A 55,302-nucleotide genomic window follows, 5' to 3' on the forward strand; every position below is an offset into this window, starting at 1 on the left:
GGGGGGGGACCGCCGATGACACGAGCCGATCGGCGGACGCCGCTGTCCGCCCGCCTGGGGGTGGGGGTGCTCGTCTCGGTGCTGGCCACCCTGCTCGTGGCCGGCGGATCGATCGTGGCGGCGGCCGCCGTCGGCACATGGCCGATCGGTGCGACCGCATCGGTCGCCGCGCCGAGCCCGTCGCCGACGGACCCCGTGTCGCCGCGCCGTACGTCGTCACCGGCCCCGAGCCCGACGCCGACCGCGACCCCGACGCCGACCGCGACCCCGACACCCGCCTCGCCCGCCGCCGAGGCCTGCAGCGGCGACACCGTGCTGACGGTGTGGGCGCACCCGGACGACGACATCATCTTCGCCAACCCGACGATCTCGGACGCGCTCGCGGCCGGGCAGTGCGTGCGCAGCCTCTTCGTCACGGCGGGAGATGCCGGCCGCGGGATCGGCTACGCGCGGGAGCGCGAGCAGGGGATCCTGAACGCGTACGACCACATGCGCGGCTCAGCGGGGGCCTGGGACTCGACGCTCGTGACCCTCGACGCGGGGCTGCGGGTGGAACGTCGGACTCCGGAGGGCGATCCGCGGGTGTCGGTGCTGTTCGCTCACCTGCCGGACGGGAACATCACCGACGGCGGATTCGACGCGACGGGCCATCAGACGTTGAGCAAGCTCCTCGACGGAGGGATCGGAACGATCTCCCCCATCGACGGCGGCCCGGCGGTGGACCGACCGCATCTGTCGGCCGCGCTCGCAGAACTCGCCGCCGCGCTGCGCCCGGCCCGAACGCTCACACACGTTCCGCGGGGGAGTGCGTACGCGTCGGGCGATCATCCCGACCATTCCGTGGTCGGCACGTTGGTGCGGGACTCCATCGGTCACGACGCGGCGGCGGCCCCCGGCATCCTGTACTTCATCGGGTACCCGTCGAAGGACCTGCCCCGCACGCTGGACGGCGCGATCCTGGATGCCAAGGTGGAGACGTATCGCCTCTATGCGGAGCACGACGACGTGGTCCGCTGCGCCGACAGGGAGGCGTGCCTCAAGACCCGCAGGTTCGGTGAATGGTTGCGGAGGTCGTACCCGTTGACCGAGGCCGACCTCCGCCTCTCCTGATAGCGGAGGTGTGGACCCCGTCAGTGCTGGAAGGTGCCGTGGACGATCGCCCGACCGAGGGTGTGGAAGGCGAGCGTGAACGACACGACCGCGGGCGTCGCGGAGGCATCGAGGCCGAGGCTCGGTGCGTCGACGGCGTGGACGACGAAGAAGTACCGGTGCGGCTGATCGCCCTCGGGAGGCGCGGCGCCGAGGAAGCCGGCGTCGCCGCCGTCGTTGCGAACGTGGAACGCCCCTTCGGGCAGTCGTCCCGACGCGAATCCCGCGGGGATCTCTCTCAGATCGCCGGGGAGATCGACGAGCACCCAGTGCCAGAAGCCGCTCGGGGTCGGGGCATCCGGATCGAAGCACGTGATCGTGAAGGACTCGGTGCCGTCGGGGACGTTCGACCAGCGAAGATGCGGCGACGTGTTGCCGCGCGCGGCGACCTGCGCGTCGTCGAGCGGCTGGGCGTCGGCGACGTCGTCGCTCACGACGTCGAAGGAGGCCACCGCCGGGAGGAGCGGGTACGGATCGGGGGTCTGCGGGCGGGTGAGATCAACCATGGCTGCACGGTAGAAGGTCGAGGGGAACGCGGGGGCGGGCTTGCGCCAGGAGGTGTCCGTGAGTAGTCAGGGGCGCCGACGGGAGCCGTTCAGATCCAGGAGCGCGCGGGCGACGTCGTGGCATCCGTCGGGCGAGGGAAGACCGTAATCCGTCTCGAGGACGGTGCGCAGGTCGGCGGCGAGCTCGTCGGCATCCGGACCCTCGGCGAGGGCGGCCATGATCGGCGACAAGAGATCGTCGTACTCGTCCTCGGGCCATCCCTCGCCGATGAGGCGCACGCCGATCGGGTCCCACTCCCACAGGACGGCGCGGATGCGGCGAGCGAGCGGGGACAGCGACCGCGGCGGTGAGGACGTCTGCATGCCGCGAGTGTTGCCGTGCTCCCTAGGTGTCGGCTGGGTGGCCGCGATGAACCCGGTGCGCGCGCGACCACCTTCCCCCGACCGGCGCGTCTCCCCCCGCCTCCCGGTGGGGTGTGGCGTGGAGTGACGCGTGTCCGGGGACCCGGCGCGATAGCGTCGTCAGGTCAGGCCGAACGCGCGACGGCCCGAATGCGTCGCGTCCGGCCGGGGGGACACAGGACGGAGCTACGGTGGAGCACGACGACCTTTCCGGGGCGGAAGGGGATAACGACGACGCCATGAAGGCGGCGCGCCGCGTGCGCGTGACGCGCCGCGGGTTGATCATCGGCGGACTGGTCGCGGCCGTCGGCCTCGGCGGTGGGGCGCTCCTCGCACGGCAGCTGCGCCGCGCCGGCCCGCCGACCGGGGTATGGACGCCGCTGCGACCGATCCCCGCACCCGCGTCGCCGGCGGGGGTCTCCCCGGCGGCTGAGGCGCCGGGGATCAACGCGCGGGCGACGATCTGGGCCCACGCCGACGACGACATCATCTTCGCGAACCCGGAGCTGTCCGAGGCGATCGACTCCGGCGTCGCGGTCCGTGCCGTCTACGTCACCGCGGGCGACGCCGGGAAGGGGCTCGAGTACGCGAAGGAGCGGGAAACCGGCATCCGTGCCGCGTACGACCTCATGCGCGGCTCGTCGGCACCGTGGGAGGAGCGCACGCTCACGCTCCTCAGTGGCGCGCGTGTCACGCGATTCGTGCCCACCGACGAGCCCCGGCTCTCGATCACGGTGCTACGCCTCCCCGACGGCGGCTTGAACGCGAAGGGCTTCACCGCGACCGGCAACGCCGGGCTGACGCAGCTCATCAACGGCGAGGTATCCGAACTCACGCCCGTCGACGGCGCGCCGTCGTACGACCTTCCGCGTCTGACGGCGACGCTGGCCGAACTCCTGGGTGCCGCGCAACCCGACCGGGTGAGCACGAACGTCCCGCATGAGAGCGCGTACGCGCGCGGCGACCATCCCGACCACTCGTGCGTCGGCTCGCTGGTGCGCGCGACCGCTCCCGTCGTCGGCCTCACCCCGGAGGCGGTGTCGTACTACCTCGGCTACCCGTCCCAGGATCAGCCCGTCAACGTCACCGGTCCGGCCCTGGATGCCAAGGTCGACGTGTACCGCACGTACGCGGCCGACGACCCCGTGGTCCGCTGCGCCGATTCGGCCACGTGTCTCGCGCAGCCCGGATTCGGAGAATGGCTGCGCCGGACGTACCCGAAGACCGAACCGGAGCTGCGTCTGTCCTGACGCCGGCGCTCAGTGCTCGGGTTCGCGGGCGGGGAGCTGCACGGCGAGACGGAAGCCGCCGTCGAGCCGTACCGTGGCGTCGAGACGGCCGCCGAGGAGCTCGGCCCGCTCCCGCAGTCCGCGCAGGCCGGCCGCGCCCGAGGGCAGGGGAAGAGCGGGGGCCGTGGGCGGCCCGTTCTCGACGAGGACCTCGATCGTCGTGGTCGACGTGCGCACGCTCACCCGCACGGGAGCGCCCGGCGCATGCTTACGTGCGTTCGTCAGCCCCTCCTGGACGGTTCGGTACACGGCGCGCTGCAGCGGAGGCGCAACGTCCGTTCCGAGGTCGGTGATCAGCGCGGCGGGGAGGCCGCTGTCCGCGACCAGGCGGGGGAGATCCTGGAGAGTCGGCTGCGGCTTCTCGCCGAGCGTGGGCGCGCCGTCGGCGCGGAGGACGCCCACCATCTGTCGTAGCTCGTCCAACGTGCGGACGGCCAGCGAGCGGATCACGCCGGCGGTGCGGCGGGCGTCCGGGTCGGTCGACGAGACCTGGAGGGCGCCGGCCTGCACCGCGATCAGACTCACCTGGTGGGACACCACATCGTGCATCTCGCGCGAGAGTCTCGCGCGCTCCTGCCGGAGAACGTCCTGCTCGTCGCGGCGCCTCTCGGACTCCCGCGCCGCGGAGAGGTCTGCGATGCGGTCGCTCAGTTCGCCGCGCGTCCGGACGAGGGCGCCGAGCGCGATCGGGGTCGCGGCGTACAGCAGAGCGTAGAGGAGGGACGGCGCGAGGTAATCGAGCTCGGGCAGCTGCCAGTCCGGCAGGAGGAAGCAGACGAAGGTGACGGCCCCCGCCGCGATGAGCGGGGGAAGACGTCGTTCGCGCACCGCCACGGAGTAGAGGGCGATGGGGGCGGCGATGGTCATGGCATCCACCACCAGTCCGGGGAGGACGAGCACGAAGGCGACCCAGGGCAAGCGTCGACGCAGGAGCAGCCCCGCGACCGCGACCGCGGCGAGAGTGACCTCGAACGGCGTCCAGTCCGGTACCAGCACCATGACGTCGACGACGGCGGCGGCGGCCAGCGCGAGGTCGGTGATCACCGCGAACCACCGACGGCGGGTCAGTTCCGCCAGACCTCCGCGGGGATCGGCGCTCATCGTCGGTCGCCGCCCCGGCGGGCGCGCTCCGCGATGAGCGCCGCCTCCAGACGCGAGGAGACCGACAGCTTCGCGAGGATCGCGCTGACGTGGTCCTTCACGGTCGCACCGCTGAGGTGCAGGCGCTTGCCGATCTCGGCGTTCGACTCGCCCGTCGGCAGGTGCTCCAGCACGTCGCGCTCGCGTTCGGTGAGGAGGGCCACGCGCTCGGCCGCATCCAGGTCGGGCGCGCCGACGTATCCGTCGACGAGCGTGCGCGAGACCTGCGGGGAGAGCACGACCCCGCCGGCGGCCAGCGAGCGCACCATCGCCGCCAAATGCTCGGGCGGAGTGTCCTTCACCAGGAAGCCGGACGCACCGCCCTGCAGAGCGCGCGCGATGTGCTCGTCGGTGTCGAAGGTCGTCAGGATGCCGATGACCGGGCGATCCGGATCGTCGCGGATGTCGGCCAGGACATCAAGACCGCTGCGGCCCGGCATCCGGATGTCGAGGAGGACGACGTCCGGGCGTTCGCGCCGGATGATATCGACGGCCTCATCGCCGTCGACGGCGCCGACCACCTCGATGTCGTCGGCCGCGCCGAGGATGAGCTCGAAGCCCGAGCGGACGAGGGCTTCGTCGTCGACGATCAGGACGCGGATCACGACAGTCACCCTACGTCCCGGTCTTCCTGCGGAGATACGGAAGGGGGCACCCCGTTCCCGGAGCGCCCCCTTCGGTGATCGCGTCTCAGTCGTCGGAGACCGTGACGGTGACCTCGATGTTGCCGCGCGTGGCGTTGGAGTACGGGCAGACCTGGTGCGCCTCGTCGGCGAGCTGCTGGGCCTGGTCGTGCTCGATGCCCGGCAGGACGACCTCGAGCAGCACGGCGAGCTGGTAGCCGCCCTGGCCGTTCGGGCCGATCTGGACGCGTCCACCGACCGACGAGTCCTGCAGCTTCACCTTGTGGCCGCGGGCGACCGCGTGCAGCGCGCTGTGGAAGCATGCGGCGTAACCGGCGGCGAACAGCTGCTCGGGGTTGGTGCCGGCGCCCGAGCCGCCCATCTCCTTGGGGACGGCGACGTCGAGGTCGAGGTCGCCGGCGACGACGCGGCCGTTGCGACCTTCTCCGGTCGAGAGGGCTTCGGCGGTGTAGAGGACGTCCATGGGTGGGGTTCCTTTCTCGGGGACGAACGGATGCCGTGCGGCATGCGTGGGGGAGCGGGGCGCGGTGCGCCGGCCGGTCAGGAGGCGCGGCTGCCGCCGCCGACCGCGTCGATCACGGTCTGCGGGTGATCGCGGAGATCGCGCATCGCCACGGTCAGTTGCTGGAGTGCGCGGATCATCTCGTGGGCGCTGTCGGCGTCGGTGATGCCCGAGCCCACCGCGATGCAGCGCGGGACGTGGGCGAGCTCCTCGCGCATCGCGCGCCCACGCGGGGTGAGCGACACCGTCACGACGCGCTCGTCGTCGGCGCGACGCTCGCGGGTGACGTACCCCGCGGCCTCCATGCGCGCGAGCATCGGCGACAGCGTGCCCGAATCGAGCTGCAGCGCATCACCGAGGCCGCTCACCGTCTGGTCGCCGTCGTTCCACAGCGTCACGAGGGCGAGGTACTGGGGATACGTGAGGTCCCACGGGTCGAGGAGGACCCGGTACGCCTGCGTGGTGGTGCGGCTGGCCGCGTACAGGGCGAAGCACACGAGGGAGTCGACGGCGGGCATGCGAAAACAATTGCACACAATTTAATTGTGCACAACTCAAATCCGACGTCGCCCGCGAAGTCAACCCCTGATGTCTTCATCCCCGCTCGCCCACGATGGGAGCCATGACCCCCCGCAGCGACGCGAGCACCGTCCCTCCGTCGGGCTTCCTTCCCGACGGAGACCGCGACGTCCTCGCCATCAACGGGCACCACTTCGACCTCGGGATTGCGAGCGCGCCGGGGCTCGCCGACCTCGCCTGAGCGGCGACCGCGTCAGCCCGCGGAGCGCACGATCGTGCCGTCCGTGACCGACACCGCGACGTCGCTCGCGTCGGTGAAGGCGACCTTCCACGCCGCGTCGTCGCCGTTCTCCAGGGAGACCTCGTCGACGCTGCCGTCGCCGTCGTGCGTGGCGGCGGCCACCCGCACTGCGTCCGCGAGCGTGGTGGGCGCGGCATCCATCGTCGCCCGATCGTCGCCGTCGAGATCGCCGTCGTCCCGACGGTCGGTGACGGTGGGGCCGGCCAGGTCGACATCGACCTCGACGTCGCGGCCCGCGGCGGCGACGTGCACCTGCGCCGTGTCGCCCTCGATCTCGAGCTCGAACGCCCGGCCGCCCGCCTCCGATTCCGCGAGGACCACCGCGGCGATCACGGTCTCGTAGCCGACGCCCGCGGAGGGGCCGGCGCCGGGGGAGGAGCCGCAGCCCGCAAGGGCGAGTGAGAGCCCGAGGGCCGACAGGCCGGCGGCGAGAGAACGGAGGGATGCCATGGCGCGAGGCTAGCGACGAGGAGACGTCCTATCCGAGTCGTTGCATCGGCGTGCGCGATGTGCCACCGGGCCGGCCGCACCGCGGGTGAGGAACCGGCGTCGTGCGGGTGGGAACCGTGGACGTCCATCGCTCGCTCGCACGCAGCCGTGCGGCGGGTCGCGGGCCGAGCCGTACCGTACGTCCCATGTCCGAGCCCGTCCGTGCTGCCCCTGCGCGCTCGCGTCGGCGCCCTCGGGCGTGGCGCGACGGCGGATCGAGCGTCGGGGGGTGGGGCGCCGACCTCCTCGGCTGGTCCGTCGTCTCGCTCGGGGTGGGGATCCTCGGGGCTCGCGCCGGTGCCGTTCTGCTCCCCACAGCCGTGGCGTCGTTCGTGTGCCAGGGAGTGTTGTGGGCGGCGTTCGTGATGCCGAGCGTGTGGGCGTTCCGCCGTTCCCGACCGCGCGGGCTCCTGCGCTTCCGCGGGACCGATCTTCTGATCGGCGCGGTGTGGGGCGTCGTCCTGCGCTTCGCGCAGGGGGCGCTCGCGCGCGCGGCGGGCGAATCGGCATGGCCCGCCCCCGTCGATCTCGCCTCCTCGTCGCTCGTCACGGAGGCGATCCTCGCGACGACCATCGCCCCCGTCCTGGAGGAGACGTTCTTCCACGGGGTGCTGCTCGTGTCCCTCTATACCGTGGTGCGACGTCTCAGCGGTCGCGTGGCCGCGGCCATCGCCGCCCTCGCGGTGACGACTGTGCTCTTCGTCGCCGCCCACGGACTGGTGGCGCCGATGGGTCCCACCGACACCGCGTCGCTCGCGCTGGTCGGCGCGGCCGCGGGGGCCTGCGTGTTGGCGACGGGGCGGTTGTGGCCCGCGGTCCTGGTGCACGCGGTCTACAACCTCACCGGCATCGCCGTGGTCGTCGTGGCCTCCGTCGCGGCGTGACGAGAGCGCCACCGTTTGGCCGTGGCATCCGGATGCCGTAAGCTAACCCTTTGGTGCCCGCCTCACTGCGAGCGGGTAGCCCGAACGTGAGCCCTCCACCGGCCCAGTTACCCGGTCATCGACCGGAGAACCGACCACCGGAGCGGGATTCACGAACTCCTCCGTTCGATCAAGAAAGCAGCACTACTGTGACGCGCACTTTCACCCCCAAGGCCGCTGAGGTCACGCGCGAGTGGGTCGTTATCGACGCCACCGACGTCGTCCTCGGCCGTCTGGCCTCGCACGCGGCGGCCCTCCTCCGCGGCAAGCACAAGGCGACCTTCGCCAACCACATCGACTCGGGCGACTTCGTCATCGTGATCAACGCCGACAAGGTCGCGCTCACGGGTCAGAAGCTCCAGAAGAAGATGGCCTACCGCCACTCGGGTTACCCGGGCGGCCTCAAGGCCGTCAGCTACGAGGAACTCCTCGAGAAGAACCCCGTCCGCGCGGTCGAGAAGGCTGTTCGCGGCATGCTGCCCAAGAACAGCCTCGGTGCGGCCCAGCTCAAGAAGCTCAAGGTCTACCGCGGCGCCGAGCACCCCCACGGTGCCCAGCAGCCCACCGCGTACACCTTCGACCAGGTCGCCCAGTAAGCGCCGCCGGATAAGGACGAAACAGTGTCGAACATCGACCCCACCAACTACAGCACCGAGACGCCGGCCGAGCAGTCCGTCGTCGCGGCCGAGCGCCCCGTTCTCTCGGTCCCCGGCGCGGCCGTCGGCCGTCGCAAGCAGGCCATCGCCCGCGTGCGCCTGGTCCCCGGCTCGGGCACGATCACGGTCAACGGCCGCACGATCGAGGACTACTTCCCGAACAAGCTCCACCAGCAGCTCATCAACGACCCGTTCACGGTCCTCGAGCTCGCCGGCGCCTACGACGTGATCGCCCGCATCTCCGGCGGCGGCCCCTCGGGTCAGGCCGGCGCGCTGCGTCTCGGCATCGCTCGCGCGCTGAACGAGATCGACGTCGAGAACAACCGCCCGGGTCTGAAGAAGGCCGGCTTCCTCTCGCGCGACGCTCGCGTGAAGGAGCGCAAGAAGGCCGGTCTCAAGAAGGCCCGCAAGGCGCCTCAGTACTCCAAGCGCTGAGTTCGACGCTCCGAATGCCTCTGTTTGGCACGGACGGGGTGCGGGGGCTGGCCAACGGCCTCCTCACCGCCGAACTTGCGCTGCACCTGGCCCAGGCGACCGCGGTCGTCCTGGGCCAGGGCCGTTCGGCGGAGGCGCGGAAGGCCGAAGGCCGCCGTCTCACCGCCGTCATCGCGCGCGACCCGCGGGTCTCGGGGGAGTTCCTCGCGGCCGCGGTCGCCGCGGGCCTCGCCTCCTCCGGCGTCGACGTGCTCGACGCGGGTGTCATCCCGACGCCGGCCACGGCGTTCCTGATCGCCGACCGTGACGCCGACTTCGGCGTGATGGTCTCGGCGTCGCACAACCCCGCCCCCGACAACGGGATCAAGATCTTCGCCCGCGGCGGCACCAAGCTGCCCGACATCGTCGAGGAGCGCATCGAGCGCGCCCTCGAGTGGGATCGGCTGCAGCCGACGGGCGCCGGTGTGGGCCGCATCCGCCGCTTCGCCGACGCCGAGGACCGCTACGTCGTGCACCTTCTCGGCTCGTTGCCGCACCGGCTCGACGGCATCCACGTCGTGCTCGACTGCGCGAACGGCGCGGCCGCCGGTGTCTCGCCCGAGACGTTCCGCGACGCGGGCGCGCAGGTGACCGTGATCGGCGCCGATCCCGACGGTTTGAACATCAATGACGGTGTCGGTTCGACGCACCTCGACGTCCTCTCCGAGGCCGTCGTCCGCCTCGGCGCCGACGTGGGCATCGCGCACGACGGCGACGCCGACCGCTGCCTCGCGGTGGACGCGCAGGGGAACGTCGTCGACGGCGACCAGATCATGGCGATCCTCGCTGTGGCGATGAAGGAACGCGGCGCTCTCGCGCACGACACCCTCGTCGCGACGGTGATGAGCAACCTCGGGCTGCACCGCGCGATGGCGGCGCACGGCATCCAGGTGAAGCAGACGGCCGTCGGCGACCGTTACGTCCTCGAGGCGATGAACGAGGGCGGGTACTCGCTCGGCGGCGAGCAGTCCGGCCACGTGATCATGAGCGACTTCGCGACGACCGGCGACGGGCTCCTCACCGGGCTGCATATCGTCGCCGAGATGGCGCGGCAGAAGAAGACGATGGCCGAGCTGGCCGCGATCATGACGGTGTACCCGCAGGTGCTCGTCAACGTCCGCGGCGTGGATCGCGACGGTGTGTCCGACGACGTCGTGCAGGAGGCCGTCCGCGCCGCGGAGGCCGAGCTCGGCGATTCGGGCCGTGTGCTGCTGCGCGCGTCCGGCACCGAACCGCTCGTGCGCGTGATGGTGGAGGCCGCGTCCGAGGACGTCGCACGCGCCCACGCCGATCGCCTCGCCGAGGTCGTCCGCGAACGTCTGTCCCTCTGACGCACGAGTCGCCAGGATTTGTCGCCTGCGCGGGTTCCGAGGCGACAAATCCTGGCGACTCACGCGCCCCCGAGAGTCAGTACTCCAGCGACTCGATGTAGCGCAGGAGCACGCCCTCGCGCAGCGCCCACGGCGAGACCTCGAGTTCGTCGACGTCCATCGCCTTCATCGCACGCTCCACGACGATCGCGGCGGCGACGATCTGGAACGTGCGGTCCGCGGTGATGCCGGGCAGCGCCTCGCGGGCGTCCGCGGGAATCCGGGCGAGTCGCGGGATCCAGTCCTTCAGCTCCCGGCGCGGCAGCACCATCCGGTCGATCCCCGACCACCCGGGCACCGGGTATCCGGCGAGCTTCGCCAGCGAGCGGATCGCCTTCGACGACCCGATCACGTGGTCGGGCCGGGGGAGGGCGGCGAATCGCTCGGCGACGGGGGCGAGGACGGATGCCGCGTGCTGACGCAGCGCGTCGATCTCGTCCTCGCTGGGCGGGTCGTGGGGGAGGAACTGCACCGTCGAGCGGCCCGCGCCCAGCGGCACGGACTCGGCGAGCTCGGGCAGGTCGTCGGCGCCGCCCGCGATCTCGAGCGACCCGCCGCCGATGTCGAACAGCAGGATCTGGCCGGCCGACCAGCCGAACCAGCGCCGCACGGCGAGGAACGTGAGGCGCGCCTCGGTCTCGCCGCCGAGCACCTGGAGGGGCTGACCCAGCACCTCCTCGATGCGGGCGATGACCTCCTCGCCGTTGGTCGCCTCGCGGACCGCGGACGTCGCGGTCGCGAGCAGTTCATCGACGCCCTCGGCGCGGGCCGTCTCGCAGGCCTGCGTCACGGCATCCACGAGGCCCGCGACGCCCTCGGCGGAGATCGAGCCGTCCGGCTCCAGGTACCGCATGAGGCGCAGGACCGACCGGTGCGACGTCGTCGCGGTGGGCCGCCCACCGGCGCGCGCATTCGCGACCAGCAGGTGGACGGTGTTGGAACCGATGTCGAGTACCCCGAGTCGCACGCTCCGAGCGTATCGGGAGGCCGCGGGTAGCATGGGCGGGTGTCCGCTGCCGAGACCGCTGCTCCCGCGCCGTCGCTGAGCCCCTACCGTCAGATCGATCGCGCCGACTGGGCCCGCATGGCCGGCGGCATCGAGCAGCCGCTCACCGAGACCGAGGTCGTGCAGCTGCGTGGCATCGGCGACCGGCTCGACCTCCGCGAGGTCGCCGAGGTCTACCTCCCGCTCAGCCGTCTGCTGAGCCTCTACGCCCGTGCCACGCGACGGCTCGGCGCGGACACGAGCGCGTTCCTGGGCGAACCGGATGCCACGACCCCCTTCGTCATCGGAGTCGCCGGTTCCGTCGCGGTGGGGAAGTCCACGATCGCGCGTCTGCTGCGCGAGCTGATGAGCCGCTGGCCGGACACCCCGCGCGTCGAACTCGTGACCACGGACGGCTTCCTCTATCCCAACGCCGAACTCGAGCGTCGCGGCCTCATGGACCGCAAGGGCTTCCCCGAGTCCTACGACCGCCGCGCACTCGTGGAGTTCCTCAGCGAAGTGAAGTCCGGTGCGGAAGAGGTGCGTGCGCCGTTCTACTCGCACGTGCAGTACGACATCATGCCCGACGCCCACGTCACCGTGCACCGGCCCGACGTCGTGATCGTCGAGGGGCTCAACGTGCTGCAGCCGCCGCCCACGCCGAACGACGTCGCGGTGAGCGACCTGTTCGACTTCTCCATCTACGTGGATGCCGATGCGGCCCACATCGAGCGCTGGTACGTCGACCGCTTCCTGGCGTTGCGCGACAACGCCTTCACGAACCCCTCCTCCTTCTTCCGGGTGTTCGCCGACATCAGCGACGAGGAGGCGGTGTCGCGCGCCCTCGGGTTCTGGCGCGAGATCAACCTGCCGAACCTCGAGGAGAACGTGCTGCCGACGCGGCACCGGGCCAAGCTCGTGTTGCAGAAAGGTGCCGACCACACCGTCGAGTCGGTGTTGCTGCGCAAGCTGTAGGCACCCCGGCCCACGGGGGTTCCCCCAGCAACGGCCCCGTAGACTCGGAAGCTATGTGCGGAATCATCGGATACGTGGGTCCTCGGCAGAGCCAGGACATCCTGCTGGCGGGTCTGGCGCGGCTGGAATACCGGGGCTACGACTCCGCGGGCATCGCGGTGATCGACGGCGACGGCGGCCTCGGCATGCGCAAGCGCGCCGGCAAGCTGTCCGTGCTGCGTGACGACCTGGCATCCACGCCCCTCGCCGACGGCACCACGGGCATCGGACACACGCGCTGGGCCACGCACGGGGGACCGACGGATGCCAACGCGCACCCGCACCTCGCCGACGACGACAAGCTCGCCGTGATCCACAACGGCATCATCGAGAACTTCGCCGAGCTGAAGAGCGAGCTCATGGGCGAGGGCGTGACCTTCCGCAGCGAGACCGACACCGAGGTCGCCGCCGCCATGATCGGCCGCGAGTACGCCCGGACCGGAGATCTCGTCTCGGCGTTCCGCGCCGTGGTGTCGCGCCTCGATGGCGCGTACACGCTGCTCGCGATGCACAAGGACCACCCGGGTCTCGTCGTCGGCGCGCGCCGCAACTCTCCGCTGGTGATCGGCCTGGGCGAGGGCGAGAACTTCCTCGGTTCCGACGTCGCCGCGTTCGTCGAGCACACCCGCAAGGCCCTCGCGATCGGCCAGGACGAGATCGTCGCGATCACGCCCGGCGGTGTCGAGGTCACCGACTTCTCCGGTGCCCCGGTCGAGGTCGAGGCCTTCGAGGTCACGTGGGACGCGTCCGCCGCTGAGAAGGGCGGCTGGTCGTCGTTCATGGCGAAGGAGGTCTCGGAGGAGCCCGAGGCCGTCGCCAACACCCTCCGCGGTCGCATTCACGAGGGCCGCGTCGAGATCCCCGAGCTCGACGGCATGGACGAGTTCCTCGCCGACATCGATCGCATCCTCGTCATCGCGTGCGGCACCGCCGCGTACGCCGGCATGGTCGGCAAGTACGCGCTCGAGACGTGGACGCGGGTCCCCGTCGACGTGGAGCTCGCGCACGAGTTCCGCTACCGCGACCCCGTGCTCTCGCCTCGGACCCTCGTCGTGTCGATCAGCCAGTCCGGCGAGACGATGGACACGCTCATGGCCGTGAAGTACGCCCGGGCGCGCGGCGCCAAGACGCTGTCGATCTGCAACACGCAGGGGGCGACCATCCCGCGCGAGTCGGATGCCATCGTCTACACGCACGCCGGTCCCGAGGTCGCCGTCGCCTCGACGAAGGCGTTCGTCGCGCAGATCACGGCGCTGTACCTGCTCGCGCTGCACGTCGGTCGCGTGCGCGGCGCGGTCGACCCCGTGGCCGCCGTCGAGGCGGTCACCGAGCTCGAGGCCGTCCCCGGCAAGATCGCGCGTGTGCTCGAGACCGAGCAGACCCGCATCGAGCAGCTCGCGCACTGGATGGCGGACACCCGCTCGGTGCTGTTCCTCGGCCGCAACGTCGGCTACCCGATCGCGCTCGAGGGGGCGCTGAAGCTCAAGGAGCTGGCGTACATCCACGCCGAGGGCTTCGCCGCCGGTGAGCTCAAGCACGGGCCGATCGCCCTGATCGAACCCGGTCAGCCGGTGTTCGTCGTGGTGCCGTCGCCGCGCGGTTCGGGCGAGATGCACAAGAAGGTCGTGTCGAACATCGAGGAGATCCGCGCCCGCGGTGCCCGCGTGATCGCGATCGCGGAGGAGGGCGACGTGGCCGTGCTCCCCGCCGCGGACGAGGTCCTCCGCATCCCGCTCGCCGCGCCGATGTTCGAGCCGCTGCTCGCGGTGGTGCCGCTGCACATCTTCGCGATGGGCCTCGCCGAGGCCAAGGGCCTGGACGTGGACCAGCCGCGCAACCTCGCGAAGTCGGTGACGGTCGAGTAGGACCGGATGTTTTCGGGGCCGGATGCCGATGGCATCCGGCCCCTTCTTCGTCGAGGGGCGGCGCACAACTCCTGCAATCCTGTCGCGCGGAGCCGCGGCGCGGGTTCGGTGGCCGGTGCTGCAGGAGTTGTGCGGGCGCGTCGGCGGCGTCGCGGACCGCGCACAACTCCGGCAGAAGGCGCCGGGGTGGCCGGTGAGCGGCGACATCGGTGGGATGTGCCGGAGTTGTGCGCGGGGGTGGGCGCGGCGGTGGTACGGCACCGGCAGAATGGACAGGATGCCAGGGAGGGAGGGCGCATGATCGTCGGAATCGGCGTCGACCTGGTCGACGTGCCGCGCTTCGAGCAACAGCTCGCGCGGACCCCCCGTCTTCTCGAACGGCTCTTCGCGCCCGCGGAGCGGCTGCTCAAGCCCCGCTCGCTGGCGGCCCGATACGCCGCGAAGGAAGCGCTGATCAAGGCCCTGGGCGGGTCCGACGGGGTGTACTGGACCGACATCGAGGTGACGCCCGAGCCCTCGGGCCGCCCGACGTTCACGCTCACCGGCGAGACCGCGGCGACGGTGTCCGCGCGCGGGATCACCGCGCTGCACCTGTCGATGTCGCACGATGCGGCGCTGGCCACCGCGTACGTCATCGCGGAAGCGGGCCCCGCTGAACCGACCCGGGAGGGCGTCGAATGAGGATGGCATCCGGAGTTCTGCGCGAAGCGCTGATCGACGTCGACGCGATCGCCGAGAACGTGCGGCACCTGCGCCGCTTGACCGGCGTCGAGGTCATCGCGGTCGTCAAGGCCGAGGGGTACGGGCACGGCGCGCACCGGGCGGCCCTGGCGGCGCTCCGCGGTGGGGCGACCCGGATCGGCGTCTCCGACATCGACGAAGCGCTGGCCCTCCGGCGCCGGGGGATCCGCGCGCCGCTCTTCGCGTGGCTGCACGCTCCCGGTGCGTCTTTCGCGGAGGCCGTCCGCGAGGACGTCGAGCTCGGGATCTCCGACATCGACCAGCTGTTGCGCGCGGGCGAGGCGGCACAGGGCGACCGGCCCGCGGCCGTCCACCTGAAGATCGAGACGGGCCTCTCGCGCAACGGCATCGCACCCGCGGACTGGCGCGTGGTGTTCTCCGAGGCCGCGCGCCTCGAGCGCATCGGTCGCCTGCGAGTCGTCGGGCTCTTCTCGCACCTGTCGAACGCGAGCGAGGTCGACGACCGCGCCGCGCTGGCGAAGTTCGAGGAGGGCGTCGTGCTCGCGGCCGCCGCCGGACTGAATCCGCCGCTCCGGCACATCGCGGCGACGCACGCCGCGATCGCCCTGCCCGAGGCGCGGTTGAACGCGGTGCGCATCGGCATCGGCATCTACGGCATCTCGCCGTTCGACGACCGGTCCTCGGCGGACCTGGGCCTTCGTCCCGCGATGACGTTGCGCGGAGCCGTCGCCGCGGTCCGCCGCGTGCCCGCCGGCACCGGCGTGTCCTACGGCTACGCGTATCGCACGGAGACCGACACGACGCTCGCGCTCGTGCCCCTCGGGTACGCGGACGGCGTGCCGCGGCAGGCGTCGGGTCGCGGTCCGGTGACGATCAACGGCCGGCGCTTCACGGTCGCCGGTCGCATCGCCATGGATCAGTTCGTGGTCGATGTCGGCGACCACCCCGTCGCTGTCGGTGACGAGGCGGTGCTGTTCGGCGACCCGACGCTCGGCGTGCCGTCGGCGAGGGAATGGGCGGATGCCGCCGACACCATCGACTACGAGATCGTGACGCGCATCGGCGCGCGCGTGCCGCGACGGGAGGTGGGTGCGTGAGCGTTCCCGACGAGCTGCTGGGCGAGCGCGAGGTCGCCGGTCCCGCCGACATGGAAGAGCTCGGGCGTGCGCTCGGCCAGGCTCTCGAGCCCGGCGACGTGGTCGTGCTCACCGGTCCGCTCGGCGCCGGCAAGACGACCCTGACCCGCGGGATCGGCGCGGGGCTCGGCATCCGGGGTCCGGTCCAGAGTCCGACGTTCGTGATCGCGCGGACGCACCCGTCGCTCGTGGGTGGCGCTCCTCTCGTGCACGTGGATGCCTATCGCCTCGGGGCCGCCGTCGAGCTCGACGACCTCGACATCGACGTGGAGCACTCGGTCGTGATCGTGGAATGGGGTCGCGGCGTCGCCGACCACCTCGCCGACGCCTGGTGGGAGATCGAGATCTCCCACCAGGCGGGCGGACGAGGCGTCGACAATGCGTGCGGCGAGATCGCCCCGCACACCCTCGACCTGGACGCGGACGCGCCGCGGACGGTGACGGTGTCGCGGAGGCACTGAGGGCTCAGGTCGGCTGGCGGTCGCGCGACGCGCTCGAGCGGCGGTCGGGCTCGGCGGTCCAGACGTCGCGCAGGGCGCGGAGGGTCTCGTACGCCTGCTCGACGTGGGCGAAGTGGCCGCTGTCGTCGAGCACCGTCTCGCGATAGCCGGGGATGCGGCGGCGGGCATCGCGCGCGTCGTGGTGGCCGGCGAAGACGTCGTGGCGACCGCGAACGGCCCGCACCGGCGCGGTGATCCTCTTCCAGGCGTCGTCGTCGTGGGTGCGGGCGGCGCGCGCCGCCGCGAGGAAGGCGGCGGGCCGGATCTCGTCGGCCAGCGCGTCCGAGACGGCCGGGGCGACGCGGTCCGGATGCCGGAACAGCGGGCGCGCGAACAGGCGCAGCGCCCCGATGCGGCGCAGACCGCGGAGCAACGGACGGGCGAGCGGACCGAGGCCCCGGAGGATCCCCATTGCCACGACCATCCCGGCGAACGCCGGCAGCGCCGCCCAGCCGGTGGCGGGCCTGCGTACGACAGCACGCACCGCCGCGCCGGTGGGGGAGACGAGTCCGACCGCGACGGTCTGCGCCGGGAATCGTGCCGCCACGTCCAGGGCGATCACGGCGCCGAGCGAGTGGCCGACGACGCGCCACCGCGGATATCCGAGGGCCCGGGCCACCGCGACGACCGCCTCCGCGGCATCCGTCGGCGAGGGTGCCGGCCCCGGCGACTCGCCCCACCCCGGCAGGTCGATCGCGATGACGTCATCGAGCGGGATGCCGAGCCGATCGGCCGCGCCCAGGAGTGGCATCCACGTCTTCCATGACCCCGCGGCACCGTGCAGCAGCACCGTCGCAACCGTGCCGCCCGAGCGTCGGCCGGCGTGCGCGACGATCGGCCCCGCAGCCGTCGGCACCACCAGTCGGCGCAGCTGTCGTTCCATGCCTCTTGTTCGGAGCGGAGCGCTCCGCCGGATGCCTGCAGAACTCCGGCAGTTCCGCAGATCCGCGGCCGTCGATGCGCGGCGCGGCGCCTTTTGCCGGAGTTGTGCGCGTGGGCCGATGGAGCCATGTCCCACTTAGTGCGGTTGGCGGCGCCCTCAGGCAGCAAGAAGTGGGACATGCCCCGCCAGAAAGGGGACGAGGTACCCCGACCCGCCGCCGACGGCACCGACGTCGGACGCCCCGGATACCCTGGAACGGTGATCATCGGCATCGACACCTCCCTCGGCACCGCGGTGGCGGCCATCGCGCGCGACGGGGAAGTGCTCGCCGACGAGCAGAGCGCCAACGCCCTCGGGCACGCCGAAGTCATCGGCGACCTGCTCCGCCGCGCTGCCCAGGCGGCACCCGCCCCGACGCACGTCGCGATCGGCATGGGCCCGGGGCCGTTCACGGGTCTTCGCGTCGGCATCGCCACCGCACGCGCGTTCGCGCGGGGGCGTGGCATCCCGGCCGTGCCCGTGCCGAGTCACGACGGCATCGCGCTCGGCATCCTGCTCTCCGACGCCCTCACCGGCACCGAGACCCCGCGCTTCGCCGTCGTCACCGACGCCCGCCGCAAAGAATTCGCGTACAGCGTCTACGACGGCATCGACGACGACGGCCTCCCGATCCGGATCATGGATGCCACGCTCAGCCCCCGCGACGACCTCGACGCCCGTCTCGCCGAAGTCGGAGCCCTGCGTCATGACGCGACGAGCGTCTCGGCCGCGATGGTCGCGCTCGCCGCGGCCCGCGCGCTCGACGCCGGTCGTGAACTCGCCGACTCCGAGCCGCTGTATCTCCGCAGCCCCGACGTCGTCGCCGCCCACGCCCCGAAGCGGGTGAGCTGATGCCCACCCGCACCGCGACGCTCGACGACCTCGACGCGATCATGGCTCTCGAACACGCGTCGTTCCCGACCGACGCGTGGAGCCCGGCGATGATGCGCGAAGAGCTCGCGTCGCCGCACGGCTGGTACGTCGTCGTCGAAGAGGCCGGCCGTCTCGTCGGCTACGCGGGGCTGCGCGCCGTCCGCGGGGCGAAGGATGCCGACATCCAGACCATCACGATCGCCGAGACCGCGCGCGGACGCGGCCGCGGCCGCGCTCTGCTGACCGAACTGCTGGAGGAAGCCGAGCGCCGCGGCGTGCACGACGTGTTCCTCGAGGTGCGCGCCGACAACCCCGTCGCGCAGGCGCTGTACGCGTCGGAGGGATTCGCCGAGGTCGGCCGACGCCCGCGGTACTACCAGCCCGACGACGTCGATGCGATCGTCATGCAGCTCGACCTGCGGGCGTGGGCGGCTCGACGCACACCCGACGACGCCGCGACGACCGGAAAGGGATGGTGCTGATGGACGCGCCCCTCGTGCTCGGCATCGAGACCAGCTGCGACGAGACCGGGATCGGGATCGTCCGCGGTCGGCAGCTGCTGAGCAACACGATCGCCTCGAGCATGGACGAGCACGCGCGCTACGGCGGCGTCGTGCCCGAGGTCGCAGCCCGGGCTCACCTCGAGGCGCTGCAGCCGTCGATCGACGCGGCGCTCGCCGAGGCCGGTGTGACCCTGGACGAGATCGACGCCGTCGCCGTCACGAGCGGCCCCGGCCTGGCCGGTGCCCTGATGGTCGGCGTCGGCGCGGCCAAGGGCCTCGCGGTCGCCCTCGACAAGCCGCTGTACGCCGTGAACCACCTCGTCGGCCATATCGCCGCCGACATCCTCGACGACGACGCCGGCGAACTGGAGTACCCGACGGTCGCGCTGCTCGTGAGCGGCGGTCACACGTCTCTGCTCCTCGTCCGCGACCTCACCAGCGACGTCGAACTGCTCGGCGAGACCATGGACGACGCGGCCGGCGAGGCGTTCGACAAGGTCGCGCGGCTGCTGAAGCTGCCGTATCCCGGCGGCCCCGAGATCGATCGCGCCGCGGCGTCGGGCGATCCGACCGCAATCCGCTTCCCCCGCGGGCTCTCGCGCGCTTCCGACATGGCATCCCACCGCTACGACTTCTCGTTCTCGGGCCTCAAGACCGCCGTCGCCCGGTGGGTCGAGCAGCACGAGGCGGCGGGGCAGCCGGTGCCGGTCGCCGATGTCGCGGCGTCGTTCCGCGAGGCCGTCGTCGACGTGCTGGTCACCAAAGCCCTCGACGCGTGCGAGCGCTACGGGGTGCCGCGCCTGCTGCTCGGCGGGGGAGTGATCGCCAACAAGCGTCTGCGCGACGTCGCCCTCGAACGCGCCGCCGCGGCGGGCGTCGCCGTGCGCATCCCGCCGCTGCGGCTCTGCACCGACAACGGCGCCATGATCGCCGCGCTCGCCGCCGAGCTCATCTCCTCGGGTCGTCGCCCGTCGACGCTCGCCTTCGGCGCCGACTCCACGCTTCCGGTCACCGAGATCCAGGTGGCGGAGGATCCGGATGCCATGTTCCCGGCGCCGCTCCCCGCCCGGGCGGCCTCGTGAGCGAGACGCAGCCCCCGCCGAGTCGGCGCGCGCTCAAGGCGACCGAGGCCGAGGCAGCCCCCACGGCCGCGGAGCAGATCGCGGCGGGCGACGCGTTCGACGACCACCGCCTGCCCACGGCGCAGCTCGAGCGCGCGGCGTTCGGCGAGCACGTCGTGCCGTGGAGCCCGCCGGTACCGGTCGCGCCGCCGTCCGTCGCCCCGTGGGCCCTGGCCGTCGCGATCGCCGCTCTGATCGCGTCGCTGTTCGCGGGTGTCCTGTTGCCGCTCGGTGTGATCGCGATCGTCATGTCGATCATCTCGCTGCGCCGCGCGCACGACAGCCGCCGCGTGGCGATCTGGGCGCTCGCCCTCGCGGTGCTCTCAGTGATCTTCAGCGTCGGGTGGCTGCTGTGGGCGCTGCCGCAGCTGTCACCGGTGTAACCCGCGCAGCTCTCCGAGCACCTCCGACACGATGTCCCGGATGCCGGGATGCTCCGCGGTGCGTCCGACGCGCGGCCCGACGGCCGGCCCCGGCACCGTGTGACCGCCCCCGTGGACGATGGAGAGGGTCACGGGTGGCCGCCCGGGCTCGCGATAGGCGAGGGTCTCCACCGGGACTTTCGCGGATGCCGCGGGCTCGCTCCGCTGCGGCGCGACCGTGATTTCGTTCCGCCGGGCGAAGTACTCCGCCGTCGCGACCGCCGAGAGCGTCCGCCCGTCGATCGAGAAGACCTTCCGCACCCACCACGACATCCGTCCGCCCTCGAACGGGATGATCGGGTCGGCCGTGCCCGCCACGATCGCCACGGGGACCGGATGGTCGGTTCGCGAGGAGAATTCCGCGCTGAAGTTCTCGCGCTCGGGCATGGTCGCGGCCACGATCACGGCGCCGGCGAGGAGCTCCCCGGCCTCGTGGAGGAGCCGGATGACCATCTGGCCGCCGTTGGAGAAGCCGACCGCGACGACGGACCCGGTGTCGATCCCGTGGCTCTCGGCGAGCGACGACACGACCTCGCGGGCGAAGGCGATGTCATCGACGTTCTCGCGTCGGGCCGGGAAGGAACTCTGGACCCGGGCGTCGTTCCAATTGCTCCGGTACCCGTCGAGGTAGGCGACGACGGTGCGGCCCTCCGCGGCGAGGGTGTCGAGCGAATGACCCGTGAAACGCCGGTGGCTCTCGCCGGTCTGCTTCGACCCGTGGAAGACGAGGACGAGAGGGCGACCCGCCGGGCCCTCCGGGTCGCCGACCACGACGAATGTCCGGGTGCGGCCACCGGCCTCGACTCGCGCGTTCATGATTCCCTCCCGCCCCGCGGCCCTCTGCCCGATGGCGTGGGAGAGCGTATAGATTGACATCGTGTCAAGGTCAAGGCGGGATTCATGAGGATCGGCGAGGTCAGCCGGCGCAGCGGCGTGAGCCCGCGCTCGCTGCGCTACTACGAGCAGCTCGGGCTCATCGCCTCCGAGCGCGAATCCAACGGGTACCGCCGCTACGACCAGGTCGCGGTCGAGCGAGCCATCGTCATCCACATGCTGTTCGGAATGGACTTCCCGCGCGAGATCGTCACGTCGGTGCTCGCGTGCACCGGTGATGCGCCCGCCGGGGCTCACGACGAGCTCTACGCACAGTTGGATCGCGTCCGCGCGGACCTGAGCGAGCGCATCGAGACGCTCGTCGAGACGCGGAGCCGCATCGACGAGTTCCTTGCGGCACGCGCCGCGGGTGCGGCGGCCTGAGCCGCGAGGCCGCACGCGCCGCGCGCCGCGGCCTGACCCGCGCGCCAGCGGGTGCCGCGGCCTGACCCCCTGCCTCAGCGCACGCGGTCGGCGAGCAGCGCGACGCGGCGCCCCTCGACCCGCGTCATGAGCAGCGTCGCCGACTCGTCGCCGCGCAACGACAGCCGCGTCCGCAGCACGGCGGGGTCGATGTCCACGCCGCGCTTCTTGATCTCGAGCGTTCCGATGTTTCGCTCCCGCAGCGCCCGAGCGAGCTTCTTCGTGTCCGCGGGGAGCTCCTCGCGCACGCGGAACGACGAGACGAAGGGGCTGGTGAGCGCCGCGTCCGAGGTCAGGTAGGCGATGCCCGGCGCCAGCATCCCGGCATCCAGGGAACGAGCGACCTCCCCGATGAGCCGCGCGCGGATCACGGCGCCGTCGGGCTCGTGCACGAAGGCGCCGAGTTCGCGGGGTTCGGCGTCGGGGGCGTCGGCTGGAGCGGTGAGCTCCCAGGCGTCGTCGCCGCGCACGACGAGCGCGGCGCGGCGGACGCCCTGGCGCGCCAGGCTCCCCGCCCACAGGACGAGCTCGATCGTGGAGCCGTCGGCGCTGATCCACTGCGCCTCGACGTCGTCCGGGATCAGTTCGCGGTCGAACGCCGGCCCGAGCTTCACTCCGCCCGGACGCTCCCGCAGCAGCCCGAAGACCCAGTCCAGCGACGGCGACCACTGGTCGGCCGACACGCGCCGCGTGTCGCCGTGCCCGGCGGTGCGCCGCGCGGGGTCGAGCCACACGGCATCCACTCGGCCGAGGTCGGCGTCCTCCGCGCGCCCGTGCGCCACGGTGACGGCGTCGCCGAAGGGTGCGAGGTTGTACGCGGCGATCGCGGCCGTGACCTCGTCGGCGTCGACGGCGTGCACCCGAATGTCGAGGCCCGCGAGGCCCAGAGCGTCGCCGCCGATACCGCAGCCGAGGTCGGCCACCGACGTGATGCCCGCGGCACGGAAGCGTCCCGCGTGCCGCGCCGCGATCGGCAGTCGCGTCGCCTGTTCCAGTCCCGCTCGCGTGAAAAGCATGCGGTCGGCGAACGGACCGAACTTCGCCCCGGCCTTGACGCGCAGCCGGGCCTGGCTCACGACGGCGGCGACGAGATCGGGCGAGTGGCCGGCGGCGCGCAGTCGCGACACCGCGCGCGCGGCCTCGTCGGTCGTGGTGAGCGGACCCACCTCGTCGAGCAGGGTCAGCCCCTCGGGGGTGAGCAGGGCGGTCAGCTCGGCGATCTCCACCGAGCCAGCCTAGGTGGCCTGGCGAGGGAGGCAGCGCGCACGATTCCCCAGCGCCCGTAACGCCGGCGCCGGGGAATCGTTGTCATCCGAAGGTTGACGTCAGCTGGCCCAGCACTGTCGCGTTGGCACTTGTCCTCGGTTGTAGGTCACGCAGTTCTCCTTGCAGTTCGCCGCGGTCAAGCAGCAGGAGGAAGACGAAGCGAACTACATGTCGCGTCGCGCGGTCGATACGACCTCCTCCACCCCGTCGGAGGCGGAAATCGCGGCCGCACGGGCAGCGGGCGGGCAAGCGGCCGTCGACGAGTTGACGGCGGCTCGCCAGAGTCTCGGCAGCGGCGATCTCGCGCAGTACATCATCAGCATCGGTGGCCAGCTGCTCCTCGACTTCTTCGGGATCACCGACATCGTCAACTGCGTCACCAAGGGCGACCTCGGAGCCTGCGCCATGGGGCTGATCGGGTTCCTCCCGATCGGCAAGATCTTCCAAGCGGGGAAGGCCATCGCCCTCCTCGGCAAGCTCGTGCCGCAGATCGTCGAGTTCTTCGCCAAGCACCAGAGCGCGCTCCGGACGATCGAGAAGTACAGCTCGGTCGCCGTGGCTTGCGGGGTCGGGGCGGGCTTCCGTGTAGCGGCCTCGTCGCTTGCGTCCCAGTCCAGTTGCGGTGGGCCGGGGCCAGTGCGTCTTGGTCAAGCCGGGGAAGAGGCAGTTCGTAACGCCGTCGACATCGGTATCAAGCCCACCAAACCTCCGATCGATATGGAGGGGCTGCCAAGAATACCCGATGGACTCACCGCTACGACACTCACAGAGGTGAAGAACGTTAGTAAGTTGTCCTATACCAAACAGCTTCGCGACTACGTCACCTGGGCCAAGAAGCAGGATCCGAAAATCGTCGTTCATCTTTACGTCCGTGGAGCGCCCAATGCGACGAACCTGTCGGATCCCCTCATTCGGGCGATAACGGCAGGAGACATCAAGATCTTCCCCATCCCCTTCCCGTAAATTGAAGAAGCAGGAGAAGCAAGCTTGAGTAGCTCGTGGATGATTTTTCTCTCCCTTGTCTCGTACGCGGATTTCTCGATGGATGAGGCGCGGGAGGTCGCGCGGGTCTTCGATGCGTACCCGGAGTTCCGCCCTGCGCGGGTGGGTGGGGACCCGGCGCGCATCGCTGTTCAGGGATCATTTGAGGAAACCGTTGCGAAGCACGGCCTCCCTATTCGATGGTTGACCGAGTGGCGAGATGGTGACGGGACGCGATATTTCGGGCAGATCGGTCTCTTCCCTGGTCGCGGCAGCTACGTGGGGAGGGCAGGCAGAGAGGGAGACTTCATCCTGACCGGTCATGAAATCGAGCAGGAGTGGTCCGAGACCGGTGTGGGTTCGGGGGACCGTATTGAGCGGGTGGTCGAGTTCTTTGAGGCGCTCGCCGTCGCGTCGAATGCCGCCTACGGCCTGGTGAGCACCCTCCCCACGTCTGTGCGGATCATGTACTGCCTCCCGGGTGTGTTCTGGTTGAACTACTTCGGGCCTGCCTTCGTGACGAGAATGCCTGGTCTTAGAGAGATCGAGGGGGGCCGGACCACCTCCCGGGGTGGGGTGCTCGTGCGGACCACCCGTCGACCGTGGTCGATGATCGAGGATCCGCCCGAGGCGGCTGCGCGCGTCCGCGCGCTCTTTCCCGATGAGGCCTTTTCTGATGCGGGAGGGGGCGTCGGCGTCCCCTCGATCGCGGACCATCTGGCGGCAGCCGGGGGCACTCTCGTGATGCCGTGGGAGGTTCATCGCGCGGCGAGGGCGTCCGCGCTCCGAGAGAAGAAGTACTCGAAAGCACGCGCGGAGATTTTGCGTGCCGTCGAATCTCGGCCTGTCCCGGAGCTGAACGCGGATGCCAGGGAATGGTCGGCGTCGTTCGACCTCGGGGAGGGGAAACGGTTCCTGCGGGCTCTGAACAGGAAGCTCGGGGGTGAGCTCTCCGGACCACTGGGGAAGGCGCTCATGAGCGTTGTGGAGACGGCGCCGAAGGATGACGAAGACCACGTCCTCGTGAACACGGATTTCGGTGTTGTTCGAATCGGGTGGTTCATCGACGACGTCGAGACCGTCGATGTCTACGTGTTCGGTGCGCCCGAGGTCTGCGATTTCAGTGACCGTTGGTACGAGAAGAACATCGCGGACTGATCGTGCAGATCCGGTGGGGGCCGGGAAGGAGTTATCAGCGTCGTGTCGTATGAGGTGGAGATTTATCTGCCCGCTGCGGTGCCGATGGGGCAGGTGCTGGGGGCGGTTCGGGGGTCGTGGGGGTTGACGGTGGATGGGCCGTTGGTGGTGGAGCCGGAGGATGTGCCGGTGGAGGTGGCGGCGCGGGTGTTGGGGGCGTCGGTGGTGTATTTGGTGAATGTGGATGCGGCGGCGGCGGTGCCGGTGTGGGCGTGGGTGAAGCGGGTGGCGAGGGCGCATCGGGGTGGTGTGTGGGATCCGCAGACGGAGGAGGCGTGGTCGGCTGCGGGGTTGCGGAAGGTTCCGCGTCCGCCGCGGCAGGAGGACGTGGACGTTGTCACCGTCCGGTGGTGGCTGCGGGCGCGGGATACGGAGACGGCGCTGGTGGCGTTCCTGGATCAGGCGGCCAAGTTCCTCCCGGAGGCGCTCCCACGCCGCTACGGGGTGACCTGGCCACTGCAGTACACGTTCGCATCGGACGCTCCGAACGCATTTCTTGGGGTAGTACGTGCCGAGGACGGTTCGGTGAACTTCACGACGTCGCAACCCTTTTTTGAGGGTTCCGTTCTTGCTGATCCCACCCTTCCGTTCGGTTATCTCCAGCTGCGCGCTCGGCGGCACCCTGTCGACGAGCCGGGGTGGCGTCGGTTGGTGAAGCAGCTGTTTGTGGAGGTGGCGCAGCGCTCGCCGGTGGTTTACGCCAACGCGGTCGTGTCCAGCGGGTGGAGATGGTCTGGCACGGGGCTGTTGTTGACGGGCCGGTCGACGGCTCATGCGCCGGTGAACTTCCATCATTGGTCGGGGTTGCATCCGAGTGCGCCGTGGTGGGGATGGTACGGCCCGGAGTACGCGGACGTTCTCGCCCCGTATCTGCCGGGGGCGGAACGGTTCGGTGACGCGTTGTTCCTCGAAGCCGCTGAGCTTCCCGCGCCGAGCACCGGTCTGCCACCCACGCTTATTCCTGCGGAGTACCGGTGTACACGCCCCGACGGGCGCGGCCCCGAAGACGTGTCCGACTACAACGAACACCTCATCGACGCCGAGACAGCCCCCGGGGCACTGCGGAATGCCGATGGGTGACAGCGGATCTCGTGTTGGCACTCGCGTTGCGTGAGTGCCAGCGCTTCTCTACACTCGGATTAGCACTCTCCTGGCGTGAGTGCTGACAAGTCTTCTGTAACGAGAAAGAAGAGGTAGACCGTGTCGGTTTCCATCAAGCCGCTCGAGGACCGCATCGTCATCAAGCAGGTCGAGGCTGAGCAGACCACCGCGAGTGGTCTCGTCATCCCCGACACCGCCAAGGAGAAGCCGCAGGAGGGCGAGGTCGTCGCCGTCGGACCCGGCCGTATCGACGACAACGGCAACCGTGTCCCCCTCGACGTCACCGTCGGCGACCGCGTTCTGTACAGCAAGTACGGCGGCACCGAGGTCAAGTTCGGCGCCGAGGAGTACCTCGTGCTCTCGGCGCGCGACGTCCTCGCGGTGGTCGTTCGCTGATCGCGCTGCGATTTCCTCGGAACCCCGGATGCCTCGGCATCCGGGGTTTTCGTTTGCCCGCTTACGCCCCGTGACCGGTCGCCCGGCCGCGACACGCATGCCCGAATACGCTGGGTGGATGACCGCGAATCTGGCCGCGCGCCTGAGTGAGACGCTCCCCGCCGGACGCATCATCGACGACCCGGCCCTCGTCGCGGCGCAGGCGACCGACTCCTCGCGGCATCCGGCGCCGCGCGCCGCGCTGGTCGCGCGGCCGCGCAGCGCAGAGGAGGTCGCCGCCGTCCTCCGGGTGGCGAACGAGACCGGGACCCCCGTGGTCCCGCAGGGTGCGCGCACGGGCCTCGTCGGCGGATCCGCCGCGATCGAGGGCGCGATCCTCCTCGACCTGACCTCGATGGATGCCATCCTGGCCATCGACGCCGCCGAGGGCATCGCTGTCGTGCAGCCGGGGGTCATCGTCGCCGACCTCCAGCGCGCCGCCGCGGCCCGCGGGCTCTTCTACGCGCCGGATCCGGCCTCGGCCGAGTGGGCCACGATCGGCGGGACGATCGCGACGAACGCCGGCGGCATGCGCTGCATCCGGTACGGGGTGACCCGGGATGCCGTGCTGTCGCTGCAGGTGGTCCTGGCCGACGGCTCGATCGAGCGCACGCGGCCCGCGACCGTGAAGGGTGTCGCGGGGCTCGACCTCACGAGCCTCGTCGTCGGGTCGGAAGGGACGCTGGCCGTGGTCACGGAGGCGACGCTCCGCCTCCTTCCGGCGCCGGGCCCGGCCCGCGGTGTCCTCGGGCTGTTCCCCTCGACCGCCGCAGCGCTTGCCGCGGCGGCCGCGATCACCTCCGGCTCGCGTCTCCCCTCGACGCTCGAGTTCCTCGACGACACCGCGCTGCGCGGCATCCGGATCGCCCGTCCCGATATCCCTCTCGACCCGGATGCGCGCTCCTGGCTCCTCGCGGTCACCGACTCCCTCGAGGGCGGCGACCACGATCTCGATCACTTCTCCGCGATCTTCGCCGACCACGGGGCGGTGTCGATCGAGCGTGCCGACGACGAGGAACGGCTCGACGACCTCCTCGCCGCCCGTCGCGCGTTGAACCCGGGACTCCAGGTGCTGTGGGGGGATGCCACGCACGGCGACCTCGCCGTGCCGCGGTCGCGGCTCGCCGCGTTCGCGAAGGAAGCCGAGCGCATCGCTCGCGAGACCGGCGCCGAGATCAGCCTCGCGGGGCACGTCGGCGACGGCAATCTCCACCCCACGGTGGTCTACGACGGGTCCGATCCGATCGCGACGCCAGCCGCCCACCGCGCCGCCGCCGAGCTCCTGCGCCTCGCGCAGAGCCTCGGCGGCACGGTCGCGGGGGAGCACGGCGTCGGCACGCTCAAGCTCGACGACGTGGACGGCGAGCTGTCGGCGCGCCTGCGGGGCCTGCAGCGCGAGATCAAGCGCGTCTTCGACCCCCGCGGCATCCTGAACCCGGGGCGGAAGCTCTGAGGCGTGTGTGGGGGACCTCGCCGAGACCTAGGCTGAACGGGTGACCCCCGCCCCACCGCCCGCCTCGGGAGCCGTCCGCGGCGGCCTGTTCGCCTTCTGCGCGTATTTGCTGTGGGGAGTCCTGCCGCTGTACTTCCTGCAGCTGTCACCGACGGGCCCGTTCGAGATCGTCGCGTGGCGCATCGCGCTTTCGCTGGTGTTCTGTCTGCTCCTGCTCACGGTGTTGCGGGCGTGGCATCCGTTCCTCGTCATCGTCCGCCAGCCGCGCCTCCTCGGACTCACCGCTCTGGCCGGCCTGCTCATCTACGTCAATTGGCAGACCTACGTCTACGGAGCACTGACGGGGCATGTCATCGAGACGAGCCTCGGCTACTTCATCAACCCCATCGTGACCGTGCTGCTCGGTGTGACGGTTCTGCGTGAGCGCCTGCGTCCCGTCCAATGGATCGCGATCGGTCTGGCCGTCGCCGCGGTCATCGTGATCATGGTCGGGTACGGAAGCTTCCCGTGGATCGCGCTCACGCTCGCGGTGTCGTTCGGGGTCTACGGCCTGGTCAAGAAACAGATCGGACCCTCGGTGGATGCCGTCAGCGGCCTGACGCTCGAGTCGCTCTGGCTGCTCCCCGTCGCCGCGGTCCAGCTCATCGTCGTGGGGGTCACATCGGGCCTGACGATGGGCGCGAACGGAGCGCTGCACACGGTGCGGCTCCTCGCGGCGGGGGCCGTCACGGCGATTCCTCTCCTGCTGTTCGCCGCCGGGGCGCGCCGCGCGCCGCTGACGGTGATGGGGCTGATCCAATTCGTCGCGCCGATCATCCAGTTCGCGATCGGCGTGTGGCTCCTCCACGAACCGATGACGCTCGAGCGATGGATCGGCTTCGGTCTGGTCTGGGTGGCGCTCGTGGTCCTGAGTGTGGATTCCCTCCTCGCGGCTCGTCGTCGTCGTGCGTCCGTATCGGATGTCTCCGAACCCGTCTAGGGGCGTTATCCCGCTGTGACCTGGGCGACCCACATCGTTAACGAACGGCAACACGGCGAAAACGTGGGGGCCATTAGGTTTAGGACACCAGACGGCACCCCTGTGCCGTCGAACGTTCATCCACAGCAAGGAGCACTATGAGCGTCTTCACGCGCACGCGTGCCGGCAAGGTCCTCGGCGGCATCGCCCTGGTCGGTGCCAGCGCGCTCGTTCTCGCCGGTTGCGCCGGCGGTGGCGGCGACGCCGCGCCCAGCGCATCGTCCGGCGGGGGCGCCGTGTCGAAGTCCGACGGAACCTTCAGCGTCGGCACCATCCTTCCCGCCACCGGAAACCTCGCCTTCCTCGGCCCGCCCGAGGTCGCCGGCGTGAAGCTCGCGATCAAGGACATCGAAGCCGAGGGCGACGCGTTCCCCTTCACGACCAAGCTCACCGAGCGCGACTCGGGTGACACGACGACCGACATCGCCACGCAGTCGGCGACCGAGCTCGTCGATGCCGGTGCCGACGTCGTCATCGGTGCCGCCTCGTCGGGTGTGTCGTTCACGTTCGTCGACCAGCTGGTCAACGCGGGCATCGTCCAGATCTCTCCGGCCAACACGTCGCCCGACTTCACCACGTACGCCGATGACGGCTACTACTGGCGCACCGCTCCCTCGGACGTCCTCCAGGGCCGCGTGCTCGGTAACCTCATGGTCGGTGACGGAGCGGCGAACGTCGGCATCATCTACATCAACGACCCGTACGGCACCGGTCTGAAGGACAACGCCACCAAGGCCATCGAGGCCGCCGGCGGCGAGGTCTCGGTCGCGGTCCCCTACAACCCGGGTGACACGGTGTTCACGTCGCAGGTCGACCAGCTGCTCGCGGCCAAGCCCGACGCCATCGCCGTGATCGCGTTCGAGGAGACCTCCTCGATCATCCCGCAGCTCGTCAACACGCAGGGCTTCCCGGGCTCGAAGGTCTACTTCGTCGACGGCAACCTGTCCAACTCGTACGAGTTCCAGGCCGGCACCCTCCAGGGCGCCAAGGGAACGCTGCCCGGCAACCCCGCCGACACGTCGTTCCAGTCGCGTCTGAAGGAGGTCGACCCCTCGCTCACCGACTTCAGCTACGCGCCGGAGTCGTACGACGCGGTCATCGTCGCGGCGCTCGCGGCGGCCCAGGCCAAGGACGACTCGGGCACGGCCATCCGTGACAACCTGCAGTCGGTCAGCGAGGGCGGCGAGAAGTGCACGACGTTCGCGGACTGCCTCAAGCTGATCAACGACGGCAAGGACGTCGACTATGACGGTGTCTCCGGCCCGATCACGTTCGACGAGAACGGTGACCCGACCGAGGCGTACATCGGTATCTACCAGTACGGCGCCGACAACAAGTACACCCTGCTGAACACGGAGTTCGGCTCGCTCAACGAGTGACCTGACCCGATCGAAGGGCCCGGATGCCATGGCATCCGGGCCCTTCTTCGTGCGCTGAGCCCCGCGAGACCGCATCTGGCTGACATCTCCCTTGCAGTGCGCAGGGGAGATGTCAGCGAAATGAAGTCTCGGCGCACGCTGGCGGCACCGGGCGGGGCGGCGCCGGGTCGAGCGGAGCGGCGTGGGGCTGAGGGGTCGGGGGAGGGCGCCGGGTCAGGGGGTGGGCGTGAGGCCGCACGCGGCGGCCGTGAACGCCAGCAGAGCGTCCGCGACCGACTGCGGCCGCGGGAGCGACACGACGACCTCGCGGCCGTCCACGCGGGCGACGAGGTCGAAGAGCGTCCCGACCTTGTCCTCCGCGATCGCGTGCGGATCGCAGCGGCGCGGTGTGACCGCGACGGTGAGTGTCGACGGGGCATCGCCCGCGGACACGGTCGTGTCGAGCGTCGCCTCCTCGCCCCGCGCGAAGTGCAGCAGGGGCGTGCCGCGCAGCGCGACCAGTTCGACGCCGCCGCTGCCCGCAGCGGTCGGCGTGATCGAGATCGTGAGGTCGGCCGTGCCATCGCCGCGCGCGGACGCCGCGGTCGCCTCGATGCCCGCGACGGCCGCCAACGCGTCGCGGTCGCATTGTGTCGCGTTCAGACGCGGCAGGATGCCGAGCGGGTCATCCGCGGCGACATCCATGCTCCTCGCGCCGCCGGCGGTCTCGACCTCGAGCGTCGCGGACGCCGACTCACCGTCCGATGCGCAGCGGAGCGCGGGGAGGGGGACCGGGAGGTCGACGACGCGGCCGGCGGCGATCGTCTCCGTTCGCCGCGCGGCCCAGGCCGCGGGCTCGGACAGGCCGGCCCATGTCAGGGTCGCGGCGGTGACGGTGAGCGTCTCCGCGGAGCCGTTGTCGATCCGCAGCTGGAGGCGTCCGGGAGCGATGTCGCCGCGTTGTTGGATGACGGACACGCTCACGCCCGCGGGGACCGCCGGGGGAGCGTCCGCCGAGCATCCCGCGAGGGCGACACCCACCAGGGTGAGCGTCGCCCCCACGGGACGCGAGCGGATCAGGCTTCTGTCTCCCGTGCGTCGCGCTTGGCGTCCTCATCGGCCGCCAGCGTGCCCAGGTACAGCTCGATGACGCGAGGATCGTTGAGCAGGTCGCGTCCGGTGCCCGTGTAGGCATCCTTGCCCTGGTCGAGCACGTAGGCCCGGTGGCAGATCTGCAGGCAGCGGCGGGCATTCTGCTCGACCATGATGATCGTCACGCCGGCACGGTTGATCTCCGCGACGCGGAGGAACGTCTCGTCCTGGCGCACGGGTGACAGGCCGGCGGACGGCTCGTCGAGGAGCAGCACGGACGGGTCCATCATGAGCGCGCGGCCCATGGCGACCATCTGGCGCTCACCGCCGGAGAGCGAGCCGGCGCGCTGACGCCGCCGCTTGGCGAGTTCGGGGAACAGGCCGCTGACGAACTCGAAGCGCTCCGCGAACACCTTGGGGCGCTGGAAGAGCCCCATCTCGAGGTTCTCCTCGATCGAGAGGCTCGGGAACACGTTGTTGTTCTGGGGCACCATGCCCACGCCCTTGCCGACGAGCTTGTCGGCCTTGAGCGAGGTGATGTCCTCGCCGTTGAGCAGGACGGCTCCGCCGCGGATCTTCACCTGCCCGAAGATGGCCTTCAGCAGCGTCGACTTGCCGGCGCCGTTGGGGCCGATGATGCCGATCAAGTCGCCCTGGTAGGCATCCACGGTGCAGCCGTTGAGGATGTTCACCCCCGGCAGATAACCGGCGACGAGATCGTCGGTGCGCAGCACCGCGGTGCGGGTGGCGGTTGCGGTGTCGGTCATCAGAGCTTTCCGTCCTTCTCGTCGGCGACGAGGTCGGCTTCGGCTTCGGCGGCGGCCTCGGCCTGGATGGTCTCCATCTGCGACGTCGTCATGTCGCCGAGATCGGTGTCGTGGTGCGCGCCGAGGTAGGCATCGATGACGGCATGGTCGCTCATCACGGTCTCGGGCGGGCCCTCGGCGACGACGCGTCCCTCCGCCATCACGACGACCCAGTCCGAGATGTGGCGGACCATGTGCATGTCGTGCTCGACGAAGAGGACCGTCATCCCCTCCTTCTTCAGGTCGAGGATGTGGCCGAGCAGGCTCTGCGTCAGGGCCGGGTTCACGCCGGCCATGGGCTCGTCGAGCATGACCAGCTTCGGGTCGCTCATGAGAGCACGCGCCATCTCGAGGAGCTTGCGCTGGCCGCCCGAGAGCGAGGCCGCGAAGTCCTCGCGCTTGGCATCCAGCTTGAAGCGCCGCAGCAGGTCGTCGGCGCGTTCGGTGTTGGCCTTCTCCTGCGAGCGCCAGAACGAGGGGATCAGGGCGCGGAAGATGTTCTCGCCCTTCTGGTCGCGCGCGCCGAGAAGCATGTTCTGCAGCACCGACAGGCGGCCCAGCGACTTCGTCAGCTGGAACGTGCGGACCATGCCCTTTCGCGACACCTTGAACGCGGGGACGCTCGCGAGGTTCGATCCTTCGAAGCTCCAGCGGCCGGTGTTCGGCTTGTCGAATCCGGTCAGGAGGTTGAACAGCGTGGTCTTACCGGCGCCGTTGGGGCCGATGAGGGCGGTGATCTGCCCGCGCGGGATCTCGAGGTGCTCGACATCGACGGCCTTGAGGCCGCCGAACTGCCGCGTGACTCCGTCGGCGACGACGATCGGGTCGACCTTCGCGCAACCGGGGCCGACCTCGCCCTTCACCAGCGGGTGGGTGACGGTCGTGTCAGACATTGAACGACAGCTCCTTCTTGTTACCGAAGATGCCCTGTGGCCGGAAGATGACCAGGAGCATCAGCCCGATCCCGACGAGGATGAAGCGCACCTGGCCGGTCTGGGTCGAGCTCATGAAGCCCAGGATCCCGACGTCGCGCAGGCCCACGATGATGCCGTTCGACAGCGACAGCAGCACCCAGAAGAGCGCGGCACCCACGATGGGGCCGAGCAGGGTCGCCGCGCCGCCGAGGAGGAGAGCGGTCCAGATGAAGAACGTCAGCGCAGTGCCGTAGTTCCCGGGCTGGACGGCCCGGGGGAGGATGAAGACGACGCCGGCGAGACCGCCCATGACACCACCCAGGACGAGCGCCTGCATCTTGTACGAGTAGACGTTCTTGCCGAGGCTGCGCACGGCATCCTCGTCTTCCCGGATGCCCTTGACGACGCGGCCCCACGGGCTGCGCATGAGCAGCCAGACCAGCAGGGTCGCGAGGATCACGAGACCCCAGCCGAACACCCGCACCCACCAGTCGTTCGCCGAGTAGGTCCACGGCCCGATGCCGTAGGTGCCACCGGGCAGCGGGTTGAGGTTCTGGAACTCGCGGTTGTAGCCGTTGAGGCCCTGCGAACCGCCGGTGATGTCGGTGAGTCCGACGGTCGAGACGACGTATCGCACGATCTCGGCCGCGGCAATGGTCACGATCGCGAGGTAGTCGGCTCGCAGACGCAGGGTCGGGATGCCGAGGAGGAACGCGAACAGCACCGATGCGACGATCGCGACGAGGATTGCGAGCCACACGGGGGCCGAGAACGACAGGGTCGCGATGGCGAAGGCGTAGGCGCCGACCGCCATGAAGCCGGCCTGACCGAAGTTGAGCAGGCCCGCGTAGCCGAAGTGGACGCTCAGGCCGATGGCGGCGAGGGCGTAGGCCGCGGTGGTCGGGCTGATGAGCTCGCCCGCGGCGTTGTTGATGATCGAAAGCCAGTCCATGTCGTTCTTCCTCAGCCGATCCGCTCTTTACGACCGAGAACACCTTGCGGCCGGAACAGCAGCACGCCGATGAGCACGATCAACGCCACCGCGTACCGAAGGTCCGGGGGGATGACGATGGTGGACAGTTCCGTGATGATGCCGATGATCAGCGAGCCGACGAGAGCGCCGAATGCGCTGCCGAGGCCGCCGAGGGTCACGGCCGCGAACAGCAGCAGCAGGATCGCGAAGCCCATGTCCCACGTGACTCCGCGGTACAGGCCGTAGAGGACGCCCGAGAGGCCCGTGAGCGCTCCCGCCAGGACCCACACGATCCGGATCACGCGGTCGACGTTGATGCCGGAGGCGGCGGCGAGCGACGCATTGTCGCTGACCGCGCGCGTGGCCTTTCCGATCCGGGTGCGGGTCAGGAAGTACGCGACCGCCGCGAGCATGACGACGCTGACGCCCATGCTGATGAGGGACGTGAGCGTGATGGTCACGGGACCGATCGTGACGTTGTCGGTGATGCCCGTGTCGATGTTCCGGGTGCCGCCGTCGAAGAAGTACAGGTACAGGTAGCGCAGCACGATCGACAGACCGATCGTCACGATGAGCACCTGGACCAACCCCACCCCGCGTTTACGGAGGGGTTTGAACAGCACGGCATCCTGCGTCCATCCGAGCGCCGCGGACAGGGCCACGGTGAGCAGGACCGCGAGAAGCAGGTTCCAGCCCATCGCGGTGAAGACGTAGAAGATGATCGCGCCGAAGGTCAGCATCTCGCCGTGCGCGAAGTTGTTCACGCCGGTCGTGCCGAAGATCAGCGAGATGCCGATCGCCGCGAGGGCGAGCAGCAGGCCGAAGTTCAGGCCGTAGATGAAGCGCGAGAAGATCGTGTCCCAGATCGAACCGGTGACCGCGGTGCCCTCGCCGGTGGGGAAGAGGACGTTCACGGTGTTCGTCGTGCCGACCGTCACGTCACGCGTGATGTTGTCGGGGTCGCGCGGGGCGACACCGTCGGGCAGCGAGTCGACGTTGAGCTTCGCGGTGTACTGACCTGGTCCGGGCACGGCGACCGACCACCGGCCGTCCGCGCCTGTGGTGCCGACCTCGGAGAAGCCGGAACCCTCGACCGTGATCTCGACACCCTCGACGGGTTCGTCACCGGCGCGGATGATGCCGCCGATCGTGAACTGCGTCGCGACATCGACTGCGCCGGGTGTCCCCGATGGCGCCGGTGAGGGGGTGGTCTGCGCGTGGGCAGGTGAGGCGAGGAAAAGGCTCAGCACCGCGACCGCGCTCGCCAGAAGCGAGACGAGAAGGACGGCTGGGCGGGCAAGGGTTCGCGATCGTGTCGCGGTGGGAGAGGAATGACCCACGGAGTCTCCAGTTCGGCAGCGCTGACGATGTCGTTCTCGTCAGCTTCGACGGTCGACGCTACGAGCGTAATGTGTCGTTCGTGTTTCGGCTCGTCGCCGTTACCGAACGGCATCGTGGCGATCCTTCTCCGAAAGCGCATTCTCGGGAATGATCCGGCCCCTCTCGGCGCTTAGAATTCAAGGCGGAGCGCCTTGCGCGCACCGGCCGACGTCGTCCCCTTTCGAGTAGGCGCCGCGCGCGCAGGAGGATCCATGGAGCAGCACGACCCCTTCGGTTTCGTCGGATTGACGTACGACGACGTCCTCCTTCTGCCCGGGCACACCGACGTCATCCCCAGCGAGGCCGACACGTCGTCGCGACTCACCCGCCGGATCACCGTCGCCACCCCGCTGCTCTCGTCAGCGATGGACACTGTGACCGAGGCCCGTATGGCGATCGCGATCGCGCGCCAGGGCGGGATCGGCATCGTGCACCGCAACCTCTCGATCGAGGACCAGGCCGCGATCGTCGACCAGGTCAAGCGCAGCGAGTCCGGCATGGTGTCCAACCCCATCACCACGACTCCGGATGCCACCGTGGCCGAGGTCGACGCGATGTGCGCGCAGTACCGCATCTCGGGTCTGCCGGTCATCGACGAGGACGGCGTCCTCGTCGGCATCATCACCAACCGCGACATGCGCTTCGTGTCCGGCTTCGAGCGCCAGACGACCAAGGTCAAGGATGTGATGACGAGCGAGGGCCTCATCACCGGGCCGGTCGGCATCCACGCGAACGACGTCATCGCGACCTTCGCCAAGCACCGCGTCGAGAAGCTGCCCCTCGTGGACGAGGACGGCAAGCTCGCCGGCCTCATCACCATCAAGGACTTCGACAAGAGCGAGAAGTACCCGCTCGCCACCAAGGACGACCAGGGCCGTCTCCGCGTCGGCGCGGCCATCGGCTTCTTCGGCGACGCCTGGCAGCGTGCCGAGGCGCTTCGCGACGCGGGCGTCGACGTCCTCGTCGTCGACACGGCCAACGGCCAGTCCGCGGGCGTCATCGACATCGTGCGCCGCCTCAAGGCCGATCCGACCTTCGACCACGTGGACGTCATCGGCGGCAACGTCGCGACGCGCGAAGGCGCGCAGGCGCTCATCGACGCGGGTGTGGATGCCGTGAAGGTCGGCGTCGGTCCGGGCTCGATCTGCACGACCCGCGTCGTCGCCGGCGTCGGCGTGCCGCAGATCACCGCGATCTACGAGGCGTCGCTCGCCGCCATCCCGGCCGGTGTCCCGGTGATCGCCGACGGCGGCCTCCAGTACTCGGGCGACATCGCCAAGGCCCTGGTCGCCGGTGCCGACACCGTGATGCTCGGTTCGCTCCTCGCCGGCACCGACGAATCGCCGGGCGAGATCGTCTTCCAGGGCGGCAAGCAGTTCAAGCAATACCGCGGCATGGGTTCGCTCGGCGCGCTGCAGACCCGCGGCAAGAAGACGTCGTACTCGAAGGACCGCTACTTCCAGGCCGACGTGCCGAGCGACGACAAGCTCATCCCCGAGGGCATCGAGGGCCAGGTCCCGTACCGTGGGCCCGTCTCCGCGGTGGCGTACCAGCTCATCGGCGGTCTGCGTCAGTCGATGTTCTACGTCGGCGCGCGCACGGTCGAGGAGCTGAAGGCCAAGGGCAAGTTCGTCCGCATCACCTCGGCGGGTCTGAAGGAGTCGCACCCGCACGACGTGCAGATCGTCGTCGAGGCGCCGAACTACAAGAAGTAAGCCGGATTTTCGAAGGGGCGGGCGAGCGATCGCCCGGCCCTTCGGCGTTCCCGGGTGCGCGGCTACGCTGTGGCGCATGATCCGGCGCGAGAGGCATCCCTCGGTCACGGTCTCGGCGCGACGCACCGAGGCGTACACGGACGGCGTCTTCGCGATCGCGGCGACGCTGCTCGTCCTGGACCTCACGTCGAAGTCGCTCGGCGAGGTGAATTCGGATGCCGATCTCGCCGGCGCTCTGCGCGACATGCTGCACCCGGTCTTCTCGTTCGTCATCAGTTTCCTGGTGCTCTGCATCATGTGGATGACGCACGTCCGACAGTTCGAATGGATCGTCCGGATCGACAACGCCGGGATGTGGATCAATACCCTTCGGCTGCTGCTGGTCGTGCTCGTTCCCTTCACGACCTCGCTGGACACCGACTATTCCGACTATCTGCTCGGACGCGTGCTGCTGCCGGTGAACTTCTTCCTGGCGATCCTCGTGGGCTGGCTCCAGTGGACCTGGGCGCTTCGCTCGGGCGCGATCCCCGACCTCTCGCGCGACGACGCGAAGCGCCTGGGACGCGCAGCCCTCAGCGCCGTGATCATCAGCGGGCTCGCGGTCGCCGTGAGTCCCCTCGTGGGGTCCGCGGGGTTCCTGCTCTTCTTCCTCGACGGGCCGTTGACGCGGGTGCTCCGCGGGGCGGACGCGCCGACCGATCCTGTCGCCGCGCGCGCGACGCCCCCGGGGGGACCGGGGGCGTCGGCCGGGGCTGACCCGCGAGAGGACTGAGCGACGGTCTCAGTGGGTCAGGGAGGGTTCCGCCGGCGCCTCCTCCGCCGCGACCGCGGAGCGCTGTGAGCGTCCGGCGGGGAGGAGGAGGGCCAGGCCGGCGGCGACCAGCAGCACGGCCGAACCGACGAAGATCGCGGGGCGGGCGGCATCCACGTAGAGGTCCGGGACGAGCTGGCCGCCGGCACCGACGAAGATCGCCGTCATCACCGCGGTTCCGAGGGCCAGTCCGATCTCGCGCACCGTCGAGTTGACGCCCGACGCCTTCGCGTGGTCGACGACATCGAGCGTCGCGAGCAGGGCGGTCGCGGACGGGGCGAACACGAGGCCCATGCCGACACCCGCGAACACGAACGGGGGAACCAGGGTGGCGTACTCGACGTCGGCCGACATCGTGAGGGCGATCCAACCGAGGGCGATGGCCTGCAGCAGGAGCCCCGCGATCATCAGCGGACGCGTCCCGACCCGCGGCGCGAAGATCCCCGCGAGGGGTGCGACGACCATGGGGGCGAGTGTCCACGGAGTGGTCTGCAATGCCGCTTCGAACGGGCTCGACCCCTGGACCACCTGCAGGAACTGGATGAGGAGGAACACGGCTCCGAAGGTGCCGAAGCTGAAGGCGAATCCGACGACGTTCGTGACCGAGAACGACCGATCGCGGAACAGCCGCAGCGGAACGAGCGGTGACCGGGTCCGCATCTGCCAGCCCAGGAAGGCGACCACGAGAAGCGCTCCGACCGCGAGCTCGATGACCACGGATGCCGAACCCCACCCGTCGTCGTTTCCGCGGACGATCGCGTGGACGAGGGCCAGCACCCCTCCGCCGGCGAGAAGAGCCCCGACGACGTCGATGCGGGCGCGATCGCCGAACGTGTTGGGCAGCGCCCAGAGGGCGAGCGGGATCGCGATGATCGCGACGGGGACGTTCAGCCAGAAGATCGCCTGCCAGTTCCACCCCTCCATGACGGCGCCGCCGACCAGCGGCCCGACGGCGACGCCGAGACCGGAGATGCCGCCCCAGATCCCGATCGCGAGCGGTCGACGCGCGGGAGCGACGGCCCCGCTGATCAGGGCGAGCGAAAGCGGCATGACACCGGCCGCCCCGAGCCCTTGGATCGCCCGAGCGGCGATCAGCTGGGCGGGATCGCCGCTGAGCGCCGCGAGCGCCGAGCCGACGCCGAAGGCGACGATACCGACGACGAAGGCGGTGCGTCGGCCGAAGCGGTCGCCGAGTGCGGAGGCCACCAGGATGAGGCTCGCGAAGGTGAGGGTGTAGGCGTTGACGAACCACTGCAGCTCTTCGATGCTGGCGCCGAGTTCGCTGTGCAGCACGGGGAGGGCGTTGGTCATGACCAGGTTGTCGAGGGTGGCCATGAACATCGGGAGGGAGGCGGCGATCACGACCCAGACGAAGGGGCGCGAGCGGATGGTCGGGTTCACGAGGTCTCCTTGTTGTAATCGACTGATAACAAGATGCGGCTCACTGTAGTAATCGACTGATAACCTGTCAACATGCCGTCACCGACAGAGCCCGCGACCGCGCGACGAATGAGCTCGGAGGAGCGGCGGGAGCAGATCCTTGCCGCCGCGCTGGCCGTGTTCGGAGCCAAGGGGTACGTCGGCACCACCACCGACGACGTGGCCCGCGCGGCGGGGATCTCGCAGCCGTACGTCGTCCGACTGTTCGGGACGAAGGAGAACCTTTTTGTTTCGGCCCTCGACGACGCGCTCGGGCGGCTCCTGGATGCGTTCGCGGCGGCGGCGGACGGGGCACCCGCCGACGAACGGGCCCATCGCGTCGGCCAGGCCTACATCGGCCTCCTGCAGGTGCGGGGTCTGCACCAGACCCTCTCCCACGCCTTCCTGCTCGGTGCGCACCCGGTGATCGGGCCCCGCGCCCGCGACGGATTCGCCCGAGTGTGGGCGTTCCTGCGCGACGTCGGGTTCGACGTCGCCGAGGCGCAGGCGTTCCTCGCGCAGGGGATGATGATCAACTCGATGTTCGGTCTGCGGCTCGCCGACGACTACGACTCCGATCCGCGCGTGCACGAGCTCTTCGACGCGTGCTTCCCCACCGACAAGGTGCGGGTGCTCGCGATGGCGCCGCGCGCCGATGAACCGTGGTGAGGACGCGGACCGGGAAAATGCGGGCGGGTAGGCTGGGGGAGTGACCATGGAGATCGACCTCGGACGCGCCAAGCGTGCCCGCCGCGCCTACACCTTCGACGACATCGCCGTCGTTCCGTCGCGCCGCACGCGCAACCCGGAAGACGTGTCGACGGCGTGGACCATCGACGCGTTCCCGTTCGAGATCCCGGTGCTGGGTGCGCCGATGGACTCGGTCGTGAGCCCCCGCACGGCGATCGAACTGGGCCGCCTGGGCGGTCTCGGAGTCCTCGACCTCGAGGGGCTGTGGACGCGCTACGACGACCCCGAGCCGCTGCTCGCCGAGATCGCCGGCCTGCCCGACTCCGAGGCCACGCGGCGCATGCAGCAGCTGTACTCCGAGCCGATCAAGCCCGAGCTCGTGCGGGACCGCCTGGCCGAGGTGCGCGCGGCCGGTGTCACCGTCGCGGGAGCCCTCACTCCCCAGCGCACGCACGACCTGTACGAGACCGTCGTCGCCGCGGGCGTCGACCTGTTCGTCATCCGAGGGACGACCGTCTCGGCCGAGCACGTCTCGAGCGTCGCCCAGCCGTTGAACCTCAAAAAGTTCATCTACGACCTCGACGTCCCGGTGATCGTCGGTGGCGCCGCAACGTACACCGCGGCGCTCCACCTCATGCGCACGGGCGCGGCCGGTGTCCTCGTCGGCTTCGGCGGCGGCGCCGCCTCCACGACCCGCGTCACCCTGGGGCTGCACGCGCCGATGGCGACCGCGGTGGCCGACGTCGCCGGCGCGCGGCGCGACTACCTCGACGAGTCCGGTGGGCGCTACGTCCACGTCATCGCCGACGGCGGCGTGGGCACCTCGGGCGACATCGTGAAGGCTCTCGCCATGGGTGCGGATGCCGTCATGCTCGGCGTCGCGCTCGCCCGTGCCACCGACGCCCCCGGCCGCGGCTTCCACTGGGGCCCCGAGGCGCACCACGCCAAGCTGCCCCGCGGCCACCGCGTGGCCGTGGACCGCGTCGGCCCGCTCGAGCAGATCCTCTACGGCCCGGCTCCCGTGGCCGACGGCACCGCCAACCTCATCGGTGCGCTGAAGAAGTCGATGGCCACGACCGGGTACTCCGACCTCAAGGAGTTCCAGCGCGTCGAGGTCGTCGTGGCGCCGTACGGACACTGACCGGGTGACCGCATGACCTCTCCCACCGCGATCGAGCAGGAGCCCCGGCAGGTCTTCCCGCCGACCCTGCGCGAGGTCATGCTGCGCCCACGATGGCTCGCGCTGCTGGCGTTCTCGCTCGTGGTGGCGGGCTCGCTCGCGTGGCTCGGGCAGTGGCAGTTGGGTCGCGCCATCGACACCGCGCCCGTCGAGCCCGGGCAGACCGAGGTCGTGCGGCCGCTCGCCGATGTCGTGCAGCCGGGCCAGTACCTGACGGACCCTCTTGTGGGTCAGCGCGTCGAGGCGTCCGGTCACTGGATCGCGTCCGACTTCCTCGTCGTCGCGTCGCGCTTCAACGACGACGTCGAGGGGTACTGGGTCACGGGTCAGCTGCGCCTCGACGGCACGGCGACGCCGACGTCGATCGCCGTCGCGCTCGGCTGGACGAAGGATGCCGCGGCGGCACAGAACGCCGTGCGAGAACTCGACGCGCAGGTCGCGGCGGACCCCGGGGCGACCGTGGACGTGACGGGGCGCGTGATCGCCGACGAGGGGCCGTCCCGGCCGCCGGCCGGCGTCGACCCGCAGACGATGACCCGCATGTCGCCCGCCGCGCTCCTCGGCCGCTGGCACGACATCGACGGGGTGGCCGTGTACCGGCCGTACCTGGCCTCGCAGACCGCGATCGGGCCGCTCGACGCGATCGACTCGCCGGCGCCCGACGAGCGCTCCGGGGTCAACTGGCTCAACATCTTCTACGCCGTCGAGTGGGCGATCTTCGCGGGCTTCGCGCTGTACCTCTGGTACCGCCTCGCGCGCGATGCGTGGGAGAAGGAAGTGGAAGATCTCGAGGACGAACAGTCCGAGGCGCTCGCGGCAGGTTCCGCGGAATCCCGCGACTAGACTGGCATCCATGCCCCGCGCCCCGAAGCTCGCCACGTTCCCGGCGATCCGCGGAGCCCTGAAGTTCTACCAGATCTGCTCGATCATCACCGGTATCGGCCTGCTGCTGCTGGTCGCCGAGATGATCGTGAAGTACACGCCCATCCACAAGGAGCTGTTCCTGGGCGGATCCGGGGGATTCCTGTGGTTCGCGGGTGCCATTCCCGGTCCCGGATGCCAGTGGTTCTCGCTGTTCGTGCCCGGCGGCAGTGGATGCGAGATCCTCTCCACCGGTGACGGCCTCAACCTGTCGCTCGCGATCCTCGTGATCCACGGCTGGTTCTACGTCGTGTACCTGTTCTCGTGCTTCCGCGTGTGGAGCCTCATGCGCTGGCCGTTCCGCCGCTTCGTGTTCCTCGCGCTCGGCGGCGTCGTGCCGTTCCTCTCCTTCATTCTCGAGGTGCGTACCGCCCGCAGCGTGCGCACCTACCTCGCCGAGCGCGAAGCCGCCGAGGCATCCGCTCCCGTCCCCGCCCCGGAAGGACCCCGGTGACCGAACAGACCGAAACGTCGCAGCGTCCCGTCCTCGTCGTCGACTTCGGCGCCCAGTACGCCCAGCTGATCGCGCGCCGCGTGCGCGAGGCCGGCGTGTACAGCGAGATCGTTCCGCACACGGCCACCGCCGATGAGATCTCGGCGAAGAACCCGGTGGGCATCATCCTCTCCGGCGGCCCGTCGTCGGTGTACGAAGAGGGTGCGCCGCGGCTCGACGAGGGCGTCTTCGACCTCGGCGTCCCGACGCTCGGCATCTGCTACGGCTTCCAGGTGATGGCCCAGGCCCTCGGCGGCGAGGTCGCGAACACGGGCCTGCGCGAATACGGCGCGACGGATGCCACGGTCGTCACCGAAGGCACGCTGCTCGAGGGGCAGCCCCTCGAACAGAACGTTTGGATGAGCCACGGCGACCAGGTCTCGCGCGCGCCCGAAGGCTTCGAGGTGCTCGCGCGCACCGCGCACACGCCCGTCGCCGCCTTCGCGAACGACGCCCGACGCATGTACGGCGTGCAGTGGCATCCCGAGGTCAAGCACACCGACCACGGCCAGCGCGTGATCGAGAACTTCCTGCACGGCGCCGCCGGCCTCCCCGCCGACTGGAACAGCGGAAACGTCATCGCCGAGCAGGTCGCCCGCATCCGCGAGCAGGTCGGCACCGGTCGCGTCCTGTCCGCGCTCTCGGGGGGCGTCGACTCCGCCGTCTCCACGGCGCTCGTGCACGAGGCCGTCGGCGACCAACTCGTCGCCGTGTTCGTCGACCACGGTCTCCTCCGCAAGGGCGAGCGCGAGCAGGTCGAGAACGACTACGTCGCCTCGACGGGTGTGCGGCTCATCACGGTCGACGCGCGCGAGACGTTCCTGAACGCCCTCGCCGGCGTCAGCGACCCGGAAGAGAAGCGCAAGATCATCGGCCGCGAGTTCATCCGCGCGTTCGAGAAGGTGCAGGCCGACCTCGTCGCCGAGGCCAAGGCCGACGGCGAGCCCATCCGCTTCCTCGTGCAGGGCACGCTGTACCCCGACGTCGTCGAGTCCGGCGGTGGCGCGGGCACCGCGAACATCAAGTCGCACCACAACGTCGGCGGACTGCCCGAAGACCTCCAGTTCGAGCTCGTCGAGCCGCTGCGCACCCTCTTCAAGGACGAGGTCCGCGCGATCGGCCGCGAACTCGGTCTCCCCGAAGCGATCGTCGGCCGCCAGCCCTTTCCGGGGCCCGGTCTTGGCATCCGCATCGTGGGCGAGGTCACCGCTGACCGCCTCGAGATCCTGCGTGAGGCCGACGCCATCGCCCGCGCGGAACTGACGAAGGCGGGCCTGGATGCCGAGATCTGGCAGTGCCCCGTCGTGCTGCTCGCGGACGTGCGGTCGGTGGGCGTCCAGGGCGACGGCCGCACCTACGGTCACCCCATCGTGCTGCGCCCCGTCTCCAGCGAAGACGCGATGACCGCCGATTGGACGCGCCTGCCGTACGACGTGCTGTCGAGGATCTCCAACCGCATCACCAACGAAGTGCGCGAAGTGAACCGCGTGGTGCTCGACGTGACGTCGAAGCCGCCGGGGACGATTGAATGGGAGTGAGCCGGGTCTGACACCGGCTCCCGCGCCTCCGCCGTCGTCCGGCTCCGGGGTGTCGTCTTCCGATCGAGAACAGGGCCCCTACCCCGATCGACCGGAAGACGACACCCCTCCGCCGGACGGCGGCGGGGGCGCTCTGTCGTCAGCGGCGAGGTATGCGGGCGCACCTGCGGTGCGCCGGATCGAAAACAGGGCCCCTACCCCGATCGACCCGAGGACGATGCCCCTTCGTCGTCCGTCGGTGTCGGCGCTCTGTCGGTCCGCTGAAGGCTATGAGGGCGCACCTGCGGTGCGCCCGGATCGGGACCGGGGCCCCTACCCCGATCGACCGGAAGACGACACCCCTCCGCCGGACGGCGGCGGGGGCGCTCTGTCGTCAGCGGCGAGGTATGGGGCGGTGCGGGGCGGGTTTCGAGCAATGGGGCGTGCATCTTGCGCCCCGGAGCACCAAGTCCGCCCCAAAACCAGAGGTAGCGGGGCGAGGGGAACCCGTGGTGTCGGAGCGCAGACCCGTGGGGGAGGATGGGGGCATGAGTGAGAGGTTCGTGCGCCCGACCCGTCTCGACACGGTCTTCAACGCCGCGGTCGCCGCGCTGACGCGCATCGGGCTGCCGCTCGCGGGGAGTCGCGTGCTCGCCGTGCGGGGCCGCACGTCGGGCGAGTGGCGGACCACCCCGGTGAACCCCCTGCGGGTCGCCGGCGAGCGGTATCTCGTCGCGCCGCGCGGGACGACGCAGTGGGTGCGGAACCTCCGCGCGGCTGGAGGGGGCGAGCTCCGCGCCGGACGTGCGATCGAGGTGTTCCGGGCGGAGGAGGTTCCGGATGCCGAGAAACCTCCGATCCTGCGCGCCTACCTCGTCGCGTGGGCGTGGGAGGTCGGCCGCTTCTTCGAGGGCGTCGACAAGAACTCTCCGGACGACCGGCTGCGCGAGATCGCGCCCGGCTTCCCGGTGTTCCGACTGCGCTCGGAGGGGCGCCGATGACGGGCTTCCCCGACGCGTGGTACCTGATCCTCTCGAGCCGGCTCATCCCCGACCTCGACGGTGGGTACACGATCTCGACCCTCGCTCGGGCGCGTCAGATGGCGGATGCCGGTGCCCCGGCGCTGCTCCTCACGGTCGACCCGGGCGCGGCGGACGCGCATGCCGACCAGCGCGCGGAGTTCGTTCGGCGCGGGGCGGCAGGGGCATCCGAGGTGTTCCGGAACCTCTTCGACGAGGCGGTCGGACCCGACGGCGGCGCGGCGGAGTGGCTGCGGGCGGCTGCGCGACCAGGCGAGGCCGACCCGACGCTGGAGTACCGGAGCGTCGCGGGGGGAGCCGTGGACCTGCCGAACGTCGTCGATCCGCACTGGCACCTCGCAACGGCGCCGATCGTCGTGCGGAACGCGGCGGGCGATGCCCTCGGCGTCATCGACGGGTTCGGGGCGCTGTATCGTGCGTGGCTCACGCACGTCGCCGCGGGGCTCCGCGCCGAGCGCGACCGTCCCGTCGTGCTGATCTGCGAGTCGCGGCAGCTCGGTGAGCTCCTCGTGGACTGGGACGACCCCGACGTGCGGATCCTCCACACCGTCCACACCATCCACCTCGAGCCGCCGTTCACGGCCGACGCGCCCATCAACGCGCTGTGGGAGCGGTGGCTCGCCGTGGCACCGCGCTTCGACGCCGTGCTCTGGCCGACGCCCTGGCAGCACGACGACGTGCGGGCGCGCTTCGGCGACGACCGGGTCGACGTCGTCGCGCCGCACGGCATCCCGATGCCCGACGCGGTCACGTACGCCGCGGACGGACCCGTCGTGGTGCTCGGGCGGTTGGCGCCGGGGAAGCGGCTGGACCACGCGATCCGGGCGTTCGCGCGGGTCGTCGGGGAGGTGCCCGCCGCCCGGCTCGAGCTGTGGGGAGCGGGCCCCGGACGCGAGGCGCTCGAGACGCTCGTCGCCGAACTCGGGCTCGGCGATGCGGTGTCGCTCCCGGGGCTGACCCTGGATCCGGGCGCGGTACTCGACGCGGCTTCGGTGTACCTCACGACCTCGGCCTTCGAAGGGCAGGGGCTCGCGCTCGCCGAGGCTCTCGCGCACGGCGTTCCCGTCGTGGCCTACGACATCCGGTACGGCCCGCGCGACATGCTCGCCGAGGGAGGTGGCATCCTGGTGCCCGACGGTGACGAGGTCGCGCTCGCCGACGCCCTGGTGCGGGCGCTGCGCGATGCGGCGTTGCGGGAGCGGCTCGCCGCCGAGGCGCGCGCCGCGGCGGTCGCGCTGAGCCCCGCGCGCGCGATGCAGACTCTCGCCGCCGCGGCTGCCGAGGCGTTGTCGCGTCCGACGCGGCGGTAACCGGGGTCGAGTGTCCAAGACACGCGGACGGACGCGAGCGCGCTCCGCGTGTCTTGGACACCGAACCGCGGGCGGGGCGCGTCAGCCGCGGCCGGCCCAGGGGTCGTAGTCGGCGATCAGCGCTTCCTGCGGCGGGCGGGTGGCATCCGGAACGTGTTGCAGGTTAACCCGCACGCGGTACCAGAGCGAGCTCGAGCCGCGCATGCCGTCGAGCATCACATCGGCGGGATGCAGAGCAGCCGTCGCCTCGGGATACCGGCGCTTCCACTCCTCGAGGGCGTCGAGGGCCTCGGGCTTGGTCTTCGTCCGCGCGACCTCGATGAGGGGCATCGTCGAGGTGCGGCGACCCGATCCGTCGGAGCCGCGCGGCGGCTTCTCGGCCGGCCCCATCTCGTCGGCGAGCGCCAGCAGGGCGGCGAGGGACCCGGCGGCGGTGTCGATACCCGCGTGCGGGTCGCCGATCGCGGCGAAGCGCTCGGGCACCGTGAGGACCGTGAACTCCTCGGGACGGCGTTCGCGCACCTCGTCCCACGTCAGCGGCGTCGACACCCGGGCATCGGCGAGCGGGCGGATGGAGTACGCGGATGCCACGGTCCGGTCCTTCGCGTTCTGGTTGAAGTCGACGAACACGCTCTCGCCGCGCTCCTCCTTCCACCAGCGCGCGGTCGCGAGCCCGGGCGCCCGGTTCTCGACCTCGCGGGCGAGTGTCTCGGCGGCCCGGCGGACGTCGGGGTACTCCCATTCCGGCCGGATCCGCACGAGGATATGGAGCCCCCGCGACCCGGAGGTCTTCGGCCATCCGAGGAGGCCGTGGTCGTCGAGCACGTCGCGGGCGGTGAACGCGACGTCGACGATCTGCGCCCAGTCCACGCCGGGCATCGGGTCGAGGTCGATGCGCAACTCGTCGGGATGGTCGAGGTCTTCGGCGCGCACCGGATGCGGGTTGAGGTCGAGGCATCCGAGGTTCACGATCCACGCGAGCCCGGCGGCGTTGCGCAGGACCGTCTCCTCGGCCGACGTGCCCGAGGCATAGTGCAGGGTCGCGGTGTCGATGAAGTCGGGGTGATTCTCGGGCACGCGCTTCTGGAAGAACGGCTCCTGGCCCAGGCCCTTCGCGAAGCGCTTGAGCACCATGGGGCGGCCGCCCGCGCCGCGCAGCGCGCCGTCGGCGACCGAGAGGTAGTAGCGCACGAGGTCGAGCTTGGTGAGGCCGGGCTCGGGGAACACGATGCGGTCGGGGCTCGTGACGCGGACCTCGTGACCGTCGACGTCCAGGACCGTCGGGGGCGTCTTCGCGGGGCTCATGCCGTGAGGCTAGTCCCGTGGCATCCGCGGGGGGACTCCCTTGCGCGGCGTGCGGCGCGCGGGAATTGAGTGTCCAAGACACGCGGATGCCACGGCGATGCGTCCGCGTGTTTAGGACACCGAAATGTGGGCTCGGATGTCACGCCGTGCGGTTGACACTGAACCGCGGGCGACGCGCGCCGAACGACGGAGGGCCGCCCCGAAACGGGACGGCCCTCCGTGTGAGGTGATGCGTCAGTTGTTGCCGCGCAGGATCGCGAGCAGGCGCAGGATCTCGACGTACAGCCACACGACGGTGACCATGATGCCGAAGGCGCCGACCCAGCCGTAGACGCGCGGGGCGCCATTACGGACGCCGCGCTGGATCTGGTCGAAGTCGAGGACCAGCGAGTACGCGGCCATGATGACCACGAAGACGCCGACGATGACACCGAGCGGGATGCCGAAGAGCTTCACGTCGCTGAGCAGGCCGAAGGCTCCACCGGCGAGCGGCACGTTGAAGAGCATCAGGCCGACGTTGATGAGGCTGAACACCAGGTAGCCGACCATCGCGATCAGGAAGATCTTGGTGGCGCGGGCCGAGGCGCGGATCTTCCCGCTGGCGAACAGCGCGAGAGTCACGCCCACGACCGACAGCGTCGCGAGGGTCGCCTGGACGACGATGCCCGGGTAGATGAACTCGAAGAACGCCGAGATGCCACCGATGAACAGGCCTTCGAACGCCGCGTAGGCGATGAAGACGGGAACCGACGGCTTCTTCTTGAACGTCGCGACCATCGCGAGCACGAAGCCCACGAGACCGCCGATGACCATCGGCAGGACGTTCGGCGACGGGTTGGCGACGGTCACCGTGCTCATCGTCCAGATCCAGCCGACGACGGCGGTCACGACGAGGACGGCGAAGAGGCCGAGGGTCTTGAAGACGGTGTCTTCGACCGTCATGCGGTCGGTCTGCACCGCGCCCGCGGACGGGGCCGCGTACATGCCCTCGATGTTCGCCGTCTCGGCGGCCGCAGCGGCTGCGGTCATCGACTGGGCGGGCGGGGGGCTGTAACGGGTCTGCGCTCCGCCACGAGGGTCCTGGAACGCCGGGTTGTTGAATGCCGGGTTGTTGAGGGCCACAGGGACTCACACTCCAAATTGCTGGTGATCACAGCACCGTGCTGTAGACCAACACTAGCCGAGCAGGCCGGGAGAATCCTTGTGCCGACTGGGATTCTGCTTTGAGCGGAGCGCTTGCCGGATACCCTGGGCGCGTGCCTGTCGAGCGCCCCCTGATCATCGGTCACCGCGGCGCGCCGGGGTATCTTCCCGAGCATTCCCGCTCCTCATACGAGCGCGCGATCGCCGCGGGCGTGGATGCCATCGAGCCCGATGTCGTGCCCTCGAGGGACGGTGTTCTCATCGTGCGGCATGAGAACGAGATCGGCTCCACGACGGATGTGTTGACGCGCGCGGAGTTCGCGGATCGCCGCCGGGAGGCCCTTGTCGACGGCGAACTCCTGGATGGCTGGTTCACCGAGGACTTCACCTGGGCGGAGCTGCGCACCCTCCGTTGCCGCGAGCGCATCCCGGCGCTGCGACCGGCGAGCGCGGCGCACGACGACGAGGATTCGGTGCTCAGCCTCCGCGACGTGCTCGACCTCGCTCGGGCCGGCGGCGTCGGTGTGGTGCTCGAGATCAAGCACGCGGCGTTCTTCGCCCGCGCCGGGTTCGACATGGCCGCGCTCGTCGAGCGAGAGCTACGGGATGCCGCCTGGTGGGACGACCCGGGGCTGGTCATCGAGTCGTTCGAACCTCTCGTGCTGCAGCGGCTGCGGGAGCGTGGCATCCAGGCTCCCCTCGTGCAGTTGATCGAGGCCGAGGGGGCGCCCTGGGACCTGCGCGAGCGGGACGGGGCGGATGCCGCGTCGTACGCGTCGATGCTCACACCCGCGGGGCTCGACGTGTTGGCGCGGGAGGTCGACGGGATCAGCCCTGACAAGCGGCTGATCCTCGCGCCGGATGCGGCCGGGGTGGTTCGGGCGCCGGCGCCGTTCGTCGCGGGCGCGCACGAGCGCGGGCTGCGGGTGTTCACGTGGACGTGTCGGCCCGAGAACGCGTTCCTGCTCCCGGTGTTCCAGGGGACGGGCGGACCGGCGGAGTTCGGCGGGTACGAGCGGGAGTGGGCGGTGCTCCGAGATTCCGCGCTCGACGGCGTGTTCGTGGACCACCCCGACCTGGGCGTGGCGTTCTTCGGCGCGTAGGCGCAGGGCCGCGACACCCGCGCGACCGCGCCCGCGCGGAGGCGCAAGCCCCGACTGCGGCGCGACCGTGCCCGGGAGGATGGCGAAATGACGGTGGACGTGACGGTGGTCGGCGGAGGCATCTCGGGCTTCGCGTGTGCGCGGGCGGTGCAGGATGCCGGGGGGACGGCGCGCGTGATCGACCGCGGGCGCCGGCCGGGCGGGCGCCTGGCGAGCCGCACCATCGACGGGCGTGCTGTCGACCTCGGGGCGTCGTACTTCGTCGTCGGCGACGACGAACGGTTCGCGCGGGTCGTCGCGGGCTGGGAGACGCGCGGCATCGCGCGGCCGTGGACCGACACGTTCTCGGCGTTCGACGCCGACGGGACCGAGACCCGCAAGAGCGGTCGGATGCGGTGGGCGGCGCCGGCGGGCTCGCGTTCGCTCGTCCTCGATCTGGCCGACGGCGTCGATGTCGAGTCGGGGCGGGAGGTCGAGCGCGTCGCTCCGTACCGGGTGGACGGGAAGGATGCCGGTGAGGTGGTGCTCGCGATGCCGGAACCGCAGGCGCGGCGTCTGGGGCATGGCATCCCGGTCGCTCCGCAGGACTGGGAGCCGGTGCTCGCCGTGGTGCTGCGCTGGGAGAAGCGGCGTTGGTCCGCCGATCTGCACGGCGCTTTCGTGAACGGTGACCCCGACGTCGCTTTCATCGCGGACGACGGGGACCGCCGCGGCGATGGCGCGCCGGTGCTCGTGGTCCACACGACCGGCGGAGCCGCGCGAATGTACCTCGACGACCCTGATGCCGCGGTCGCGCCGGTCGTGGCGGCCACGCGGCGACTGCTGCGGATCGACGCCGAGCCGGTCGCGACGCACGCCCACCGCTGGACGTTCGCACGCCCCGCCCGGGCGACCGGCGAGCCGTTCTTCCGCTCGCCGGGGCTGTCCCTGTGCGGGGACGCGTGGGGCCAGTCGCCCGCGGTCCGCACGGCGTGGGCGTCGGGCGATGCCCTCGGCCGCGCGCTCGCGGCATCCTGAACGCTCGCCCCAAACCCCGGGCCGTGTCGGAGGCCGCGCATAGGGTGGGGGAATGGACGCAGGGGGCGCGGGCATCGAAGCGGTGCAGGTGAAAAGGGCGTTCGGCGCCGTGACGGCGGTGGCGGACGTGACGTTCACGGCCGAACCGGGCCGGGTCACGGGCCTCGTCGGGCCGAACGGATCGGGCAAGACGACGCTGCTGCTCATGCTGGCGTCGCTGCTGCGACCCGACGCGGGCGAGATCCGGATCGGCGGGGTCGACCCCGTCGCCGACCCGGCGGGCGCACGGCGACTCCTCGGATGGATGCCGGACTCCCTGGGCGCGTGGCCGACGCTGACCGCGCGCGAGGTGCTGGTCGCGACGGCGCAGCTCTACGACCTGTCCCGCGCCGAGGCGCGAACGCGCGCCGACCGGTTGCTCGAACTCGTCGACCTCGTGCCGCTCGCCGGCTCCGCCGCGCGGGTGCTGTCCCGCGGGCAGAAGCAGCGATTGGCTCTCGCGCGCGCGCTCGTGCACGAGCCGCGCGTGCTGCTGCTCGACGAGCCCGCGTCGGGCCTCGACCCCCAGGCGCGCATCGACCTCCGCGTGCTGCTGCGGCGCCTCGCGGACGAGGGGCGCACGATCCTCATCTCCAGCCACGTGCTGTCGGAACTGGAGGAGGTCGTCGACGACGCGGTCTTCCTGCTCGACGGCCGCACGGTCGGACGTGATCGTGTCGCCGCGGCGACCGCGCGCGTCCGCGTCTGGCGGGTGCGGGTGGCGGTCGATGCTTCTCGGGGAACAGCCTTCGACCGCGAGGCCGTCGCGGGGGCGCTGGGACGCGCACCGGACGAGGTGGGCGTCGATCGACGCGACCTCCTCGTGCCGTTCGCCGACGAAGGAGCCGCCGTCGCGGGCCTCCGGGCCCTCGTGGGAGCCGGCATCCCGATCGTCGAGTACGCCCCCGCGGTGGGAGACCTCGAACACGCGTTCCTCGACCTGCGAGGGAACGCCGCGACCGAGGGGAGCCCCGAATGAACGTCCGCCGGCTCGGCACGGTGATCGGCATCGACCTGCGCCAGCGCGTGCGGTCGGTGGGCTGGTATGTGCTGCTCGGGATCTTCGCGGTGATCCTCCTCGCGCTCCTCACGCTGTCGTTCTCGTCGTTCTCGCTGAACGAGGGTGGCAACGGCTGGTTCTACTCGCTCGTCATCATGTTCGTGCTGCTGCTCGTGCTGTTGGTGTCGCCGACGCTGAGCGGCAGCGCGGTCAACGGAGATCGGGATGCCGCGACGTTGGCTCCCGTGCAGGTGACGCTGGTCACGACGGCCGAGATCGTGCTCGGGAAGTTCCTGGCGGCGTGGATCTCGGGTCTCGCGTTCCTCGTGGTCGCGCTGCCCTTCCTCGTGGTCGCGACGTTCGCGGGCGAGCTCAACCCCGCGGTCATCGCCTCGTCGCTCGGCATCCTGGTCCTCGAGGTCGGCGTCGTGGCGGCGATCGGGGTCGGGGTGAGCGCGATCGTGGCGCGTCCGGTCTTCTCCGTGGCGACGACGTACCTGATCGTGGCGGCGCTGACGCACGGGACCGTCATCGCGTTCGGTCTCGGTGGCACGGCGCTGCGGACCGAGCAGACCGTCACGACACGCGACGTGGACTGGAACGCGGTGCCGGTCGGGTGCGATCCGTATCTCGAGAACGACGCGACCGAGTGTCCGCGGCTCGACGAGATCGGGTGCACGACCTCGTCGTACACGAGCGAGGTGCCGCGGTTCGACCGCGTCTGGGGTGTGCTGGCGGCGAACCCGTTCGTCATCCTCGCCGACGCGACGCCGCCGACGTATGACAAGTACGGGAATCCGTCGGACCTCTTCTCGCAGATCGCGTCGGGCGTGCGGCTCGCGCAGATTCCCCCCGACCCGGCACCGTCCTATGACTCCTGCGCCGGCGTGACGCTTCAGGACCGCTCGATGGAGGACCGGATCGCCGGCACGGTCCCGAGCTGGTTCGTCGGGCTGTTCCTGCAACTGCTGCTGAGCGCCGGTCTGCTCGCGTGGGGCATCGCCCGCACGCGGACCCCGGCCCGGCGGCTGCCGCCCGGGACGCGGATCGCCTGAGCTCGCGGGGCCTCGGAAGAGACGCGGATCGCCTGTGCGTCACCGCAGCCGCGCCTCGAGCGCCACGGCGACGTGCGGGGCGCGACCGCGCGCGTCACCCGCCCGACGTGCCGACGAACGCCCGGGCCGCTCAGGCGTGGCCCTCCGCGGCAGGGGCATCGTCGTCGGCCTCGGCGTCGGTGAGGGCGTCGCCCGTGTGATCGTCGAGGTCGACGTTCTCCTCGGCTTCGGCGGCATCCTCGCGGACGTCGTCGGTGACGGCATCTGTGGGCGCGCCGCTGTCGGCACGGGCATCGTCGGCGTGGCGGGAGGGGAGATCCGGTGTGCTCATGCGGCCACGGTGCCGGAAGGGTGCCGCCCCGGCGAGTGGCTTGACAGGACGGATGCCGTGGACCTCGGCACTCGCGAGGCTCAGAACTCGCAGACCACCCCGTCCTTGTCGCGATCCTTGTACCAGTCGTACTCGGGGTCCTGTCCGCGCACGTAGTTCCCGTAGCCGTTGGCGTTGGCCTCCTTGCACGACCCGAAGTGCGGGTCCGTCGCGGGGGCCGGGTCGGCGGGGGCCGGCTGCGCGGGCGCCGGTTCCGGCTGTGCGGGCGCCGGTTCCGGCTCTGCGGGCGCCGGCGGTGCGGGCGCCGGTTCGGTGGGCATGGGGACCGATTCGTCGAGGCTGATGTAACTCGCCTGCAGCGGGTGCGCACCGTAGCCGTCGCGTCCGTCGTACCGCGCGACGGCCCATCCCGTGCCGATGAGGTGGGTGCCGGCATCCTGGCCGTTGACCTGGACGTAGCGCAGCAGCCGCCCGTACTTGTCCTTGTCGTCGCGCCCGGGGACGCTCACGAGGACGACACCGCCGGGAGCGAGGAAGGACGTCAGCTCCGCCGTGGCCTGGTCGTACCCCCATGAGCCGGATTCGGGGGCATCGATGCCGATGAGTCGCACCTTGCCGACGCTCGTGTCGATCGTGTCGCCGTCGATGACCGAACGGACTTCGACCGGCGTCGTCGTCGCCGACGGAGTGGGCGTCGGAGTCGGCGTCGGAGTCGGTCGGGGCGTGCGGGACGGCGCCGCCGATGCCGCATCGGACGGCGGGGCGGAGGTCGCGGGCGTCGCAGCGAAGGCGACGGGGGCCTTCTGTGCCGCGCCGGCGACGGTGGCGCTCGTGATTCCGCCGGTCGCGAGCACTCCGACGGCGGCAACGGCCGTCACCCAGGCGGCGGTCTTGCGGCTCCGGAAGCGCAGCCATGTGCGACTGTTCTTCGCGAGACCGACGATTCCCGTGATCAGAATGATGAGGAAGATGACGGCGAAGATCGGCGACAGGATCAGCGCCACGATCAGCAGCGCGACGCCGAGCACGATCCAGAGCCAGGTCGGAATGCGTCTTTTCGTCTGACGGCTTCCGGGCGCGGAAAACGGATTTGTTGCGCCTGCGCGCACGGTCGATCGAATCATGAATGCGCCCCCCGACGCGTGGGAAATCCCCCCAATTGATTCCGAGAATAGCGGGAAAAGGGGCGCGTGTGTTCGTGGGGTGGCGGTGGATCCGGGGTGCCGTCAGTCGGTGGCATCCGGGATCGTCAGGTCGACCGTCGGCCACGCCGGGAGCGGGTCGTCGAACGCGGCCCAGGCGTCGGGGCCGGCGGCGAGCTCGTCGTCGGTCAGAGCCGCGAGGTCGAGGATGTGTCGCAGCCGCGGCGCCGAGAGATCGAGTCCGGTGAAGGCGATCTCCTGCCCGAAACCGAGGTTTCCGTCGTCGGCGCGGAGCGGTTCGATCCACATCGCCGAACCGACGTGCTCCCACCGCGCCAGGATGCCGGGGCGTGAGGCGAGCCGGCAGAACCCGGCGGATCGGACCAGGCGCCCC

Annotated in this window: 59 protein-coding genes (1 of these 59 only partly in view); 37 read left to right on the plus strand and 22 right to left on the minus strand. The window is 70.6% G+C overall.

Translation table 11 applies throughout. From position 1 onward, the window contains the following. The first annotated feature begins 15 nt into the window (after positions 1-15). The gene (locus AVW09_RS02110; RefSeq protein ID WP_156495930.1) at positions 16-1,110 is read left to right on the plus strand and encodes a PIG-L family deacetylase; all 1,095 of its coding nucleotides are present in this window, start codon (positions 16-18) and stop codon (positions 1,108-1,110) included. 20 nt (positions 1,111-1,130) lie between these two features. Here AVW09_RS02110 and AVW09_RS02115 read toward each other — a convergent pair whose 3' ends face one another. Beyond that, positions 1,131-1,655: a YbhB/YbcL family Raf kinase inhibitor-like protein gene (locus AVW09_RS02115; protein WP_063256451.1), complete on the minus strand. Its 525-nt coding sequence runs from the start codon at positions 1,653-1,655 to the stop codon at positions 1,131-1,133. Between the two features lie 66 nt (positions 1,656-1,721). Continuing rightward, a complete protein-coding gene (locus AVW09_RS02120; protein WP_063256452.1) occupies positions 1,722-2,018 on the minus strand; it encodes a hypothetical protein in 297 nt (98 codons plus the stop codon). Between the two features lie 278 nt (positions 2,019-2,296). Here AVW09_RS02120 and AVW09_RS02125 point away from each other — a divergent pair, with 278 nt between their 5' ends. Next, the gene (locus AVW09_RS02125; RefSeq protein WP_063256453.1) at positions 2,297-3,307 is read left to right on the plus strand and encodes a PIG-L domain-containing protein; all 1,011 of its coding nucleotides are present in this window, start codon (positions 2,297-2,299) and stop codon (positions 3,305-3,307) included. A gap of 9 nt (positions 3,308-3,316) precedes the next feature. Here AVW09_RS02125 and AVW09_RS02130 read toward each other — a convergent pair whose 3' ends face one another. From AVW09_RS02130 to AVW09_RS02145, 4 genes are all read right to left on the minus strand, one after another. After that, the gene (locus AVW09_RS02130) at positions 3,317-4,447 is read right to left on the minus strand and encodes a sensor histidine kinase (protein WP_063256454.1); all 1,131 of its coding nucleotides are present in this window, start codon (positions 4,445-4,447) and stop codon (positions 3,317-3,319) included. Further along, positions 4,444-5,091, minus strand: a complete 648-nt coding sequence (locus AVW09_RS02135; protein ID WP_063256455.1) for a response regulator — start codon at positions 5,089-5,091, stop codon at positions 4,444-4,446. The genes AVW09_RS02130 and AVW09_RS02135 overlap by 4 nt, the downstream gene beginning before the upstream one ends. Before the next feature lie 85 nt (positions 5,092-5,176). After that, on the minus strand, positions 5,177-5,593 hold the full coding sequence (locus AVW09_RS02140; protein WP_063256456.1) for an organic hydroperoxide resistance protein: 417 nt from the start codon (positions 5,591-5,593) through the stop codon (positions 5,177-5,179). A gap of 77 nt (positions 5,594-5,670) precedes the next feature. Next, positions 5,671-6,150: a MarR family winged helix-turn-helix transcriptional regulator gene (locus AVW09_RS02145; RefSeq protein ID WP_063256457.1), complete on the minus strand. Its 480-nt coding sequence runs from the start codon at positions 6,148-6,150 to the stop codon at positions 5,671-5,673. 104 nt (positions 6,151-6,254) lie between these two features. On the opposite strand from AVW09_RS02145, the gene AVW09_RS17505 reads away from it, so the two are divergent. After that, positions 6,255-6,392, plus strand: coding sequence for a hypothetical protein (locus tag AVW09_RS17505; RefSeq protein WP_156495931.1), 138 nt, complete (start codon positions 6,255-6,257; stop codon positions 6,390-6,392). Positions 6,393-6,404: 12 nt separating this feature from the next. Here AVW09_RS17505 and AVW09_RS02150 read toward each other — a convergent pair whose 3' ends face one another. Beyond that, positions 6,405-6,902, minus strand: a complete 498-nt coding sequence (locus AVW09_RS02150; protein WP_063256458.1) for a hypothetical protein — start codon at positions 6,900-6,902, stop codon at positions 6,405-6,407. A gap of 185 nt (positions 6,903-7,087) precedes the next feature. On the opposite strand from AVW09_RS02150, the gene AVW09_RS02155 reads away from it, so the two are divergent. The 4 genes from AVW09_RS02155 to glmM all read left to right on the plus strand — a co-directional run bounded on the left by AVW09_RS02155 (position 7,088) and on the right by glmM (position 10,325). Next, the gene (locus AVW09_RS02155) at positions 7,088-7,825 is read left to right on the plus strand and encodes a CPBP family intramembrane glutamic endopeptidase (protein WP_063256459.1); all 738 of its coding nucleotides are present in this window, start codon (positions 7,088-7,090) and stop codon (positions 7,823-7,825) included. A gap of 188 nt (positions 7,826-8,013) precedes the next feature. After that, a complete protein-coding gene (gene rplM, locus AVW09_RS02160) occupies positions 8,014-8,460 on the plus strand; it encodes a 50S ribosomal protein L13 (protein WP_022877308.1) in 447 nt (148 codons plus the stop codon). Positions 8,461-8,484: 24 nt separating this feature from the next. Then, positions 8,485-8,955, plus strand: a complete 471-nt coding sequence (rpsI, locus tag AVW09_RS02165) for a 30S ribosomal protein S9 (RefSeq protein ID WP_022877309.1) — start codon at positions 8,485-8,487, stop codon at positions 8,953-8,955. Between the two features lie 14 nt (positions 8,956-8,969). Further along, complete coding sequence (glmM, locus tag AVW09_RS02170) at positions 8,970-10,325, plus strand: phosphoglucosamine mutase (protein ID WP_063256460.1); 1,356 nt, start codon at positions 8,970-8,972, stop codon at positions 10,323-10,325. 76 nt (positions 10,326-10,401) lie between these two features. On the opposite strand, the gene AVW09_RS02175 is transcribed toward glmM, so the two are convergent. Next, complete coding sequence (locus tag AVW09_RS02175; RefSeq protein WP_063256461.1) at positions 10,402-11,331, minus strand: Ppx/GppA phosphatase family protein; 930 nt, start codon at positions 11,329-11,331, stop codon at positions 10,402-10,404. Positions 11,332-11,370: 39 nt separating this feature from the next. Between AVW09_RS02175 and coaA the strand changes: the two genes are divergently transcribed. The 5 genes from coaA to tsaE all read left to right on the plus strand — a co-directional run bounded on the left by coaA (position 11,371) and on the right by tsaE (position 16,527). Then, positions 11,371-12,324, plus strand: a complete 954-nt coding sequence (coaA, locus tag AVW09_RS02180) for a type I pantothenate kinase (RefSeq protein ID WP_063256462.1) — start codon at positions 11,371-11,373, stop codon at positions 12,322-12,324. A 53-nt stretch (positions 12,325-12,377) separates the two neighbouring features. Beyond that, the gene (gene glmS / locus AVW09_RS02185) at positions 12,378-14,228 is read left to right on the plus strand and encodes a glutamine--fructose-6-phosphate transaminase (isomerizing) (RefSeq protein WP_063256463.1); all 1,851 of its coding nucleotides are present in this window, start codon (positions 12,378-12,380) and stop codon (positions 14,226-14,228) included. Between the two features lie 297 nt (positions 14,229-14,525). Next, positions 14,526-14,909, plus strand: a complete 384-nt coding sequence (locus AVW09_RS02190) for a holo-ACP synthase (RefSeq protein ID WP_063256464.1) — start codon at positions 14,526-14,528, stop codon at positions 14,907-14,909. Further along, a complete protein-coding gene (gene alr / locus AVW09_RS02195) occupies positions 14,906-16,027 on the plus strand; it encodes an alanine racemase (protein WP_063256465.1) in 1,122 nt (373 codons plus the stop codon). Before AVW09_RS02190 ends, alr begins: the two co-directional genes overlap by 4 nt. After that, positions 16,024-16,527 carry a tRNA (adenosine(37)-N6)-threonylcarbamoyltransferase complex ATPase subunit type 1 TsaE gene (gene tsaE, locus AVW09_RS02200; protein WP_063256466.1) on the plus strand — a complete coding sequence of 168 codons (504 nt, stop codon included), beginning with the start codon at positions 16,024-16,026 and terminating at the stop codon, positions 16,525-16,527. The genes alr and tsaE overlap by 4 nt, the downstream gene beginning before the upstream one ends. Before the next feature lie 4 nt (positions 16,528-16,531). Here the strand turns inward: tsaE and AVW09_RS02205 are convergent, their stop codons facing one another. Further along, the gene (locus AVW09_RS02205; RefSeq protein WP_063256467.1) at positions 16,532-17,449 is read right to left on the minus strand and encodes an alpha/beta fold hydrolase; all 918 of its coding nucleotides are present in this window, start codon (positions 17,447-17,449) and stop codon (positions 16,532-16,534) included. 258 nt (positions 17,450-17,707) lie between these two features. Between AVW09_RS02205 and tsaB the strand changes: the two genes are divergently transcribed. From tsaB to AVW09_RS02225, 4 genes are read left to right on the plus strand one after another with little or no spacing between them, the layout of a single operon-like run. After that, entirely contained in the window at positions 17,708-18,340 is a 633-nt protein-coding gene (gene tsaB, locus AVW09_RS02210; protein WP_063256468.1) for a tRNA (adenosine(37)-N6)-threonylcarbamoyltransferase complex dimerization subunit type 1 TsaB, read from the plus strand. Then, a complete protein-coding gene (rimI, locus tag AVW09_RS02215) occupies positions 18,340-18,843 on the plus strand; it encodes a ribosomal protein S18-alanine N-acetyltransferase (protein WP_063256469.1) in 504 nt (167 codons plus the stop codon). The genes tsaB and rimI overlap by 1 nt, the downstream gene beginning before the upstream one ends. After that, positions 18,843-19,946, plus strand: coding sequence for a tRNA (adenosine(37)-N6)-threonylcarbamoyltransferase complex transferase subunit TsaD (gene tsaD / locus AVW09_RS02220; protein WP_063256544.1), 1,104 nt, complete (start codon positions 18,843-18,845; stop codon positions 19,944-19,946). Before rimI ends, tsaD begins: the two co-directional genes overlap by 1 nt. Then, entirely contained in the window at positions 19,943-20,368 is a 426-nt protein-coding gene (locus tag AVW09_RS02225; protein WP_063256470.1) for a hypothetical protein, read from the plus strand. Before tsaD ends, AVW09_RS02225 begins: the two co-directional genes overlap by 4 nt. Here the strand turns inward: AVW09_RS02225 and AVW09_RS02230 are convergent. Further along, positions 20,357-21,223: an alpha/beta hydrolase family esterase gene (locus AVW09_RS02230; RefSeq protein ID WP_063256471.1), complete on the minus strand. Its 867-nt coding sequence runs from the start codon at positions 21,221-21,223 to the stop codon at positions 20,357-20,359. The two genes, AVW09_RS02225 and AVW09_RS02230, sit on opposite strands and share 12 nt — an antisense overlap. An 84-nt stretch (positions 21,224-21,307) precedes the next feature. On the opposite strand from AVW09_RS02230, the gene AVW09_RS02235 reads away from it, so the two are divergent. Further along, positions 21,308-21,664 carry a MerR family DNA-binding transcriptional regulator gene (locus AVW09_RS02235; RefSeq protein ID WP_082822771.1) on the plus strand — a complete coding sequence of 119 codons (357 nt, stop codon included), beginning with the start codon at positions 21,308-21,310 and terminating at the stop codon, positions 21,662-21,664. 74 nt (positions 21,665-21,738) lie between these two features. Here the strand turns inward: AVW09_RS02235 and AVW09_RS02240 are convergent, their stop codons facing one another. Then, on the minus strand, positions 21,739-22,929 hold the full coding sequence (locus AVW09_RS02240) for a class I SAM-dependent methyltransferase (protein ID WP_063256473.1): 1,191 nt from the start codon (positions 22,927-22,929) through the stop codon (positions 21,739-21,741). Between the two features lie 160 nt (positions 22,930-23,089). Between AVW09_RS02240 and AVW09_RS02245 the strand changes: the two genes are divergently transcribed. The 7 genes from AVW09_RS02245 to AVW09_RS02275 all read left to right on the plus strand — a co-directional run bounded on the left by AVW09_RS02245 (position 23,090) and on the right by AVW09_RS02275 (position 30,533). Next, positions 23,090-23,932, plus strand: a complete 843-nt coding sequence (locus AVW09_RS02245; RefSeq protein ID WP_063256474.1) for a putative toxin — start codon at positions 23,090-23,092, stop codon at positions 23,930-23,932. A 39-nt stretch (positions 23,933-23,971) separates the two neighbouring features. Further along, positions 23,972-25,108, plus strand: coding sequence for a hypothetical protein (locus AVW09_RS02250; RefSeq protein WP_063256475.1), 1,137 nt, complete (start codon positions 23,972-23,974; stop codon positions 25,106-25,108). Between the two features lie 42 nt (positions 25,109-25,150). Next, positions 25,151-26,227 (plus strand): hypothetical protein, encoded by a 1,077-nt coding sequence (locus AVW09_RS02255; protein ID WP_063256476.1) that lies wholly within the window; start codon positions 25,151-25,153, stop codon positions 26,225-26,227. Between the two features lie 120 nt (positions 26,228-26,347). Continuing rightward, complete coding sequence (groES, locus tag AVW09_RS02260) at positions 26,348-26,644, plus strand: co-chaperone GroES (protein WP_022877322.1); 297 nt, start codon at positions 26,348-26,350, stop codon at positions 26,642-26,644. A 118-nt stretch (positions 26,645-26,762) separates the two neighbouring features. Continuing rightward, positions 26,763-28,136 carry an FAD-binding oxidoreductase gene (locus AVW09_RS02265; RefSeq protein WP_063256477.1) on the plus strand — a complete coding sequence of 458 codons (1,374 nt, stop codon included), beginning with the start codon at positions 26,763-26,765 and terminating at the stop codon, positions 28,134-28,136. A gap of 40 nt (positions 28,137-28,176) precedes the next feature. Further along, a complete protein-coding gene (rarD, locus tag AVW09_RS02270; RefSeq protein ID WP_063256478.1) occupies positions 28,177-29,115 on the plus strand; it encodes an EamA family transporter RarD in 939 nt (312 codons plus the stop codon). Positions 29,116-29,252: 137 nt separating this feature from the next. Then, positions 29,253-30,533, plus strand: a complete 1,281-nt coding sequence (locus AVW09_RS02275; protein WP_063256479.1) for an ABC transporter substrate-binding protein — start codon at positions 29,253-29,255, stop codon at positions 30,531-30,533. A 213-nt stretch (positions 30,534-30,746) separates the two neighbouring features. Here AVW09_RS02275 and AVW09_RS02280 read toward each other — a convergent pair whose 3' ends face one another. From AVW09_RS02280 to AVW09_RS02300, 5 genes are read right to left on the minus strand one after another with little or no spacing between them, the layout of a single operon-like run. Further along, entirely contained in the window at positions 30,747-31,574 is an 828-nt protein-coding gene (locus tag AVW09_RS02280; RefSeq protein WP_063256480.1) for a hypothetical protein, read from the minus strand. A 14-nt stretch (positions 31,575-31,588) separates the two neighbouring features. Continuing rightward, positions 31,589-32,371 carry an ABC transporter ATP-binding protein gene (locus AVW09_RS02285; RefSeq protein ID WP_063256481.1) on the minus strand — a complete coding sequence of 261 codons (783 nt, stop codon included), beginning with the start codon at positions 32,369-32,371 and terminating at the stop codon, positions 31,589-31,591. Next, positions 32,371-33,303 (minus strand): ABC transporter ATP-binding protein, encoded by a 933-nt coding sequence (locus AVW09_RS02290; RefSeq protein ID WP_063256482.1) that lies wholly within the window; start codon positions 33,301-33,303, stop codon positions 32,371-32,373. Before AVW09_RS02290 ends, AVW09_RS02285 begins: the two co-directional genes overlap by 1 nt. Continuing rightward, complete coding sequence (locus tag AVW09_RS02295) at positions 33,296-34,276, minus strand: branched-chain amino acid ABC transporter permease (RefSeq protein ID WP_063256483.1); 981 nt, start codon at positions 34,274-34,276, stop codon at positions 33,296-33,298. Before AVW09_RS02295 ends, AVW09_RS02290 begins: the two co-directional genes overlap by 8 nt. A gap of 11 nt (positions 34,277-34,287) precedes the next feature. Further along, entirely contained in the window at positions 34,288-35,547 is a 1,260-nt protein-coding gene (locus AVW09_RS02300; RefSeq protein WP_231901740.1) for a branched-chain amino acid ABC transporter permease, read from the minus strand. Positions 35,548-35,889: 342 nt separating this feature from the next. Between AVW09_RS02300 and guaB the strand changes: the two genes are divergently transcribed. Next, positions 35,890-37,392: an IMP dehydrogenase gene (guaB, locus tag AVW09_RS02305; protein WP_063256485.1), complete on the plus strand. Its 1,503-nt coding sequence runs from the start codon at positions 35,890-35,892 to the stop codon at positions 37,390-37,392. Positions 37,393-37,468: 76 nt separating this feature from the next. Continuing rightward, positions 37,469-38,164 (plus strand): TMEM175 family protein, encoded by a 696-nt coding sequence (locus AVW09_RS02310; protein ID WP_082822773.1) that lies wholly within the window; start codon positions 37,469-37,471, stop codon positions 38,162-38,164. 9 nt (positions 38,165-38,173) lie between these two features. Here the strand turns inward: AVW09_RS02310 and AVW09_RS02315 are convergent, their stop codons facing one another. Continuing rightward, positions 38,174-39,604: a DHA2 family efflux MFS transporter permease subunit gene (locus tag AVW09_RS02315; protein ID WP_231901741.1), complete on the minus strand. Its 1,431-nt coding sequence runs from the start codon at positions 39,602-39,604 to the stop codon at positions 38,174-38,176. Between the two features lie 72 nt (positions 39,605-39,676). Here AVW09_RS02315 and AVW09_RS02320 point away from each other — a divergent pair, with 72 nt between their 5' ends. The 7 genes from AVW09_RS02320 (at position 39,677) to AVW09_RS02350 (ending at position 46,773) form a co-directional block, all read left to right on the plus strand. Further along, positions 39,677-40,291, plus strand: coding sequence for a TetR/AcrR family transcriptional regulator (locus AVW09_RS02320; protein WP_082822774.1), 615 nt, complete (start codon positions 39,677-39,679; stop codon positions 40,289-40,291). A 46-nt stretch (positions 40,292-40,337) separates the two neighbouring features. Continuing rightward, the gene (locus AVW09_RS02325) at positions 40,338-41,453 is read left to right on the plus strand and encodes a GuaB3 family IMP dehydrogenase-related protein (RefSeq protein WP_063256488.1); all 1,116 of its coding nucleotides are present in this window, start codon (positions 40,338-40,340) and stop codon (positions 41,451-41,453) included. Positions 41,454-41,465: 12 nt separating this feature from the next. Further along, positions 41,466-42,335 carry an SURF1 family protein gene (locus AVW09_RS02330; RefSeq protein ID WP_063256489.1) on the plus strand — a complete coding sequence of 290 codons (870 nt, stop codon included), beginning with the start codon at positions 41,466-41,468 and terminating at the stop codon, positions 42,333-42,335. Positions 42,336-42,345: 10 nt separating this feature from the next. Further along, positions 42,346-42,867, plus strand: a complete 522-nt coding sequence (locus AVW09_RS02335; protein ID WP_063256490.1) for a DUF3817 domain-containing protein — start codon at positions 42,346-42,348, stop codon at positions 42,865-42,867. Continuing rightward, positions 42,864-44,444, plus strand: a complete 1,581-nt coding sequence (gene guaA / locus AVW09_RS02340) for a glutamine-hydrolyzing GMP synthase (protein ID WP_063256491.1) — start codon at positions 42,864-42,866, stop codon at positions 44,442-44,444. Before AVW09_RS02335 ends, guaA begins: the two co-directional genes overlap by 4 nt. Positions 44,445-44,971: 527 nt before the next feature. Beyond that, the gene (locus AVW09_RS02345) at positions 44,972-45,424 is read left to right on the plus strand and encodes a nitroreductase/quinone reductase family protein (protein WP_063256492.1); all 453 of its coding nucleotides are present in this window, start codon (positions 44,972-44,974) and stop codon (positions 45,422-45,424) included. Continuing rightward, positions 45,421-46,773 carry a glycosyltransferase gene (locus tag AVW09_RS02350; RefSeq protein ID WP_063256493.1) on the plus strand — a complete coding sequence of 451 codons (1,353 nt, stop codon included), beginning with the start codon at positions 45,421-45,423 and terminating at the stop codon, positions 46,771-46,773. Before AVW09_RS02345 ends, AVW09_RS02350 begins: the two co-directional genes overlap by 4 nt. 81 nt (positions 46,774-46,854) lie before the next feature. Here the strand turns inward: AVW09_RS02350 and ligD are convergent, their stop codons facing one another. Both ligD and AVW09_RS02360 read right to left on the minus strand, forming a co-directional pair. Further along, positions 46,855-48,078, minus strand: a complete 1,224-nt coding sequence (gene ligD / locus AVW09_RS02355; RefSeq protein WP_063256494.1) for a non-homologous end-joining DNA ligase — start codon at positions 48,076-48,078, stop codon at positions 46,855-46,857. Positions 48,079-48,312: 234 nt separating this feature from the next. Then, positions 48,313-49,200: a Bax inhibitor-1/YccA family protein gene (locus tag AVW09_RS02360; protein WP_063256495.1), complete on the minus strand. Its 888-nt coding sequence runs from the start codon at positions 49,198-49,200 to the stop codon at positions 48,313-48,315. A gap of 134 nt (positions 49,201-49,334) precedes the next feature. Here AVW09_RS02360 and AVW09_RS02365 point away from each other — a divergent pair, with 134 nt between their 5' ends. From AVW09_RS02365 to AVW09_RS02380, 4 genes are all read left to right on the plus strand, one after another. Next, the gene (locus AVW09_RS02365) at positions 49,335-50,324 is read left to right on the plus strand and encodes a glycerophosphodiester phosphodiesterase family protein (RefSeq protein ID WP_063256496.1); all 990 of its coding nucleotides are present in this window, start codon (positions 49,335-49,337) and stop codon (positions 50,322-50,324) included. Between the two features lie 87 nt (positions 50,325-50,411). Further along, positions 50,412-51,341, plus strand: a complete 930-nt coding sequence (locus AVW09_RS02370) for an NAD(P)/FAD-dependent oxidoreductase (RefSeq protein WP_063256497.1) — start codon at positions 50,412-50,414, stop codon at positions 51,339-51,341. 52 nt (positions 51,342-51,393) lie between these two features. After that, positions 51,394-52,359, plus strand: a complete 966-nt coding sequence (locus AVW09_RS02375) for an ABC transporter ATP-binding protein (RefSeq protein ID WP_063256498.1) — start codon at positions 51,394-51,396, stop codon at positions 52,357-52,359. Further along, the gene (locus tag AVW09_RS02380; protein ID WP_063256499.1) at positions 52,356-53,435 is read left to right on the plus strand and encodes an ABC transporter permease; all 1,080 of its coding nucleotides are present in this window, start codon (positions 52,356-52,358) and stop codon (positions 53,433-53,435) included. The genes AVW09_RS02375 and AVW09_RS02380 overlap by 4 nt, the downstream gene beginning before the upstream one ends. Before the next feature lie 130 nt (positions 53,436-53,565). Here the strand turns inward: AVW09_RS02380 and AVW09_RS02385 are convergent, their stop codons facing one another. From AVW09_RS02385 to AVW09_RS02395, 3 genes are all read right to left on the minus strand, one after another. Then, a complete protein-coding gene (locus tag AVW09_RS02385; RefSeq protein WP_063256500.1) occupies positions 53,566-53,766 on the minus strand; it encodes a hypothetical protein in 201 nt (66 codons plus the stop codon). An 80-nt stretch (positions 53,767-53,846) separates the two neighbouring features. Continuing rightward, entirely contained in the window at positions 53,847-54,794 is a 948-nt protein-coding gene (locus tag AVW09_RS18300) for a thermonuclease family protein (RefSeq protein WP_063256501.1), read from the minus strand. A gap of 198 nt (positions 54,795-54,992) precedes the next feature. After that, positions 54,993-55,302, minus strand: the 3' portion of a protein-coding gene (locus tag AVW09_RS02395; RefSeq protein WP_231901742.1) for a GTP-binding protein. It continues 683 nt past the right edge of the window; the window shows 310 of its 993 coding nt (coding positions 684-993); the start codon falls outside the window, past its right edge; it ends in the stop codon at positions 54,993-54,995.

The sequence above is a fragment of the Microbacterium sp. T32 genome, from assembly GCF_001619615.1.
Lineage (GTDB): Bacteria > Actinomycetota > Actinomycetes > Actinomycetales > Microbacteriaceae > Microbacterium.

Bases quoted from the DNA above. Each gene is read 5' to 3' on its own strand.
- AVW09_RS02325 (WP_063256488.1), top strand. From the start codon at position 40,338: ATGGAGATCGACCTCGGACGCGCCAAGCGTGCCCGCCGCGCCTACACC.
- guaB (WP_063256485.1), top strand. From the start codon at position 35,890: ATGGAGCAGCACGACCCCTTCGGTTTCGTCGGATTGACGTACGACGAC.
- AVW09_RS02115 (WP_063256451.1), bottom strand. From the start codon at position 1,655: ATGGTTGATCTCACCCGCCCGCAGACCCCCGATCCGTACCCGCTCCTC.
- AVW09_RS02130 (WP_063256454.1), bottom strand. From the start codon at position 4,447: ATGAGCGCCGATCCCCGCGGAGGTCTGGCGGAACTGACCCGCCGTCGG.
- AVW09_RS02285 (WP_063256481.1), bottom strand. From the start codon at position 32,371: ATGACCGACACCGCAACCGCCACCCGCACCGCGGTGCTGCGCACCGAC.
- AVW09_RS02330 (WP_063256489.1), top strand. From the start codon at position 41,466: ATGACCTCTCCCACCGCGATCGAGCAGGAGCCCCGGCAGGTCTTCCCG.
- alr (WP_063256465.1), top strand. From the start codon at position 14,906: ATGAGGATGGCATCCGGAGTTCTGCGCGAAGCGCTGATCGACGTCGAC.
- tsaD (WP_063256544.1), top strand. From the start codon at position 18,843: ATGGACGCGCCCCTCGTGCTCGGCATCGAGACCAGCTGCGACGAGACC.
- AVW09_RS02375 (WP_063256498.1), top strand. From the start codon at position 51,394: ATGGACGCAGGGGGCGCGGGCATCGAAGCGGTGCAGGTGAAAAGGGCG.
- AVW09_RS02290 (WP_063256482.1), bottom strand. From the start codon at position 33,303: ATGTCTGACACGACCGTCACCCACCCGCTGGTGAAGGGCGAGGTCGGC.
- AVW09_RS02250 (WP_063256475.1), top strand. From the start codon at position 23,972: ATGATTTTTCTCTCCCTTGTCTCGTACGCGGATTTCTCGATGGATGAG.
- AVW09_RS02150 (WP_063256458.1), bottom strand. From the start codon at position 6,902: ATGGCATCCCTCCGTTCTCTCGCCGCCGGCCTGTCGGCCCTCGGGCTC.
- AVW09_RS02335 (WP_063256490.1), top strand. From the start codon at position 42,346: ATGCCCCGCGCCCCGAAGCTCGCCACGTTCCCGGCGATCCGCGGAGCC.
- AVW09_RS02190 (WP_063256464.1), top strand. From the start codon at position 14,526: ATGATCGTCGGAATCGGCGTCGACCTGGTCGACGTGCCGCGCTTCGAG.
- AVW09_RS02345 (WP_063256492.1), top strand. From the start codon at position 44,972: ATGAGTGAGAGGTTCGTGCGCCCGACCCGTCTCGACACGGTCTTCAAC.
- AVW09_RS02265 (WP_063256477.1), top strand. From the start codon at position 26,763: ATGACCGCGAATCTGGCCGCGCGCCTGAGTGAGACGCTCCCCGCCGGA.
- AVW09_RS17505 (WP_156495931.1), top strand. From the start codon at position 6,255: ATGACCCCCCGCAGCGACGCGAGCACCGTCCCTCCGTCGGGCTTCCTT.
- AVW09_RS02275 (WP_063256479.1), top strand. From the start codon at position 29,253: ATGAGCGTCTTCACGCGCACGCGTGCCGGCAAGGTCCTCGGCGGCATC.
- AVW09_RS02230 (WP_063256471.1), bottom strand. From the start codon at position 21,223: ATGAACGCGCGAGTCGAGGCCGGTGGCCGCACCCGGACATTCGTCGTG.
- AVW09_RS02120 (WP_063256452.1), bottom strand. From the start codon at position 2,018: ATGCAGACGTCCTCACCGCCGCGGTCGCTGTCCCCGCTCGCTCGCCGC.
- AVW09_RS02385 (WP_063256500.1), bottom strand. From the start codon at position 53,766: ATGAGCACACCGGATCTCCCCTCCCGCCACGCCGACGATGCCCGTGCC.
- AVW09_RS02350 (WP_063256493.1), top strand. From the start codon at position 45,421: ATGACGGGCTTCCCCGACGCGTGGTACCTGATCCTCTCGAGCCGGCTC.
- AVW09_RS02140 (WP_063256456.1), bottom strand. From the start codon at position 5,593: ATGGACGTCCTCTACACCGCCGAAGCCCTCTCGACCGGAGAAGGTCGC.
- AVW09_RS02110 (WP_156495930.1), top strand. From the start codon at position 16: ATGACACGAGCCGATCGGCGGACGCCGCTGTCCGCCCGCCTGGGGGTG.
- ligD (WP_063256494.1), bottom strand. From the start codon at position 48,078: ATGAGCCCCGCGAAGACGCCCCCGACGGTCCTGGACGTCGACGGTCAC.
- AVW09_RS02310 (WP_082822773.1), top strand. From the start codon at position 37,469: ATGATCCGGCGCGAGAGGCATCCCTCGGTCACGGTCTCGGCGCGACGC.
- AVW09_RS02380 (WP_063256499.1), top strand. From the start codon at position 52,356: ATGAACGTCCGCCGGCTCGGCACGGTGATCGGCATCGACCTGCGCCAG.
- glmM (WP_063256460.1), top strand. From the start codon at position 8,970: ATGCCTCTGTTTGGCACGGACGGGGTGCGGGGGCTGGCCAACGGCCTC.
- AVW09_RS02155 (WP_063256459.1), top strand. From the start codon at position 7,088: ATGTCCGAGCCCGTCCGTGCTGCCCCTGCGCGCTCGCGTCGGCGCCCT.
- rimI (WP_063256469.1), top strand. From the start codon at position 18,340: ATGCCCACCCGCACCGCGACGCTCGACGACCTCGACGCGATCATGGCT.
- AVW09_RS02145 (WP_063256457.1), bottom strand. From the start codon at position 6,150: ATGCCCGCCGTCGACTCCCTCGTGTGCTTCGCCCTGTACGCGGCCAGC.
- glmS (WP_063256463.1), top strand. From the start codon at position 12,378: ATGTGCGGAATCATCGGATACGTGGGTCCTCGGCAGAGCCAGGACATC.
- AVW09_RS02205 (WP_063256467.1), bottom strand. From the start codon at position 17,449: ATGGAACGACAGCTGCGCCGACTGGTGGTGCCGACGGCTGCGGGGCCG.
- AVW09_RS02370 (WP_063256497.1), top strand. From the start codon at position 50,412: ATGACGGTGGACGTGACGGTGGTCGGCGGAGGCATCTCGGGCTTCGCG.
- AVW09_RS02235 (WP_082822771.1), top strand. From the start codon at position 21,308: ATGAGGATCGGCGAGGTCAGCCGGCGCAGCGGCGTGAGCCCGCGCTCG.
- AVW09_RS02125 (WP_063256453.1), top strand. From the start codon at position 2,297: ATGAAGGCGGCGCGCCGCGTGCGCGTGACGCGCCGCGGGTTGATCATC.
- AVW09_RS02295 (WP_063256483.1), bottom strand. From the start codon at position 34,276: ATGGACTGGCTTTCGATCATCAACAACGCCGCGGGCGAGCTCATCAGC.
- AVW09_RS02320 (WP_082822774.1), top strand. From the start codon at position 39,677: ATGCCGTCACCGACAGAGCCCGCGACCGCGCGACGAATGAGCTCGGAG.